Origin of the sequence: Enterococcus sp. 1001283B150225_161107_E12 (genome assembly GCF_015556925.1) — a bacterium.
GTDB classification, from domain to species: domain Bacteria; phylum Bacillota; class Bacilli; order Lactobacillales; family Enterococcaceae; genus Enterococcus_B; species Enterococcus_B mundtii.
The window spans coordinates 1-57,671 of sequence record NZ_JADNNI010000005.1; the positions used below are offsets into that span (position 1 = coordinate 1).

General features: G+C 38.4%; 53 protein-coding genes, 1 pseudogene and 1 other annotated feature. Of the genes and pseudogenes, 27 read left to right on the top strand and 27 right to left on the bottom strand.

Translation table 11 applies throughout. From position 1 onward, the window contains the following. Positions 1-700: 700 nt before the first annotated feature. From I2F89_RS05350 to serS, 3 genes are all read left to right on the top strand, one after another. Positions 701-1,390, top strand: coding sequence for a response regulator transcription factor (locus tag I2F89_RS05350; RefSeq protein WP_010734587.1), 690 nt, complete (start codon positions 701-703; stop codon positions 1,388-1,390). After that, positions 1,377-2,582 (top strand): sensor histidine kinase, encoded by a 1,206-nt coding sequence (locus I2F89_RS05355; protein WP_176285327.1) that lies wholly within the window; start codon positions 1,377-1,379, stop codon positions 2,580-2,582. The genes I2F89_RS05350 and I2F89_RS05355 overlap by 14 nt, the downstream gene beginning before the upstream one ends. Before the next feature lie 25 nt (positions 2,583-2,607). After that, positions 2,608-2,820 (top strand) — a binding site (T-box leader). Positions 2,821-2,870: 50 nt separating this feature from the next. Further along, positions 2,871-4,142, top strand: coding sequence for a serine--tRNA ligase (gene serS, locus I2F89_RS05360; protein WP_074801145.1), 1,272 nt, complete (start codon positions 2,871-2,873; stop codon positions 4,140-4,142). 69 nt (positions 4,143-4,211) lie between these two features. Here the strand turns inward: serS and guaB are convergent, their stop codons facing one another. The 10 genes from guaB to I2F89_RS05410 form a co-directional block, all read right to left on the bottom strand. Next, a complete protein-coding gene (guaB, locus tag I2F89_RS05365) occupies positions 4,212-5,696 on the bottom strand; it encodes an IMP dehydrogenase (RefSeq protein ID WP_010734584.1) in 1,485 nt (494 codons plus the stop codon). A gap of 278 nt (positions 5,697-5,974) precedes the next feature. Continuing rightward, positions 5,975-6,313 carry a hypothetical protein gene (locus tag I2F89_RS05370; RefSeq protein WP_195513703.1) on the bottom strand — a complete coding sequence of 113 codons (339 nt, stop codon included), beginning with the start codon at positions 6,311-6,313 and terminating at the stop codon, positions 5,975-5,977. A gap of 230 nt (positions 6,314-6,543) precedes the next feature. Beyond that, entirely contained in the window at positions 6,544-7,239 is a 696-nt protein-coding gene (locus I2F89_RS05375; RefSeq protein ID WP_019722878.1) for a DUF1129 domain-containing protein, read from the bottom strand. An 80-nt stretch (positions 7,240-7,319) separates the two neighbouring features. Then, positions 7,320-8,420: a redox-regulated ATPase YchF gene (ychF, locus tag I2F89_RS05380; RefSeq protein WP_010734581.1), complete on the bottom strand. Its 1,101-nt coding sequence runs from the start codon at positions 8,418-8,420 to the stop codon at positions 7,320-7,322. Positions 8,421-8,428: 8 nt separating this feature from the next. After that, positions 8,429-8,620 (bottom strand): DUF951 domain-containing protein, encoded by a 192-nt coding sequence (locus I2F89_RS05385; RefSeq protein ID WP_010734580.1) that lies wholly within the window; start codon positions 8,618-8,620, stop codon positions 8,429-8,431. Positions 8,621-8,638: 18 nt separating this feature from the next. Beyond that, entirely contained in the window at positions 8,639-9,529 is an 891-nt protein-coding gene (locus I2F89_RS05390) for a ParB/RepB/Spo0J family partition protein (RefSeq protein ID WP_010734579.1), read from the bottom strand. After that, on the bottom strand, positions 9,516-10,283 hold the full coding sequence (locus I2F89_RS05395) for a ParA family protein (RefSeq protein WP_010734578.1): 768 nt from the start codon (positions 10,281-10,283) through the stop codon (positions 9,516-9,518). Before I2F89_RS05395 ends, I2F89_RS05390 begins: the two co-directional genes overlap by 14 nt. 11 nt (positions 10,284-10,294) lie before the next feature. Then, entirely contained in the window at positions 10,295-11,008 is a 714-nt protein-coding gene (rsmG, locus tag I2F89_RS05400) for a 16S rRNA (guanine(527)-N(7))-methyltransferase RsmG (RefSeq protein ID WP_071868065.1), read from the bottom strand. 286 nt (positions 11,009-11,294) lie between these two features. After that, entirely contained in the window at positions 11,295-12,644 is a 1,350-nt protein-coding gene (locus I2F89_RS05405; protein ID WP_195513705.1) for a lipase family protein, read from the bottom strand. After that, a complete protein-coding gene (locus tag I2F89_RS05410; protein ID WP_071867657.1) occupies positions 12,644-13,159 on the bottom strand; it encodes a hypothetical protein in 516 nt (171 codons plus the stop codon). Before I2F89_RS05410 ends, I2F89_RS05405 begins: the two co-directional genes overlap by 1 nt. A 275-nt stretch (positions 13,160-13,434) precedes the next feature. Here I2F89_RS05410 and I2F89_RS05415 point away from each other — a divergent pair, with 275 nt between their 5' ends. Beyond that, complete coding sequence (locus I2F89_RS05415) at positions 13,435-13,959, top strand: VanZ family protein (RefSeq protein WP_195513813.1); 525 nt, start codon at positions 13,435-13,437, stop codon at positions 13,957-13,959. A 230-nt stretch (positions 13,960-14,189) separates the two neighbouring features. Here the strand turns inward: I2F89_RS05415 and I2F89_RS05420 are convergent, their stop codons facing one another. Further along, complete coding sequence (locus I2F89_RS05420; RefSeq protein ID WP_324250204.1) at positions 14,190-15,176, bottom strand: Abi family protein; 987 nt, start codon at positions 15,174-15,176, stop codon at positions 14,190-14,192. Between the two features lie 208 nt (positions 15,177-15,384). Here I2F89_RS05420 and I2F89_RS05425 point away from each other — a divergent pair. Further along, positions 15,385-15,652 (top strand): annotated as a pseudogene (locus I2F89_RS05425) (tyrosine-type recombinase/integrase); the annotation flags it as partial. A 76-nt stretch (positions 15,653-15,728) separates the two neighbouring features. Here I2F89_RS05425 and mnmG read toward each other — a convergent pair. Together mnmG and mnmE are read right to left on the bottom strand one after the other, a co-directional pair. Beyond that, entirely contained in the window at positions 15,729-17,624 is a 1,896-nt protein-coding gene (mnmG, locus tag I2F89_RS05430; protein WP_142433327.1) for a tRNA uridine-5-carboxymethylaminomethyl(34) synthesis enzyme MnmG, read from the bottom strand. A 14-nt stretch (positions 17,625-17,638) separates the two neighbouring features. After that, positions 17,639-19,036 carry a tRNA uridine-5-carboxymethylaminomethyl(34) synthesis GTPase MnmE gene (gene mnmE / locus I2F89_RS05435; protein ID WP_086335260.1) on the bottom strand — a complete coding sequence of 466 codons (1,398 nt, stop codon included), beginning with the start codon at positions 19,034-19,036 and terminating at the stop codon, positions 17,639-17,641. A gap of 339 nt (positions 19,037-19,375) precedes the next feature. On the opposite strand from mnmE, the gene I2F89_RS05440 reads away from it, so the two are divergent. Next, positions 19,376-19,714, top strand: a complete 339-nt coding sequence (locus I2F89_RS05440; RefSeq protein ID WP_010734567.1) for a heavy metal-binding domain-containing protein — start codon at positions 19,376-19,378, stop codon at positions 19,712-19,714. A 161-nt stretch (positions 19,715-19,875) separates the two neighbouring features. Here I2F89_RS05440 and jag read toward each other — a convergent pair whose 3' ends face one another. The 4 genes from jag to rpmH form a co-directional block, all read right to left on the bottom strand. Beyond that, positions 19,876-20,619, bottom strand: coding sequence for an RNA-binding cell elongation regulator Jag/EloR (gene jag / locus I2F89_RS05445; protein ID WP_086335261.1), 744 nt, complete (start codon positions 20,617-20,619; stop codon positions 19,876-19,878). Positions 20,620-20,633: 14 nt separating this feature from the next. After that, a complete protein-coding gene (locus tag I2F89_RS05450) occupies positions 20,634-21,455 on the bottom strand; it encodes a YidC/Oxa1 family membrane protein insertase (RefSeq protein ID WP_010734565.1) in 822 nt (273 codons plus the stop codon). Beyond that, positions 21,452-21,808 carry a ribonuclease P protein component gene (gene rnpA, locus I2F89_RS05455; protein WP_074801131.1) on the bottom strand — a complete coding sequence of 119 codons (357 nt, stop codon included), beginning with the start codon at positions 21,806-21,808 and terminating at the stop codon, positions 21,452-21,454. The genes I2F89_RS05450 and rnpA overlap by 4 nt, the downstream gene beginning before the upstream one ends. Positions 21,809-21,926: 118 nt before the next feature. After that, complete coding sequence (gene rpmH / locus I2F89_RS05460; RefSeq protein WP_002293121.1) at positions 21,927-22,061, bottom strand: 50S ribosomal protein L34; 135 nt, start codon at positions 22,059-22,061, stop codon at positions 21,927-21,929. A gap of 539 nt (positions 22,062-22,600) precedes the next feature. Here rpmH and dnaA point away from each other — a divergent pair. From dnaA to I2F89_RS05530, 14 genes are all read left to right on the top strand, one after another. After that, entirely contained in the window at positions 22,601-23,935 is a 1,335-nt protein-coding gene (dnaA, locus tag I2F89_RS05465; protein ID WP_023518857.1) for a chromosomal replication initiator protein DnaA, read from the top strand. Between the two features lie 197 nt (positions 23,936-24,132). Continuing rightward, positions 24,133-25,263, top strand: a complete 1,131-nt coding sequence (dnaN, locus tag I2F89_RS05470; RefSeq protein WP_019723042.1) for a DNA polymerase III subunit beta — start codon at positions 24,133-24,135, stop codon at positions 25,261-25,263. 207 nt (positions 25,264-25,470) lie between these two features. Further along, entirely contained in the window at positions 25,471-25,713 is a 243-nt protein-coding gene (gene yaaA, locus I2F89_RS05475) for a S4 domain-containing protein YaaA (protein ID WP_195513714.1), read from the top strand. After that, the gene (recF, locus tag I2F89_RS05480; RefSeq protein WP_071867654.1) at positions 25,700-26,815 is read left to right on the top strand and encodes a DNA replication/repair protein RecF; all 1,116 of its coding nucleotides are present in this window, start codon (positions 25,700-25,702) and stop codon (positions 26,813-26,815) included. The genes yaaA and recF overlap by 14 nt, the downstream gene beginning before the upstream one ends. A gap of 6 nt (positions 26,816-26,821) precedes the next feature. Continuing rightward, positions 26,822-28,768: a DNA topoisomerase (ATP-hydrolyzing) subunit B gene (gene gyrB / locus I2F89_RS05485; protein WP_071867653.1), complete on the top strand. Its 1,947-nt coding sequence runs from the start codon at positions 26,822-26,824 to the stop codon at positions 28,766-28,768. 19 nt (positions 28,769-28,787) lie between these two features. Beyond that, positions 28,788-31,283: a DNA gyrase subunit A gene (gene gyrA / locus I2F89_RS05490; protein ID WP_086335262.1), complete on the top strand. Its 2,496-nt coding sequence runs from the start codon at positions 28,788-28,790 to the stop codon at positions 31,281-31,283. Between the two features lie 239 nt (positions 31,284-31,522). Next, the gene (rpsF, locus tag I2F89_RS05495; protein WP_019723039.1) at positions 31,523-31,822 is read left to right on the top strand and encodes a 30S ribosomal protein S6; all 300 of its coding nucleotides are present in this window, start codon (positions 31,523-31,525) and stop codon (positions 31,820-31,822) included. A 47-nt stretch (positions 31,823-31,869) separates the two neighbouring features. After that, positions 31,870-32,391 (top strand): single-stranded DNA-binding protein, encoded by a 522-nt coding sequence (gene ssb, locus I2F89_RS05500; RefSeq protein WP_010734556.1) that lies wholly within the window; start codon positions 31,870-31,872, stop codon positions 32,389-32,391. 25 nt (positions 32,392-32,416) lie between these two features. Continuing rightward, on the top strand, positions 32,417-32,653 hold the full coding sequence (gene rpsR / locus I2F89_RS05505; protein WP_010734555.1) for a 30S ribosomal protein S18: 237 nt from the start codon (positions 32,417-32,419) through the stop codon (positions 32,651-32,653). 166 nt (positions 32,654-32,819) lie between these two features. After that, on the top strand, positions 32,820-34,793 hold the full coding sequence (locus I2F89_RS05510; RefSeq protein ID WP_195513716.1) for a DHH family phosphoesterase: 1,974 nt from the start codon (positions 32,820-32,822) through the stop codon (positions 34,791-34,793). Positions 34,794-34,798: 5 nt separating this feature from the next. Then, the gene (rplI, locus tag I2F89_RS05515) at positions 34,799-35,251 is read left to right on the top strand and encodes a 50S ribosomal protein L9 (RefSeq protein ID WP_010734553.1); all 453 of its coding nucleotides are present in this window, start codon (positions 34,799-34,801) and stop codon (positions 35,249-35,251) included. A gap of 189 nt (positions 35,252-35,440) precedes the next feature. After that, entirely contained in the window at positions 35,441-36,808 is a 1,368-nt protein-coding gene (dnaB, locus tag I2F89_RS05520) for a replicative DNA helicase (RefSeq protein WP_010734552.1), read from the top strand. 376 nt (positions 36,809-37,184) lie between these two features. Continuing rightward, the gene (locus I2F89_RS05525; RefSeq protein WP_071867650.1) at positions 37,185-38,477 is read left to right on the top strand and encodes an adenylosuccinate synthase; all 1,293 of its coding nucleotides are present in this window, start codon (positions 37,185-37,187) and stop codon (positions 38,475-38,477) included. 380 nt (positions 38,478-38,857) lie between these two features. Further along, complete coding sequence (locus I2F89_RS05530; protein WP_010734550.1) at positions 38,858-39,721, top strand: DegV family protein; 864 nt, start codon at positions 38,858-38,860, stop codon at positions 39,719-39,721. A gap of 71 nt (positions 39,722-39,792) precedes the next feature. On the opposite strand, the gene I2F89_RS05535 is transcribed toward I2F89_RS05530, so the two are convergent. Beyond that, positions 39,793-41,415 (bottom strand): ABC-F family ATP-binding cassette domain-containing protein, encoded by a 1,623-nt coding sequence (locus I2F89_RS05535; protein ID WP_010734549.1) that lies wholly within the window; start codon positions 41,413-41,415, stop codon positions 39,793-39,795. Between the two features lie 235 nt (positions 41,416-41,650). Here I2F89_RS05535 and I2F89_RS05540 point away from each other — a divergent pair, with 235 nt between their 5' ends. Next, on the top strand, positions 41,651-42,172 hold the full coding sequence (locus tag I2F89_RS05540) for an HdeD family acid-resistance protein (protein ID WP_019722684.1): 522 nt from the start codon (positions 41,651-41,653) through the stop codon (positions 42,170-42,172). A gap of 100 nt (positions 42,173-42,272) precedes the next feature. On the opposite strand, the gene spxB is transcribed toward I2F89_RS05540, so the two are convergent. Beyond that, complete coding sequence (gene spxB / locus I2F89_RS05545) at positions 42,273-44,015, bottom strand: pyruvate oxidase (RefSeq protein ID WP_195513717.1); 1,743 nt, start codon at positions 44,013-44,015, stop codon at positions 42,273-42,275. A gap of 159 nt (positions 44,016-44,174) precedes the next feature. Here spxB and I2F89_RS05550 point away from each other — a divergent pair, with 159 nt between their 5' ends. Beyond that, positions 44,175-45,152, top strand: a complete 978-nt coding sequence (locus I2F89_RS05550; RefSeq protein ID WP_195513719.1) for a Gfo/Idh/MocA family protein — start codon at positions 44,175-44,177, stop codon at positions 45,150-45,152. Between the two features lie 97 nt (positions 45,153-45,249). Further along, complete coding sequence (locus I2F89_RS05555) at positions 45,250-46,068, top strand: ZIP family metal transporter (RefSeq protein WP_019722681.1); 819 nt, start codon at positions 45,250-45,252, stop codon at positions 46,066-46,068. Positions 46,069-46,147: 79 nt separating this feature from the next. Here I2F89_RS05555 and I2F89_RS05560 read toward each other — a convergent pair whose 3' ends face one another. Continuing rightward, complete coding sequence (locus tag I2F89_RS05560) at positions 46,148-46,345, bottom strand: hypothetical protein (RefSeq protein WP_065096712.1); 198 nt, start codon at positions 46,343-46,345, stop codon at positions 46,148-46,150. Between the two features lie 194 nt (positions 46,346-46,539). On the opposite strand from I2F89_RS05560, the gene I2F89_RS05565 reads away from it, so the two are divergent. Continuing rightward, positions 46,540-47,118, top strand: a complete 579-nt coding sequence (locus I2F89_RS05565) for a TMEM175 family protein (protein ID WP_071867646.1) — start codon at positions 46,540-46,542, stop codon at positions 47,116-47,118. A gap of 636 nt (positions 47,119-47,754) precedes the next feature. Here I2F89_RS05565 and I2F89_RS05570 read toward each other — a convergent pair. Beyond that, positions 47,755-48,204 carry a hypothetical protein gene (locus I2F89_RS05570; RefSeq protein ID WP_019722679.1) on the bottom strand — a complete coding sequence of 150 codons (450 nt, stop codon included), beginning with the start codon at positions 48,202-48,204 and terminating at the stop codon, positions 47,755-47,757. A gap of 471 nt (positions 48,205-48,675) precedes the next feature. Between I2F89_RS05570 and I2F89_RS05575 the strand changes: the two genes are divergently transcribed. Further along, positions 48,676-49,704: an FUSC family protein gene (locus I2F89_RS05575; RefSeq protein ID WP_071867644.1), complete on the top strand. Its 1,029-nt coding sequence runs from the start codon at positions 48,676-48,678 to the stop codon at positions 49,702-49,704. A gap of 68 nt (positions 49,705-49,772) precedes the next feature. On the opposite strand, the gene I2F89_RS05580 is transcribed toward I2F89_RS05575, so the two are convergent. The 4 genes from I2F89_RS05580 to I2F89_RS05595 form a co-directional block, all read right to left on the bottom strand. Next, positions 49,773-51,212, bottom strand: a complete 1,440-nt coding sequence (locus I2F89_RS05580) for a 6-phospho-beta-glucosidase (protein ID WP_161642281.1) — start codon at positions 51,210-51,212, stop codon at positions 49,773-49,775. A 33-nt stretch (positions 51,213-51,245) separates the two neighbouring features. Next, positions 51,246-52,556: a PTS sugar transporter subunit IIC gene (locus tag I2F89_RS05585; RefSeq protein ID WP_019722676.1), complete on the bottom strand. Its 1,311-nt coding sequence runs from the start codon at positions 52,554-52,556 to the stop codon at positions 51,246-51,248. Positions 52,557-52,701: 145 nt separating this feature from the next. Beyond that, complete coding sequence (locus I2F89_RS05590; RefSeq protein WP_019722675.1) at positions 52,702-53,448, bottom strand: MurR/RpiR family transcriptional regulator; 747 nt, start codon at positions 53,446-53,448, stop codon at positions 52,702-52,704. Positions 53,449-53,535: 87 nt separating this feature from the next. Next, complete coding sequence (locus I2F89_RS05595) at positions 53,536-53,853, bottom strand: MazG nucleotide pyrophosphohydrolase domain-containing protein (RefSeq protein ID WP_086335267.1); 318 nt, start codon at positions 53,851-53,853, stop codon at positions 53,536-53,538. Positions 53,854-53,921: 68 nt separating this feature from the next. On the opposite strand from I2F89_RS05595, the gene I2F89_RS05600 reads away from it, so the two are divergent. Both I2F89_RS05600 and I2F89_RS05605 read left to right on the top strand, forming a co-directional pair. Continuing rightward, the gene (locus I2F89_RS05600) at positions 53,922-54,485 is read left to right on the top strand and encodes a TIGR00730 family Rossman fold protein (RefSeq protein WP_071867641.1); all 564 of its coding nucleotides are present in this window, start codon (positions 53,922-53,924) and stop codon (positions 54,483-54,485) included. Positions 54,486-54,935: 450 nt separating this feature from the next. Next, on the top strand, positions 54,936-55,763 hold the full coding sequence (locus tag I2F89_RS05605) for a class I SAM-dependent methyltransferase (protein WP_071867640.1): 828 nt from the start codon (positions 54,936-54,938) through the stop codon (positions 55,761-55,763). Positions 55,764-55,932: 169 nt separating this feature from the next. Here the strand turns inward: I2F89_RS05605 and I2F89_RS05610 are convergent, their stop codons facing one another. Both I2F89_RS05610 and I2F89_RS05615 read right to left on the bottom strand, forming a co-directional pair. Next, positions 55,933-56,397, bottom strand: coding sequence for a helix-turn-helix domain-containing protein (locus I2F89_RS05610; protein ID WP_071867639.1), 465 nt, complete (start codon positions 56,395-56,397; stop codon positions 55,933-55,935). Between the two features lie 21 nt (positions 56,398-56,418). After that, a complete protein-coding gene (locus tag I2F89_RS05615) occupies positions 56,419-57,489 on the bottom strand; it encodes an ABC transporter ATP-binding protein (RefSeq protein WP_229078051.1) in 1,071 nt (356 codons plus the stop codon). Between the last annotated feature and the right edge of the window lie 182 nt (positions 57,490-57,671).

The following is a 57,671-nucleotide window of genomic DNA, read 5'->3' on the forward strand; positions in this document are numbered from 1 at the left end:
TGATTGCCGTAGCAACTTTTATATCTTAGCAAACTCTCAAATGATTGTCAACTATTTTTTAAAAGTTTTTCGAACTCTTTTTTCACGAGGTCGTTTTAGCAACTCACTTATAATAACTTGTTGTTTGTTATTTGTCAATCACTTTTTTTGTCTTTTTCTTTGCGAAACTAACTTCAATCAGTGAATCACCCAAAAGCAACTTCGTTATCTTATCATGTGTCAACAAACATGTCAATCACTAATTTTAAGAATCGATTTGTTTGTTTTCCGTTCTTTCGAACAAATAATAATATACCAACATCAATTTTGAAAGTCAACTAAAAAAAGGCTGATTTATCAACATTTTTAAGAGAGTCGATCATTAAAAACAGGAAGCACAAAATCATTCGTTTTTTACGTGTTTTTTCTCCTATTTAAACTAGTTTCACTATGATAATGTTCATCTTTTCATTTGTTTGATCAAATTTCTTTTTTCTTACTATTATTGTGTAAGTGTTCTCAATTTATTACTTCGTTTAAATGATGTTTCTCCTTGATTTAAATCACTTTCTATTTTTGACTCCTCTTTTATCTTAGATTTCCCCCCTTCTCCCCCCTCTTCTTCTAAAATTTTCCTTAACAAAGCGCTGCTTTTATCTATTTATCTTTTTTTTTGCTAAAATATTAAGAGTAAACACATTAATCGATGGAGGATCTATTTATGAAAATATTAATCGCAGATGACGACAAGGAAATTGTTGAATTACTTAGTATCTACGTACACAATGAAGGCTACGAAGCAGTAAAAGCCTATGATGGAAAAGAAGCATTATCAAAAGTACGAACAATCCCTGATATTGAATTACTTATTCTAGACATCATGATGCCTGAAATGGATGGCATGCAAGTGGTCAAAGAATTAAGAAAAGAATCACAAATCCCTATCATTATGTTAACAGCGAAAACGACTGATATGGATAAAATCAAAGGGTTAGTTGCTGGTGCAGATGATTATGTGACGAAACCATTTAATCCTCTTGAGGTAATGGCTCGTGTGAAATCTTTGTTACGTCGCACAAAAATGCAAGTGACGCCGGATCAACCAGATGTCCTAGAAGTAAATGCCTTGATCATCAATAAAGACTCACATGAAGTCAAAACAATCGATGGAAAAGAAATCCAACTGACTGCCTTAGAATTTGGTATTCTATATCTTCTTGCAAGTCATCCTAACCATGTATTCAGTGCAGATGAAATCTTTGAGCGTGTCTGGAAACAAGAAAGTATTGTCTCTGCTAAAACAGTAATGGTTCATGTTAGTCATTTAAGAGACAAGATCGAAGAAGCAACAGGTGGAGAAAAAGTCATTCAAACCGTTTGGGGAGTGGGCTATAAAATTGATGCAAGATAAAAAAGTGATCGAAAAACGACGCCGGATCAATCTGACATCTAAAGAAATCAGTGAATTATTAGCAGAAGGAATCATTACGATCATCCTTCTGCTTCTATTGAATGTAGCGATGTTGGTCATTATCAGTTCGATCATCAGTAGTTCACCTTCTTTGACAAATGCTATTTGGGATTCTAAAAATATTTTTGCCCAGCGTTTAGATAGTGATTTGTTTTGGAATGGTCGAAACTTTATTTTTCCTGTTTTCTTTCTATTAGATGTTGGTGTATTATACTGGCGATTGATTCGTCGCTACCGACAAATGCAATTACGACATATTATTAGCGAATTGCATTATATCGCTAATGGCAATTATGACCATCGTATCCCTTTCGAATTAAGTGGCGATCTTAGTCGTGTAGTCAAAAGTATCAATGGCTTAGTGGATAGTACGGTGGCGGCGATTGAAGATGAACGTAAAATTGAAAAATCAAAAGACGAACTGATTACAAACGTCAGTCATGATATTCGCACACCTTTAACATCAATTATTGGCTATTTAGGCCTTATTGAAGATGGTCAGTACCAAACAGAAGAAGATCTGTTGAAATATACCCATACTGCTTATGTCAAAGCAAAACAAATGAAATCATTGGTAGAAGATCTGTTCGAGTATACCAAGGTACGTCAGCCGGCGGTTCCTGTGAATTTTTCTGCATTTGATTTGATCCAATTGATTGAACAATTAGCAGCTGATTTTGAACTAGAAGCTTCTAAAAAGGATATCCAAATTTTTGTTGAATCTCCAATCAATTCACTGATCATGGATGGTGATACCGAAAAGTTAGTTCGCGTATTCAATAATTTATTAACGAATGCCCTAAAATATGGCAAAGGAGCTACTAAAATCATCATTGAAATTGAACAACTTGGTTCAGAAGTCATCGTTGTTGTCAAAAACAATGGTACCATGATTCCCCAACAAGCCATTGACAATCTATTTGATCGATTTTACCGCGTGGAAGAATCCCGTTCACAAGAAACTGGCGGAACAGGGCTTGGTCTAGCCATTGCACAAAGTATCGTAGCATTACATGGTGGCTATATCTATGCGAAGTCAGATCAAGATTGGACGTCTTTTATCATGCATTTCCCGCTTAAAAAAAATGAAAAGTTAGTCGGCAATCTGACAGAACATATTGACGGAAACTAAATTTTTCGCTATTCTTAGGATACAAATAAAAGAAAACAGTGAACCCAGTACATTTTATTTTTTTCAAGAGAGCTGATGGTTGGTGCAAATCAGTAAAAAATAATTTCGAAGTTCCAGTTCACCTATTGTGCCTTTCGAAATAAGAAAGGTCGGTAACAGCCGTTATCTGTTTACAAGTGCAGTCTCAGTAGACTGAACTTGGGTGGTACCGCGAAACTCAAACCAGTTCGTCCCAAGATATTTCTTTGGATGAGCTGGTTTTTTTTATACAAAAAAGGAGGAAAAGAAATGTTAGATATTAAAATGATCCGTCAAAATGTTGATTATGTACAAGAAAAATTAACGTCACGTGGCGTTAAAAAAGAAATCTTAGCGGAGTTTGTGGAGTTAGATGAATCTCGTAGAAAATTGTTGGTTGAAAGTGAAGAATTGAAAAAATATCGTAATGATGTATCTGCTGAAATTGCCCAATTAAAGCGTAATAAAGAAGATGCAACTGCGAAGATCGCTGAAATGAAAGAAGTCGGTGGGAAAATCAAAGCACTAGATGAAGAAGTTGCACAAGTTGATGAAAAATTACAACAAATCGCTACAACTCTCCCAAATTTGCCTCATGACACTGTGCCGGTGGGTAAAGATGAAGAGGATAACGTGGAAGCTCGTCGTTGGAGTGAACCTCGTCAATTTGCTTTTGAACCAAAACCTCACTGGGAAATTGCTGAAAATCTAGGTATTCTTGATTTTGAACGTGGGGCAAAAGTATCAGGAAGCCGCTTTGTTTACTATAAAGGATTAGGTGCTCGCTTAGAACGTGCCCTTTATAATTTTATGTTAGATCAACACGTCTATGAACATGGCTATACTGAAATGATGACACCTTACGCTGTCAACAGCCAAGCCATGTTTGGTACTGGTCAATTTCCTAAATTTAAAGAAGATGTTTTCCAATTAGCTGATACAGATTTAACCTTGATCCCAACAGCCGAAGTTCCTTTAACAAACTACTACAGCAATGAAATCTTAGCAAAAGAAGATTTACCTGTTTACTTCACTGCACTTAGCCCAGCATTCCGTTCAGAAGCAGGTAGTGCCGGTCGTGATACTCGTGGATTGATTCGTCTTCATCAGTTCAATAAAGTAGAAATGGTGAAATTCGCTGATGCAGAACATTCATATGAAGAACTTGAAAAAATGACCGCTGACGCAGAGGACATTTTGAAGAAACTACATTTACCTTACCGTGTTATGACATTATCAACTGGAGATATGGGCTTCTCAGCAGCGAAAACGTACGATTTAGAAGTATGGATCCCTGCACAAGATACGTATCGTGAAATCAGTTCTTGCTCAAACTGTGAAGATTTCCAAGCGCGCCGTGCGATGATCCGTTACCGAGATGCTGATGGAAAAATCCATTATGCACATACATTAAATGGTTCTGGTTTAGCAGTTGGCCGTACGGTTGCTGCCATCCTTGAAAACTATCAAAATGAAGATGGTTCAGTCACAGTTCCAGAAGTACTCGTGCCTTACATGGGGAACCTAAAAGTAATCAAATAAACAATAAAGCAGCTAAGTGATTCGTTGGCACGAATTGCTTAGCTGCTTTTTTATGATCAAAAAGTTTGATTATGATTCTACAGAATAGTTTGGTGCTTCTTTCGTAATTTGTACATCATGCGGATGAGATTCTTTCAGCCCACTGCCACTCATTTGAATGAACTGTGCATCATCTCTTAATTGTTTTAGGTTTGCTGATCCAACATAACCCATCCCTGATTTTAAACCACCAATCATTTGGAAGAGAATGTCTGCCACGCTTCCTTTGTACGCTACGCGGCCTTCAATACCTTCTGGCACTAACTTATTGGCTTCATTCGTGCCACCTTGGAAGTAACGGTCTTTTGATCCTTTTTCCATGGCGCCTAATGAACCCATTCCACGATATGTCTTGAAGCGACGACCTTGATAGATTTCAAATTCACCTGGAGATTCATCAGTACCTGCCAACATACTACCTAACATGACCGCATGTCCACCCGCTGCTAAAGCTTTGACGATATCACCAGAATATTTAATCCCACCATCTGCAATAATGGTTTTTCCATATTGGCGTGCAACTGAAGCTGCATCGTAAATAGCTGTTAATTGAGGAACACCCACACCCGCAACCACACGTGTCGTACAAATCGAACCTGGTCCGATACCTACTTTCACCACGTCAACACCTACATCGTATAAAGCTTTTGTTGCTTCTGCTGTTGCTACATTACCAGCAATCAATGTTGCATCTTTAAATGTGGTACGAATTTCTTGGATTTTACGGATCACACCTGCGCTATGTCCATGCGCCGTATCAATGACAATGGCATCTGCGCCAGCATCAAGTAAAGCTTGTGCACGTTCAAATGTGTCGCTAGTGACACCAACTGCGGCAGCTACCAACAAACGACCATGTTCATCTTTTGCTGCATTTGGAAACTCGATCACTTTTTCGATATCTTTGATCGTGATCAAACCACTTAATCGACCTGCATCATCAACGATCGGTAGTTTTTCGATTTTATGTTGTTGTAAGATTTTTTCTGCATCTTTTAGAGAAGTGCCTACTGGGGCTGTTACTAAGTTTTCTTTTGTCATGACTTCACTGATTTCGATATGGAAGTCTGTAACAAAACGCATATCACGGTTTGTAATGATTCCTACTAATTTGCGGTTTTCCAATGTTTCAACGATTGGCACACCACTGATACGGTATCTGCTCATCAATTCTTCAGCGTCTGCGACCAAGTGTTGTGGTGTCAAGAAGAATGGGTCAATGATTACGCCACTTTCAGAACGTTTCACTTTACGTACTTCATCTGCTTGTTCGCTGATTGTCATGTTTTTATGGATGACACCTAGGCCACCCTGTCTTGCCATAGCAATCGCCATTTTGCTGTCAGTAACTGTATCCATACTTGCACTGATGATAGGAATATTCAATTTGATATTTTTTGCTAATTGTACACTCATATCCACTTCGTTTGGTAACACGTGACTTTCTGCTGGTATCAATAAGACATCATCAAAAGTAAATCCTTTTTTCGTGAACTTTGTTTCCCAGTTGGACATTTTTAGTACCACTCCTCTTGTTTAGTTTATCTACTAAAATAATCGATTTTCTTTTGTAAGTCAACAACTTCTACTAATCCCTTGTTTTTTCTAAGGAACTACTCAGTGAATCCTAAAAAAAAGAACGTACCAGCATAATGAAGCGTCTCCTAATATTTGATCAAAATCAAATATTAGTTAGCGCTTTCGTCTTACACTGCACGTTCTTTTTTCTTACTCAATATTTTTACTAAACTGAAACGAGTACACTTCAAGAAAGAAAAGATGCGATTCACTTTTCAAACATTTGCTTCGATCGATTCTTTGATCTTTTCAATCTCATTCAAATAATATAGTTTATAGGGAATGCTTAAGCCTTTTTTCTTCGTCTCTTCGTCAAGATACTTTTCATCGACATCTGTATACACAAATAAATCAGCAGTTAGTGTCTTCGGCTTTCTTGTATTATAGCTAATGAAATCCAGCTCGATTTCTGGCCCTAAAACAGACCGCATTTCTTTTTGAAACTTTCTTCCATGCCCAAGAATAAATTGTCCAGTTTTGATTCCGGCATAACCAAAAAGAGGCACTCCGTCAGCATTGATAGAAAATATCCATTTGACTTTTTTCATATTCATTCACCCCTCCTCGTTTAACTATCTTGCTCAACATGTTTTTTAATATCAGTGATTGTCTCTTTTCTTTGATAGTAACACTATTTTTTATAATAATAAAAAATAATCTTTCAATCTCATGATTGCCTTTGTGAGATGGATAGAAGATAAAAAAAAGAATGTGCCAGCATGACGCTGCACATTCTTTTTTTATTTATCTTCTCGTAAGTCACATAATTTCTAGGTCCAATGAACTATCTTCTTGGAACAGAAAGGCTGCCAACGATGCCATATTTTTTCTTTAAGTAGTAACGCAACGCAAGAGCCGCTGCACCGATGATGATGATCACCACTGGATCTAATAATGGGTTAACAATTGGTGGCAATAAGGTTGTTGCTGAAAAAGCAATGACCCATATCAATGTCGTTCCACCTAGAATCAACAAGGTTTTACCCATCCCTGGTTTTTTACTGCGATCAGCACCTGGATACTCGTATTGGTAAATATACTTGTACATCAAGTAAAAGACCCATCCACCAATAGCTGAACCTAGTACAAGTGTGGTGATTCCATAAGCAGGCGTTGTTTCACGTGAAAACAATCCAGTGATTGCGATCATGACACTCAATAATCCGAGTAAGAGTAATGTATTGTCCAACCACATTAACGTTGGCGTCGAAGAAGTTTTCACTTCAACCGGTTTATTGATGATTGCTTCTGTTCTTTCAGATACCGTTCCAAATAATTGGCGGGCTGTTTTCCCACCTTTTTGTTCGGATACTAAAACGGGTAACATCTCATGCAAAGCCGTTACTTTTTCTTCTTCTGATAAATTCGCTGCTTCTAGCGACTTCTTTAAGTCAAAAATATATTGTTGATTACGTTTTGTTAGTTGTTCTTCTAACTGCGCATTTTCTTTTACGATTTCGCGTAACTGTTCTGCTTCCATTATTTTACAGTCCTCCTTAGACGCTGACGGTTGTCACAAAAGACATTTTAACATATCACATACACCGTATGATAGCCTTTTTATACATTAAAACGGAATAACATAACGTCGCCATCTTGAACGACATAGTCTTTCCCTTCCAAACGCACACGTCCTGCTTCTTTCGCTGCGTGCATCGTACCGTATTGGTCTAAATCTTCAAAAGAGACTGTTTCTGCACGGATAAAGCCACGTTCAAAATCGGTATGGATGATTCCTGCAGCTTGTGGCGCTTTGATTCCTTTTTTGAACGTCCACGCACGAACTTCTTGTTCACCTGCTGTAAAGTATGTTGCTAATCCTAATAGGTCATACGCCGCACGAATCAATTGATCCAACCCTGACTCTTCAATGCCTAATGCTTCAAGAAACTCTGCTTTATCTTCGTCGTCCAGCTCAGCAATTTCTTCTTCTGCTCTGGCGCTAACGACAATAACTTCTGCGTTTTCTTCTGCAGCAAAATTGCGGACTGCTTGAACATATTCATTCGCATCTGCATTTGCTACTTCATCTTCTGCCACATTCGCAACATACAAGATCGGTTTAGTTGTTAACAAGAATAAAGATTTAACGATTTTTTGTTCTTCTTCTGTAAATTCGATCGAACGTGCTGAACGTCCATCTTCTAATACTGGTTTGATTTTCTCCAACACCGCTAATTCAGCGACTGCATCTTTATCTTTTGTTTTTGCAATTTTTGCCACACGTGTATAGCGCTTCGTCACTGACTCTAAATCTGCTAAGACAAGCTCTAGATTGATCGTATCAATATCTGCTAAAGGATCGACGCGTCCTTCTACGTGTGTGATGTTGTCATCGTCAAAACAACGAACAACATGACAGATTGCATCTACTTGGCGAATATGACTTAAAAATTGGTTTCCTAATCCTTCACCTTTACTTGCACCCTTAACGATTCCAGCAATGTCTGTAAATTCAAAGGTTGTTGGTACAGTTTTCTTTGGTTTTACTAATTCTGTTAAACGTTGTAAACGCCAATCAGGTACTTCAACCATTCCAATATTTGGATCAATAGTCGCAAAAGGATAGTTGGCAGCCTCTGCTCCCGCCTTTGTAATTGCATTGAACAAAGTTGATTTTCCTACGTTGGGTAAACCCACAATTCCAGCAGTTAATGCCATAAATTCATTCACTCTTTCTCTACATTTTTTTCAAGTACTTTTTTCATTTTTTTCTCAAATTCTCGACGGGTCATCATCACGATATGACCGCAATTCATACATTTGATTTTGATATCAGCGCCCATTCGGATGATTTCCCAACGGTTCGTTTGACAAGCATGAGGTTTTTTCATTTCTACGATATCATGTAAGTCGTACATAACATAGCCTCCCTCTGTTTATTCTTCATCAAATTGAATATTTAGAATATCAAGAATTCTAGTTAAATCATTTTGTGAAAGATATTCGATTTCGATTTTACCTTTCCCATTCTTTTCTTGGATGGCGACACTTGTTCCAAATTTATCCATCAAGCGATCTTCACTCTCACGGATATAATACGGTTTTTCCTTCGCTAAACGTGGGATTTTTTTCTTTTCTTGCCCATCATTTTGATTCAGCTCGGAAACGATCTGCTCTAATTGTCGAACCGTTAGATTTTCTGTTACGACACGATTGGCTAATTTTAATATCAATTGTTTATTTTTTAATCCAAGTAACGTACGAGCTTGTCCCATAGATAATCGTTGATCTTGGACCATTTCTTTCACTAAATCAGGCAATGTCAATAAACGCAAATAGTTTGCGATATAAGGACGACTTTTCCCTAAACGACTTGCGACTTCAGCTTGTGTCAACTTTAAGTTCTTCATCAACATCTCATAAGCTTCTGCTTCTTCTAAAGGATTCAAGTCTTCACGTTGTAAGTTTTCTAAAACTGCAACTTGCATCATCGCTTCTTCGTCGAAATCCCTGACAATTGCAGGAATTGTTTCTTTGCCAGCTAACTTAGACGCCCGGAAACGACGTTCACCTGCGATGATCTCATACCCTTTCACCGATGAACGACGAACAATGATCGGTTGAAAGACACCGGAGTACTCGATCGAGTTCGCTAATTCTTGCAATGATACTTCTTCAAATGTTTTACGTGGTTGATACGGATTAGGACGCAATTCGTTTAGTGGCAACTGAATAACAGTTTCATCTTTCACGTTGACTGTTTCTAAATTTTCCAAATCTTGAAACAGCGCGTCGATTCCCCGACCTAGTCCTTTACTTTTCTTCACGATCGACCACTTCCTTTGCTAATGCTTGATACACTTCAGCGCCTCTGGAACGCGGATCATAATCAATGATAGGTTTTCCATGACTTGGTGCTTCTGACAAACGAATGTTTCGAGGAATCACTGTGTCATACACTTTTTCACGGAAATACTTCCGTACTTCTTCTACCACTTCATTCCCTAGATTCGTTCGAGCGTCATACATCGTCAATAATACCCCTTCGATTTCCAATTCAGGATTGAAGTGTTTTTGTACCAAGCGAACAGTATTCAGTAGTTGACTTAACCCTTCTAACGCATAGTACTCACACTGCACAGGGATCAAAATCGAATCACTTGCAGTAAATGAGTTGATGGTTAGATGACCTAAAGATGGCGGGCAATCAATTAAAATGTAGTCATACTGATCGTTGACTTCAGCCAGTGAACTTTTTAAACGTGATTCTCTTGCCATCATTGAGGTCAATTCAATCTCCGCTCCCGCTAATTGAAGAGTGGCAGGCACAATACTCAAGTTTTCATGTTCAGTAGCAATTGTCGCTTCAGCAATTGGTAACTCATTGACTAATACATCATAAATATCTTGTGTCACATCAGGTTTACGAATGCCTACTCCGCTAGTGGCATTTCCTTGTGCATCCATATCTACTAGCAACACTTGTTTACCTAAACTTGCTAAACAAGCACCTAGATTTACAGTTGTCGTTGTTTTACCAACGCCGCCTTTTTGATTTGCAACGGATATAATTTGTGCCATCTCTTCTCCTCCTACTTGATTGGTTGCTTATTCGGCAACCCAGGTTTTCTTGGATACTTCTTCGGTGTTGGTTTCTTTTTCTGTATGATCAGAATGTGGCGTTTGTCCGAGATTTTAGGTAGTTCGATTGCTTGCTCACCAATAAATTTACCACCTAATTGCGCAATCGCTGGTTTCGCTTCTGCCAATTCTTCTTCACTTTTCGCAGCTTTCAGTGCATAGAAATAACCCTCTTGTTTCACTAATGGTAAACACAGTTCCGTCAATACATTCAAACGTGCCACTGCACGAGCAGTCACAAAATCAAATGATGCACGGAATTGCGGATTTTGTCCAAATGTTTCTGCACGATCATGATAAAGAGACGCATCGATTTCTAATTGATTCGTTAACTCAGTTAAAAAAGTGATTCGCTTATTCAAGGAATCAACAATCGTTATTTGTAACTCAGGAAAAGCAATTTTTAAAGGAATACTTGGGAACCCAGCTCCTGAGCCGACGTCACATAAAGTCAGGCCATTTGAAAAATCAACATCAAATGCCAACGTCAATGAATCATAAAAGTGTTTTAAGTAAACTTCTTCTCGATCAGTGATCGCCGTCAAATTCATTTTTTCATTCCACTCCACTAATAAATGAAAATAACGGTCAAACTGCGCCATTTGCTTATCCGATAAATGAATGTCTTTTTCTGCCAAGACTTGGCGAAATTCTTCTGGTGTCATAATTTGTCCTTTCATTGTGAAACAGCTAATTGTTTCACAGAATCTCTTCCTACTTTAACGCAAAATGAGTCGAGTTGCAATCTTTCTATATATAAATTTAAAGGAGGTTATGCCAAATTTGGAAGTAGGTAAATCCTACGTCTAAAATAAAAAAATAATCAGCCCCCGGACAACACAAAAAGAGTGTTCTGCCCATTGCTCACACTCCTTTATTTTCTATTATTTAGTTAGACAACAGTCACTTCTCAATTGGGCTTTTATCGATCGTTCACTTTTGTAGCAAGTGTTAGAACAATTGATTCGCTAATTCTTTGTCACGTGCCACCATTTCATTGATTTTTTGGGTAATTTCATCGGCGAGTGTTTGAAACTGTTCTGACATCTGATCAATTTGGCGGATCTTATCTCTAAATTCCTGTGTCGGTTCATCGACGATCTCCCATTTCGTACAACCAACTTCGGCTAATGTTTCAATCACCTCGTTATAGGTCAAATGGGGCGTATAATTACGTATTCTCCCCAACCAGTCATTCCATAAGTCTTCCAACTCAGTGATCCCGTTTTGGTAAATCACACGAACATTTCCCATTGCCTCATCAAATTTACTTGCTACTGTCTGTACTACAGCTAATGCTTGGCTATCCTCTAAATAAATTTTTTCTGACCGAGAAAGTCCGTCGCCACTTGCAGTCAGCTTCTGCCGTAACTCTTTTAATGTCAAGAATTCTTTGATTTGAACCTTGAGCCACTCATTTTCTTCTTTCAAACGCTTGATTTCATCTAGCGTATGCTCACCACTGACTGCTAGTAATTTGATCATTGCTTCGTTTTCCAAAAGTGTTTGTTGCCACAAAGTTGGGGCTAACAAGATACTTCCATTACCATCTACGTATACAATGATCTGGTCATGCTTATCGATATAATTTCCCTCTTCATCCGTTCTGAATTGATCCAGCGAATGTCCAAATGTTTCCCAGCCCGAATTGTCGATTCCAAAACTATTGATTGGAAGCATCCCTTTCCCACCAGTGAAAAGCCCACTCGTGACGACATCCGAAGTGTCGTAGATATTGATCAGGGTACCGTTGTGATTATCAAATAATGCTTGTGCAAGCCCTGGTCCTGCCGCGCCGTACGTCACACTGTCATAACCATTGAGCCCTGCGACAAAAAGTGCTTTAGCGCCACCTAATGAGTGCCCTGTCGTTGAGATCGTATAGCCAGCTGATTTGGGATACTGCTTTTCAATTTCACGGGCATAGTTTAAAGCGGAGACAAATGCGCCATCTGGATGTTTATTACTTCGACCAATTTCCTCAAGGTTAGTATGCCAATCTTTGAGCGAAGTCGTGCCAGCATAGGCAATCGTCAGGTTTTTGGTGATGACGGAGTCGGGGAAGCCATTGACTTTCTTTAGCTCTTCATCATCAAATGTCTTATACCGATCCTTAAGTTCAGCAACAACCATTGCCTGCGTACTGTTTTTCTTTGGTTTAGATTCATTACCTATTTTATCTTTATCTGTATTTAAAGTTCCTATAACGATATGGTTTGTTCCAAGAGGTTTATCGCCATAATTTACCTTGCCACTTTCTAATTGATATATAAATTCAGATAAGTATCTATTTTGATCCATTAATTTATTCCTCCTGTATAATAAACAATTTGATCATCTGAGATATCAATCCCTTTTTCTTCCTTTCTTTCATTAATAAAATAAGGTCCTTGACCTCTGCCACTAGTTATTCTGTAAATAAACTTATCTGTTTCTGCAGATCTTGTGTTTAACAATACTTCTTCTTGATAAACATCATTAACTGTGAAATAGATGACTAATGAATTCATCGGACTAACCGAATATCCAGTAAATTCTATCTTCTCAATATCCGAATACTCTCTGATACTCAACATTTTTTCTAAATATTCTTCCGTTGTTATTCCTTCTTCTTTTTGATATTCTTCTACGATTTCCTTTTGTTTCTCACTATCTCTCGTATAAATTCGATAGTTATTGTACACATAATTCGCCAGATCTTTCTGTATTTCCAGCAATTCTTGGTGATCTTCTTCCCTTTTATCCATATGCATCTTCCCTCCGACTCCTCCTAAAATAATGATTACTAACACACCTAACCAATGCCGTTTTTTCATAGATCCTCCTTTCAGTTAGCTACTATTTTTGTCAATGCTTCACAATAAGATACGTATACTTCATTTTATTCTGCGATCACATTTCAATATCAAGTTATTTTATGTATACTTATAGAGAGAAAGACAAGTGTTGTGACGTATGTTCATCTATACAGATCATCTCAATTTATTATAACAAAAATAAGGAGGTTTTTTAGATCGGAATAAAAATAAAATTGTTATTTTTTAAATTTTTAATGCTACTTTCTTGCCTACTTTTTTCTCGATGGTTTTTCATGCGTTATCTCTATTATTATTCTATTACGCTTTTTCCACCATCTGGCCCTGTCGACTTCTGGTTTCCTTTCTTCTTAGTGATAATCATTACGTTATTCCTTTATGTCAGTCTTCACTGTGCTTTCACAAGAAACATTTATTGGGAATGGCTGATCTTTTTTTCTTTACTCTACATCACCTTTCTCATTTATTTACTTTTCTTAAAAAATATCGGGATACGAGGCGTAGAATTTCAATTATTTTCATGGGTGAAGGATTTGATTTATGGTGATCCAATGATTGTTCTGTTTAATATTTTACTGTTTCTACCTCTAGGCTGGTTTTTACCATTAAGTTGGAAGAATACTATCTTAGTCATTTCATCTGTCATAGGCATTGAATGGATTCAATATTTCTTTTACCTAGGCATCTTTGATTTAGGGGATGTTTTTGTAAATACTTGTGGGTTTCTTATTGGTGCATGTATAAATAGGTGGCTGATCAGTCGATTGGATATTCAGGTTTCTTCTTTTTTACATAAGTGATTTACTCTATGTTCTTGCTAATAAAAAAACAGCCGACGAATCAATCATTCGTCAGCTGTTTTTTTATTTAGTGCTTTATTTAAGCAGATATTTCCACTTTCACGATTTTGCCTAGGTCAAACAAAAAAGCCGGACGCATCCGACTTTTTTAGGTGCATACCGAAGTAATACACCGCTATTTAGTATACTCATGATACCACGAGCAATATACAGAGTAAAGCAAAAAAATTCTAACCATTTGAAATATACTCTTTTAGCCCCGCTATTTTCTTTCTAGCATCTGTTCCTAGTATTTCACTGTAGGCTTTCATTGGAATAGAGGCATATAGAAGTTCTCTCTTTTTATCAAACTGTGATACCACACGGCTCAGTTCTGTTTTTGTTGTATATTGCTTCTTCATTAAAAATATAAGCAACACTAAAAAATCTACTATGCTTTCAAAATCAATGTTTTTAATCCCTGTAGAATTTTCTAAATATTTTATAAGTTGAGAAGAAAAGTTGCTGTTGTTAAATCTGCAATCAAAAATCATAGAATTATGCATTGTTGCATTTCTAATACCTGTTAAACAGAAAATTATATTTTCTAACATTCTACCATTCTGATTAAAACCAGTATGATGCATATTCATATCTTGAGTAAATTCAATTCTATATGAAATATTCATACAAGAGATAAAATTTCCAAACTCACCCATAGTTATTACTTCAAAGTATGCCCATAATGGAAGTGGTTTACTGCTATGGAAAAAATGCTGAATACATGGATGTCCTTTAGAGTAGTTATACGCAATAGTACTGTCTATTTTGTTACGTAACTCCAATTTTTTATTTAAATATTTTTTATATTCTTTATTCCCTACAGGTTTTGCCTCATAATCATTTAATTTATTTTGATAAATACTTTCCATATCAGAATTGTTATCCTTAACTAAATAATCAATTAAACGATTTTTTAATGAGGTTTCAATTCTTACTAGTAATGGATAAAATATCGTTTTTACTTCTATATCAAAATCATAGATAGCTTTCACTTGCTGAAAATTATTATAATTTTGTAAATTAGAACTCTTTTTTATGTATCTACTCGCCTTGTAGCCATGATAATATCCCATGTTTAATAGTTCTTGTTTCTCAGTGCTTCCATTGATCTCTACTCCATGAGAATTTCTAATATGTCTCATTAAACCATCAGTACTTTTTCCTTTTTCTACCACTCACTACAACTTCTTTAGATTTAAATTGTTAGAATATTATAGCATTCGGCTTTACTCCTTTACAATGTAGTCATGTCATCATTGGTCAGTTAGCACCTGTATTGTAAAATTATCCATCATTATTTTTTTATTTATTAAGGCGTATCTGAAAACTCATAAAAATACACCCAATTAGCTCATTCACAGTTAATAGAAATGTGAATATGCAATAAAAGCTAACAAAAAAAGGAACTTCCACTACAAAGGCTACCTTGATAAAGTAGCTAGGAAGTTCCCTAAATATGAAAATAATCAAAGTCCATTGGTTTAGAAAGACCCATGCTACCTTGCTCTTTGAAGCTGGTGCACAGATAAAAGATGTACAAGATAGACTAGGACATTCTTCTTCTAAAACAACCATGGACATCTATATTCAAGTATCGAAAAATCGGCAAGAAGAAACGGTTGATTTGTTCTTTTCTTACATGAACGGTTGAGAAACGTAGTCAAAAACGTAGTCAGTTGGTATTTAAAGGATTCGTTTATTCACACAAATCCTTTAGTACCAAGGTTCTACACTTCCACTTTCGCAATCTTCCCTTGTTCGATGTAGACCATCAAGATGCTTAGGTCTGCTGGATTGACACCGCTGATGCGGCTTGCTTGTGCGATGGTTTCTGGACGGATTTTTTGAAGCTTTTGTTTTGCTTCCGTTGCTAATCCGTTGATCGCAGCGTAGTCAATGTTTTCTGGGATGCGTTTGGCTTCCATCCGTTTTAGTTTTTCTACTTTTTCTAATGCTTTTTTGATGTATCCTTCGTATTTTAGTTGAATTTCAACTTGCTCGATTTCTTTACGTGTTAACTCCGCATTTTCTGGAATAAATCGTAATAGATCGGCATAGGTGATTTCTGGGCGACGCAAGAAATCACTTGCTAGCACACCATCTTTTAATGGTGCAGCATTTAATTCTGCTAAAAAGGCTTGGACTTCTGCTGTCGGTTTGATACGAACGTTCATCAAACGTTTGATTTCTTGTTCAACTGCTGCTTTCTTTTTCAAGTAAGCAGCGTATTGATCTTCTTTTACTAAACCGATCTGGTGACCCATTTCTGTTAGGCGTAGATCAGCATTATCATGACGAAGAAGTAAACGATATTCTGCCCGGGATGTCAGTAAGCGATAAGGTTCATTCGTTCCTTTTGTGACTAAATCATCGATCATGACACCGATATAGCCGTCACTACGTTTGATGACTAATGGCTCTTTTCCTTGAACCTTCAACGCTGCATTGATTCCTGCAATCAGCCCTTGTCCCGCTGCTTCTTCATATCCACTTGTCCCATTGGTTTGACCGGCCGTATAAAGATTTTCTACGACTTTCGTTTCTAATGTTGGACGCAACTGGTGTGGTTCGACCACATCGTACTCAATGGCATAGCCCGTACGCATCATTTCTGCTTTTTCTAATCCAGCAATCGAATGCAACATATCCACTTGGACGTCTTCTGGAAGTGAAGTTGAAAGCCCTTGAACATACACTTCTTCTGTATTCAATCCTTCTGGTTCTAAAAAGAGTTGATGACGTGGTTTGTCTGCAAAACGGACGATTTTGTCTTCAATTGAAGGACAGTAACGTGCGCCGACGCCTTCAACGATTCCTGTAAACATTGGTGCGCGGTGCAGATTATCACGAATGATTTGATGGGTCGTTTCACCTGTATAAGTCAACCAACAAGGTTCTTGTTCTAAGTTATAGGCACTGTCCGGTGTGGCAAAGCTAAAATGATTTGGCTCCTTGTCTCCCGGTTGTTCTTCTGTGACAGAGTAATCGATCGTACTTGATTTCACACGTGGAGGCGTTCCGGTTTTAAAACGATCAATGGCAAAACCTAATTCTTTTAAGTGATTGGCTAAACCAATTGATGGTTGTGAGTTATTCGGACCAGACGAATATTTTAATTCACCGATAATAATCTCACCACGTAATGCGGTACCCGCAGTGATAACGACTGCTTTTGAACGATAACTTGCACCAGTTGAAGTCACTACACCACGACAAACCCCATCTTCAACGATCAATTCTTCAACGATTCCTTGTCTTAATGTCAAATTCTCTTCTTTTTCGATCGTATGTTTCATTTCACTGGCGTAGGCATGCTTATCTGCTTGCGCACGTAACGCTCGAACAGCAGGTCCCTTCCCAGTGTTCAACATTCTCATTTGAATGTATGTCTTATCAATATTTTTACCCATTTCGCCGCCTAGTGCATCAATTTCACGTACGACAACGCCTTTGGCTGGACCACCGACGGAAGGGTTACATGGCATAAATGCTACCATATCTAAATTGATCGTTAACAGTAACGTTTTTGTCCCCATGCGTGCAGCAGCCAAAGCGGCTTCTGAACCAGCATGTCCTGCACCGACAACGATCACATCATATTCTTCTGCTTGATAATGATTCAAGAACTGTTCCTCCTTTATTTTCCAAGACAAAATTGACTAAACAATTGTGTGATCAATTCATCTTGAACACTATCTCCTACGACTTCACCAAGGTAATCCCAGCAGCGAGTCATATCCATTTGAACGAGATCAACAGGCATACCCGCATCGATTCCTGCGATCACTTCTTGTAAAGAGATGGCCGCTTTTTCGAGCAAGGCAATATGACGGGTATTGGATACATAAGTTGCATCTCTTTCACCAGTTTGCCCACCAAAGAACAACTCAGAGATGGCCGTTTCTAATCGGTCCAATCCTTCATTATTGGCAACCGAAACAGCGAATACTGGTTCATCCTCGATCAATGATAAAAGCTTGTCTTCCTCTAATTGTTTCGGTAAATCAGTTTTATTCAATAGAATGATCCGTTTCAATCCTTTTGTTGCTTCCAACAACTGTTCATCTTCAATCGTCAACGGCTCGCTTTGATTCAAGACAAGTAAGATTAATTCAGATTCTGCCAAGGCTTTACGACTACGAGCCACACCGATTTGTTCCACGATATCTTCTGTTTCCCGAATACCAGCTGTGTCGATTAGTTTCAACGGTACGCCACGAACATTGACGTATTCTTCAATCACATCTCTTGTCGTTCCCGCAATATCCGTTACGATGGCTTTTTCTTCTCGTAATAAATGGTTCAGTAAGCTTGATTTCCCAACATTGGGGCGACCAATAATCGCTGTACTTAACCCTTCTCGCAAGACCTTGCCTTGTTGTGATGTTGCTAAAAGAACTTCGATACGTTTTTGGATCATCTGCGCTTTTTCTAATAGAAGTTTTGTCGTCAATTCTTCAACATCATCATATTCAGGGTAGTCGATATTCACTTCCACTTGTGCTAATGTCTCTAAAATCTCTTGTCGAAGGGAACGGATCAATGCAGACAGATTCCCATCTAATTGGTTCAACGCGACACCCATCGCCTTGTCTGTTTTCGCACGGATCAGATCCATGACTGCTTCAGCTTGGGATAAATCAACACGTCCATTTAGAAAGGCACGCTTTGTAAATTCTCCTGGCTCTGCTAAACGTGCGCCTTCTCTTAATAGAAGCTGTAAAATTTGATTGACGACAACGATGCCCCCATGACAATTGATTTCTACAACATCTTCTCGGGTAAATGTTCGTGGTGCGCGCATGACGGATACCATGACTTCATCGACTAATTGTTCACTTTTGGGATCGACGATATGCCCATAGTGAATCGTATGACTAGGAACATCTAACAACTGTTTATTGCCACTTTGATAGACTTTATTGGCAATGGTCAGCGCTTGATCACCGCTTAATCGCACAATACTTATCGCCCCTTCACCCGGTGGTGTAGAGATTGCTGCAATCGTATCAAATTCTAAGGTTATTTCAGCCATTTTTTCACTTCCTTTTTCATTTTACGCACAAAAAAAGTGCCCACTTCACCCTTTGCAATAAATGGTGAACTTCGCACTTTGACTGCTTGTTCTGTTTAAATTCTGGTCATAGACTATCATATCTAATTCTAGTAATCAAGCTTTTTTGTTTATTTTTAAGAGAGTAACGAATCATTCTTAAACTTTTTCTGCACAGGTGCCTTTTGACTGGATGTCCCATCAGATAACACTCTATAGAAGTAAATCTACTCTTATACCTTTATCTTTGTGGCAAAAAACGTTACACTTAAATGGTAGCGGTACCTACATACTTTTTCTTTACCGAAAGGAGCAAAAATTATGGCCCAATTTAAGCCTAGTGCAGTAGACGGAGTAGATGATCCACGAATCAATGAAGTGGTGTTATCGACAGGGAATATCAATCAAAAATATATCGTCAGAGATATCGTATTTGTCGCAGAATGTATCGAAGGGGACTTATTCGACCCTACATTCAATAGTGATGACATGTTCTTGACAACAAAACAAAAATTAAAAAAGAAAGTGCTAGATTATGGCGCAAATGCAGTCATCAATTGTCACTTTGAATATCAACAAAAACCCCGAGATGGCAAACAGATCATCGAACTTTTTGCTTACGGTACCGTGATCCAATTTGTCCAGACAACGATTGGCTGATCACAAAAAAACGTGCAGAGCTTTCGCTCTGCACGTTTTTTCTACCAAAGTAAAGACTACCATCGTATACTCCGATAAGAATGATTTCTAATAAAATATACTTTGTTTGGAAAAGTTTGTCAATCTGATCGCAAGATTTTGGGTGCTTCTCTTCGTAATCGCTATTTGGCTGGTTCGACAACTAAGTAACGATATGGTTCATCACCTTCTGAGTGGGTTTGTACTCCGTCATGTTTACTTAACGCCGCGTGAATTTGTTTGCGTTCAAACGCAGGCATCGGTTCTAAAAATACAGGCTGTCCTGTACGCAAGACTTTTTCTGCGGTGCGCTCAGCTAAACGTTGGATGATCTCTTGTCGTTTTTCACGATAGTTGCCTACGTTTACCACGACAGAGAGTTTATTACCGGCTACTCGATGAATGAACACTTGCGCCAAATATTGCAAAGCATTTAACGTTTTTCCATGTTTGCCGATCAACAGACCTTGTTTATCCGTTTCTAAATGGAAGACGATCAAATTCGCTTCTCGTGTCATTTTTACTACAGCTGGTGCATTTAGTTGCTGGGAGATCTCAGTGAGATAGGTTGCTAATTCCGATAAAGCTGCGTCGTCACCTAATTCACTTTTTTCTTCAATCAATTCCTCAGGTTCGATTTCACCCGTATTTTCTGTTTGAACAGATGTTTCTTCCAACACTTCTTCTACGGTTTCTTCAATCGTTTCAGAGACAACTTCGCTGATATTCGGTTCGATTGAAAGTTTGGCATTTCTTTTTCCCATTCCGAGAAATCCTTTTTTTCCTTCATTAAGTATCTCAATAGCGACTTGCTCTTTTGCTAGTCCTAACTCATTCAATCCAATTTCAACAGCTTCATCTACGGTTGCAGCTTCATAAATCGGCATTTGCATTCCCTCCCTTATTTTTTACGTTTTTTCTTAGGACTTTGTGCCTTACGCAAAGCACGTTCTTTTTCACGGATGCGTTGTGCTTCTTCTTCACGCTCACGTTTGATTTTAAATGGATTATTGATCAATAGTGTTTGGAACACTTGGAAAGCATTTGATACTACCCAGTATAGTGAAAGTCCACTGGCTAAATTGACCCCCATAACTAAGATCATCACTGGCATCGCAAAATTCATGACTTTCAATGAAGCATTCGATTCCACTTGGCTCATGCTTGATAAATACGTACTTGCAAATGTAAAGATGGCAGCCAACACTGGTAAAATAAAGGTTGGGTCAGCGTTCCCTAGGTTCAACCATAAGAAGTGACCTTGACTCAACGCAGGAACACGAGAAATTGATTGCCATAAAGCCATTAAGATTGGCATTTGTACTAATAAAGGCAAACAACCTGCATATGGATTTACACCATTTTCAGCATATAACCGTTGTTGTGCTTCTCTTAACTTACTTTGTGTTTCAGGATCTTTTGAACTATATTCTTGTTGGATCGCTTTTAGTTTTGGTTGAAGTTCTTGGGTCTTACGCATACTTTTTGTTTGGAAATGCATTAATGGTAATAAAATTACGCGAATGATGATCGTGAATAAAATGATCCCGATCCCAACATTTCCAAATGACAATGCTTTAATCGCTTCTGCAAAATAATAAACAATGTAGCGATCCCAAATTCCTGTACTTTGTGCGCTGACTTCTCCAGTTCCACAACCGGATAAGACGATGATCAGACCGACAAGTCCGGCCATCAAAAGTAAACGTTTGTATTTCTTCACTTACTCTTTTCCTCTCTGTCGATTATTTTTGCAAGCTTTAAGACATGGACTAAGTTGGAGCGAATCTCATCGTAAGTCAGTCCTTTGATGCTTGGTCTAGCAATCACAATAAAATCTAATTCCGGCTCGATCTCTTCTTTCAATGAATAGATTGCCGCACGGATTTTTCGTTTTACTTCATTGCGACATACAGCGTTTCCGACTTTCTTACCTACAGATAAGCCAACACGAAAATGCGGTTGTTCCTTCTTATCTAAACGGTACACGACAAACTTACGGTTAGCAAAGGAAGCGCCGGTTTGAAACACCGCTTGGAACTCTCGTTCTTTTTTCACTCGATACGCTTTTTTCATTCGTTTTCTTTCCTTTTCTATCTCTCACTTACGCTCCCAATCATACCATATTTCCTATAAGTCTTTCACCTTTTCCTCTAAAAAAGGGCATAAAAAAAACCACTGTAACCCCAGTGGTCTAAGCTGAAAGAACTTTTCTTCCTTTACGACGACGGCTAGCTAAAACACGACGTCCATTTTTAGTACTCATACGTTTACGGAATCCGTGAACTTTTTGACGTTTACGTTTATTTGGTTGGTATGTTCTTTTCATCTTGTTCCACCTCCAGAAATTCTTATCTACATGTACATGAATTAAACACAGACATACTTTGATAGTATAACGAGTACTTAGGTAATTTGTCAATATAAAAAAAAGCTTTTATTCGAAAATAATTCTCTCATTTTATCCACAACGGTATTTTTCACGCTGTGTTTTCAATGTGGATAAAGTTATACACAGAAGTTTTCCACAGTAATTTACCCTTAGTTTTTACACAGAATAAACAGTTGAAAATAAGTAATCCACAATTTCATAAATTCCTGTGTATTGATTTCTGTAAGTATTGTCATTATTACTTTTTTTATCCACAACCCACTGGGTAAATCTCTAGTTTTACACCACTTATCCACCTGTTGATTACTCTTGTGGATATCTTTTTTTCCTCTCTGTGTTTTTCTTCTTTTTTTTTCTTCTGGATAATGTGGATAATTGTTATAAAAAATTTTTTTCTTTTCTTTCTGTGGAAAACTTTTGTAAAAAATGCTAAATTAGTACTAGCTATTTACTTTTAATGAAGGAGGAGGCCTTGTATGGTATCCCTCGATGCTTTATGGACTGAATTAAAAACGACTTATCAAAAAGAACTGTCTCCAGCAAGTTACAATACTTGGATTGAGACAGCACAACCTAAATCCTTAGAACAAAGCCAATTAGTGGTGACTGTTCCAAGTAAGATCCATAAGGAATATTGGGAAAAAAATCTCGCAACAAAGATTGTTGAGGTCGGCTACATGTTAACGGGAAAAGAGATCATCCCACGTTTTGTGACCGGTGAAGAAGCGGAACAAGAAGAAGTAGAAGAAATCAAAACAATGAAAGTTCCCCCAATCACACCAATCAAAAAAGCGATGTTGAATCCTAAGTATACCTTCGATACATTTGTGATCGGAAAAGGTAATCAGATGGCTCATGCCGCTGCCTTGGTCGTTGCTGAAGATCCTGGTTCGATTTATAATCCATTGTTCTTCTATGGTGGTGTCGGACTTGGTAAGACTCACTTGATGCACGCGATTGGTCATCAAATGTTGTTAAGTCAGCCAAATGCGAAGGTCAAATATGTAAGCAGTGAGACGTTTGCCAATGATTTTATCAATTCGATCCAAAATAAAACGGCCGAAGAATTTCGCCAAGAATATCGAAATGTCGACTTACTATTAGTCGATGATATTCAATTTTTTGCTGAAAAAGAAGCAACTCAAGAAGAATTTTTCCATACCTTCAATGCGCTCTACAATGAAGGAAAACAAATCGTCCTAACGAGTGATCGTTTACCAAACGAAATCCCTAAATTGCAGGAACGTCTCGTTTCTCGCTTTGCTTGGGGACTTTCAGTAGATATCACGCCACCTGACCTTGAAACAAGAACAGCTATTTTGAGAAAAAAAGCCGCAGCAGAACGCTTAGAAATCCCTGATGATACCTTAAGTTATATTGCGGGACAAATCGACTCCAACATTCGTGAACTAGAAGGCGCTCTTGTACGTGTTCAAGCATTTGCTACGATGAACAGTGAAGATATATCAACTAGTTTAGCTGCTGATGCTTTAAAGACATTGAAATCTGGCAAAGGTCACCCGCAACTCTCGATTTTGCAGATCCAAGAAGAAGTTGCAAAGTATTACCATATTCAATTAAAGGATCTAAAAGGAAAGAAACGCGTCAAATCGATCGTTGTTCCTCGTCAAATCGCTATGTACTTGGCGCGGGAATTAACCGATAGCTCTCTTCCTAAAATCGGCGCTGAATTTGGTGGAAAAGATCACACAACTGTCATCCATGCGCACGAAAAAATCCAGCAGCTGATCGATTCAAGTGTCAGCATGCAAAATGAAGTATCAGAAATCAAAAATTTCCTATTAAACTAAAAAGATGCTTGATAGAAAGAAAAACACCTTGTGGATAAAATTAGAAATCATTCAAAAGTTATACACATATTTTCCACAGCTGTTTTTTCTTTTCTCTTCTAGCATTTTTATAGTTTTCCACAGTATCAACAGTACCTAATACTTTTATTACTTTATTTACTAATAATAAAATAAATATATGGCAAAGGAGATCTACAATGAAAGTAACCTTAAACCGCGCAACATTTATGCAAGAATTGCAAACTGTTCAGCGTGCGATTTCAAGTAAAACGACAATTCCTATTTTGACAGGGGTTAAAATCACCCTCAATCAAGAAGGACTGACTTTAACAGGTAGTAATGCAGATATTTCAATTGAGACGTTTCTATCTGTTGAAAATGAAAAAGCGCAAATGCAAATTGAAGCAACAGGAGCCATTGTTCTACAAGCTCGCTTCTTCAGTGAAATCATTCGTCGATTGCCCGAAGAAACCTTTACGCTAGAAGTGTTAGAAAACAAACAAGTGGCCATTACTTCAGGGAAAGCGAATTTCTTAGTGAATGGGTTAGATGCAGATAATTACCCTCATCTTCCTGTTGTAGAGAGTCACAACCAGATGAAATTGCCTGTACATGTATTGACCAAATTGATCAATGAAACAGTGTTTGCTGTTTCTCAACATGAAAGTCGCCCAATCCTTACAGGTGTTCATTTCATTTTGAAAGACAACTCGTTATTAGCAGTAGCAACTGACTCACATCGTTTGAGTCAACGAGTGATCCCGATCGAACAATCAGCTGATCAATTCGATATCGTGATTCCTGGAAAAAGTTTGACTGAATTATCACGTTCATTGACAAATGAAGAAGAAATCGTAGAAATCAGTATTATGGAAAACCAAGTATTGTTCAAAACTGAAAATATGTATTTTTATTCACGCTTGTTAGAAGGGAATTATCCCGATACGAATCGTTTGATTCCTTCAAGTTTCAATACCGAAGTTGAATTTTCTGTCCCAAGCTTTTTAGCAGCGATTGAGCGTGCCTCTTTGCTCTCACATGAAGGACGCAACAATATCGTTCGTTTGTCGATCCAGCCTGATTCTGTTGTTCTATACGGTAATTCTCCTGAAATCGGAAAAGTAGAAGAAAGCTTGAACTATACGACTAGCACCGGTGATCCGCTGGATATTTCCTTTAATCCGGACTATATGAAAGCTGCTTTGCGTGCATTTGGCGATATGAGTATCAAAGTAAAATTCATTTCTGCCATTCGTCCATTTACGTTAGAACCAACGGAAGATGGGGTACAATTCATCCAATTGATCACTCCAGTACGCACAAACTAAAATACTAATTGAAAATAAACTGAAAAATAAACCATTTTAAACAGAAGGCCCTAAAATCAATTTTAAGGCTTTCTGTTTCTTTTTGTTCAAATCACCTTTTTTCATTTAAATCCGCTCATATGGAAAAATATATGGATAAATTTGTTTTCTTGCGAAAAAAAGGGTATAATAAAGTATACTTTTAATAATGAAAATGAGGGATGAAGAGTGAAACAACAAGTCATTCTAAAAACTGAGTTTATGACGTTGGGTCAAATGCTGAAAGAAGTCACAGTCATCGGCAGTGGTGGACAAGCAAAATGGTATTTAGAAGAAAACACGGTTTTGGTTGATGGCGAGCCAGAAAATCGTCGTGGACGAAAGCTTTATCCCGGTATGATGATCGAAGTTCCAGAAGCAGGAACTTTTTTTATGGTAAAAAAAGGGAATAACGATAATGAGGCTGAATAAGCTGCACCTCAAAAATTATCGAAACTATCAAGAATTGCAAATTGATTTTTCCAAAAACCTCGTGATTTTTTTAGGAGAAAATGCCCAAGGAAAAACGAATCTTTTGGAAAGTATTTATGTGCTTGCAATGACAAGAAGTCATCGTACAAATAGTGAACAAGAGTTGATTGGATGGAACGATGAGCAGTCGATGATCCAAGGGGAGATCACCAGAGGAACCTCTAAGATTCCGTTAGAGATCCAACTGTCTAAAAAAGGACGAAAAACAAAGATCAATCATATCGAACAAAAGAAGTTGAGTAGTTATGTTGGACAATTGAATGTCATTTTATTTGCTCCTGAAGATCTTTCTTTAGTGAAAGGAAGCCCACAGATCCGACGCAAATTTTTAGATATGGAATTAGGTCAGATCAATCCAATCTATCTTTACGATCTTGTCCAATATCAAGCAGTCCTAAAGCAGAGAAATCAATATTTGAAGCAATTGAATGAGAAAAAACAAACGGATTTACTTTATCTTGATATTTTATCTGAACAACTAGCAGAATTTGGTAGCAAAGTACTAAAGGCAAGAGCGCAGTTTATCAAGCGTTTAGAATATTGGGCAAATTCTTTACATCAACAAATCACGCATCAAAGAGAACAGTTGGCAATCGAATATGTGACCGCCCTCTCTTCTTTAGACACTATGACAGTTCAAGAGATCCAGTCACAATTTTTAACGTTGCTCGAACAAAACAAAAAGAAAGATCTCTTTCGAGGGACAACGACTGTAGGTCCCCATCGAGATGACCTTTCTTTTTTTGTCAATGAAAAAAACGTGCAAAATTTTGGTTCTCAAGGTCAACAGCGAACAACGGCATTAAGTGTCAAATTAGCAGAGATCGATTTGATCAAAGAAGAAACAGGCGAGTATCCGATCCTATTACTGGATGATGTAATGAGTGAGTTAGACGACCAACGTCAACTCCATTTACTTGAAACGATCGAAGGGAAAGTACAGACATTCTTAACTACTACCTCCCTAGATCACGTTAAAAATAAAATGACTGTTGAACCTGAGATTTTTTATGTTCAGCAGGGAGAAATAAAAGGAGAATAAACATACATGACAGAAGAAAGAAGTTTAGTCGAGCGCGCAAAAGAATATGATGCCAGTCAGATTCAAGTGCTTGAAGGTCTTGAAGCCGTTCGGAAACGTCCGGGGATGTACATTGGTTCAACAAGTTCAGAAGGACTTCACCACTTAGTATGGGAAATCGTCGATAATTCGATCGATGAAGTCTTGGCAGGATTTGCGACAAAGATCCAAGTCATCATTGAGGAAGACAACAGTATCACTGTCATCGATGATGGTCGTGGGATTCCGGTCGATATCCAAGCGAAGACCGGTCGTCCAGCTGTAGAAACAGTTTTTACTGTCTTGCATGCGGGTGGTAAATTTGGCGGAGGCGGCTACAAAGTATCCGGTGGTCTTCATGGGGTTGGTTCGTCCGTTGTGAATGCACTATCGACACTATTAGATGTCAAAGTGTACAAAGATGGTAAGATCTATTACCAAGAATATCGTCGTGGGGCGGTAGTCGATGATTTGAAAGTCATCGGTGACACTGATTTAAGTGGAACGACCGTTCACTTCATCCCAGACCCAGAAATTTTTACAGAAACGACAACTTTCGACTTTAATAAATTAGCGACTCGTATTCGTGAGCTGGCTTTCTTGAATCGTGGGATGAAAATCTCAATTGAAGATCGTCGCGAAGAAAAGCCTGTCGTGAAAGAATACCATTATGACGGTGGAATCAAAAGCTACGTCGAATATTTAAATGCGAGCAAAACAGTGATTTTCCCAGAACCTGTTTATTTAGAAGGGGAACAACAAGAAATCACTGTCGAAGTTTCGATGCAATATACAGACGGTTATCATTCTAATATCATGAGTTTTGCCAACAATATCCATACGTATGAAGGCGGAACACATGAATCAGGATTTAAGACAGCTTTGACACGGGTCATCAATGATTATGCACGCAAGCAAAAATTGATGAAAGAAAATGATGATAATTTGACAGGTGAAGATGTGCGTGAAGGCTTGACAGCAGTCATTTCGATCAAGCATCCAGATCCTCAGTTTGAAGGACAAACGAAAACAAAATTAGGAAACTCAGAAGTACGTACGGTCACTGATCGTTTGTTCAGTGAGCATTTCATGAAATTCTTATTGGAAAACCCAAGTGTGGGCCGTCAGATTATCGAAAAAGGACTACTTGCCTCTAGAGCCCGCTTAGCGGCTAAACGCGCGCGTGAAGTGACGCGGAGAAAAGGGGCATTGGAAATCAGTAATCTACCTGGTAAATTAGCCGATTGTTCCAGCAATGATCCTGAAAAAAGCGAATTGTTCATCGTCGAAGGAGATTCAGCTGGTGGTTCAGCAAAACAAGGACGAAGCCGTGAATTTCAAGCGATTTTACCGATCCGTGGGAAAATCTTGAACGTTGAAAAAGCAAGTATGGATAAAATTTTAGCCAACGAAGAAATTCGCTCACTGTTTACAGCGATGGGTACAGGGTTTGGTGAAGATTTCGACGTGTCCAAAGCACGTTACCATAAATTAGTCATCATGACCGATGCCGATGTCGATGGTGCCCACATTCGTACGTTGCTATTGACGCTCTTTTATCGTTATATGCGCCCAATCGTGGAAGCTGGTTATGTTTATATCGCGCAACCACCGCTATACGGCGTTAAACAAGGAAAGAAAATCACGTATGTCCAACCAGGGAAAAATGCCGAAGAAGAGTTGAGAAAAGTCATCGAATCACTACCAGCAACACCAAAACCAAGTGTTCAACGATACAAAGGGCTTGGTGAGATGGATGATCATCAACTATGGGAAACGACGATGGACCCAAGCAAACGTATGATGGCTCGTGTCAGTGTAGATGATGCGATTGCTGCCGATGAAGTGTTTGAAATGTTGATGGGTGATCGAGTGGAACCTCGTCGGGCATTCATTGAAGAAAATGCTCACTATGTTAAAAATCTAGATATTTAATCATGAAGGAGGAAGAAAAATGAGTGAAGAAATCAGAGAAAACATCCATGATGTCAATCTAACCAGCGAAATGAAAGACTCCTTCATAGATTACGCCATGAGTGTCATTGTCGCTCGGGCTTTACCAGATGTTAGAGATGGATTAAAACCAGTTCACCGCCGTATTTTATATGGGATGAATGAACTAGGTGTCACACCAGACAAAGCACACAAGAAATCAGCCAGAATCGTGGGGGACGTCATGGGTAAATACCATCCCCATGGTGATAGTGCGATCTATGAGTCAATGGTTCGGATGGCGCAGCCTTTTAGCTATCGCTACATGTTAGTAGATGGTCATGGAAACTTTGGGTCAGTTGATGGAGATGGCGCAGCTGCGATGCGTTATACTGAAGCCAGAATGAGTAAGATCGCGACAGAAATGTTACGTGATATCAATAAAAATACGGTGGATTTCCAAAGCAACTATGATGATACGGAAAAAGAACCAGTTGTCTTACCTGCACGTTTTCCTAACTTATTAGTCAATGGTACGACAGGGATCGCAGTCGGAATGGCGACGAATATCCCCCCACATAATCTGACAGAAGTTGTAGCAGCGATTGATCTATTGATGGAAAATCCAGATGTGACAACCAATGAATTGATGGAAGTCTTACCTGGGCCTGATTTTCCTACAGGCGGATTAGTCATGGGGAAATCCGGCATTCGTCGAGCGTATGAAACAGGAAAAGGTTCAATCACTGTTCGAGCAAAAGTAGAAATCACGGAAATGCCAAATGGAAAAGAGCGGATCTTAGTCACTGAATTGCCATACATGGTCAATAAAGCGAAATTGATTGAGCGAATTTCAGAATTGCACCGTGACAAACGAATTGAAGGTATCACGGATCTAAGAGATGAATCTTCTCGTGAAGGAATGCGTATCGTGATCGATGTGCGTCGTGACGCGAGTGCCTCTGTTATTTTGAACAATCTCTACAAATTGACATCCTTACAAAACTCATTTGGTTTCAATATGTTAGCGATCGAAAAAGGCGTACCGAAAGTTCTAAGCTTGAAGCAGATCCTTGAAAATTATATCGAACACCAACGCGAAGTTATTACACGTCGTACGGTCTTTGAAAAGGATAAAGCAGAAGCAAGAGCACATATCTTAGAAGGACTACGAATCGCCTTAGATCATATTGATGAAATCATTGCGATCATTCGTGGGTCCAAATCAGATGAAGAAGCGAAAAACGCGATGATCGAACGCTTTGATCTTTCTGACCGTCAATCGCAAGCAATCTTAGATATGCGTTTGCGCCGTTTGACTGGTTTGGAAAGAGAAAAAATCGAAAATGAATACCAAGAATTATTGAAACTCATTGAAGATTTAGCTGATATTCTTGCTCGCCCTGAACGGGTAACAGAAATCATCCAAACCGAACTTGCTGAATTGAGTCAACGATTTGGCGACAAACGTCGTACAGAATTACTGGTCGGTGAAGTCTTGAGTTTAGAAGACGAAGATTTAATCGAAGAAGAAGAAATCGTGATCACATTGACGAATAATGGCTATATCAAACGTTTAGCCAACAACGAATTCCGCGCACAACGTCGTGGGGGTCGAGGCATCCAAGGAATGGGTGTTCATAACGATGATTTCGTGAAAAATCTTGTTTCTTGCTCCACACATGATACATTGCTGTTCTTTACCAATAACGGAAAAGTGTATCGTGCGAAAGGATACGAGATCCCAGAGTACGGCCGTACAGCAAAAGGGATTCCGATCATCAACTTACTTGGCATTGATTCAAGTGAGAAGATTCAAGCAATCATCGCAGTAACTGGTGAAGCAGAGGAAGGACATTACTTGTTCTTTACTACGCGACAAGGAACAGTCAAACGTACGACTGTCACTGCTTTTGCCAATATCCGTAGCAATGGGTTGATTGCGATTGGTTTGAAAGAAAATGATGAATTGGTCAACGTCTTATTGACTGATGGCAAATCAAACATCATTATTGGTACACACGATGGATATTCTGTGACTTTTGCAGAAGATGCCGTTCGTGATATGGGACGTACAGCCTCTGGGGTTCGTGGGGTTCGTTTGAGAGAAGACGATTACGTCGTTGGAGCAGCCTTGATGAATGAGGATCATGAAGTCTTGATCATCACAGAAAAAGGTTATGGAAAACGTACCAAGGTTTCTGAGTACCCTGTCAAAGGACGTGGGGGTAAAGGGATCAAAACTGCGAATATCACTGAGAAAAATGGTCCATTAGCTGGATTGACGACGGTGACAGGCGAAGAGGATATCATGTTGATCACAGACAAAGGCGTCATCATCCGCTTCAACGTTTCAACGGTTTCTCAAACAGGTCGGGCAACGCTAGGCGTGCGCTTGATCAAGATGGAAGCAGAAACGAAAGTGGTGACCATGGCAGCAGTAGAACCAGAACCTGCGGAAGAAACGACTGTCGAAGCAGAGACAGTTGATGTGGAAACTGATACTACAGAAGAATAGAAAATAGGCGTAAAACAAAAGTGAACGTCCTAAAATCAAAACTCCCAAGAATAGGTAAAACTATCTTTGGGAGTTTTTGGTCTTCTCAAAAGAAAAATTTGGAAAACAAAGAACAGCAGCTTGCTTTTTTAGTGCGTTGCGTGTATAATTGAGGATTGTGAGTAGTCTAATTTATTAGAAAACTCTCCTTGCTCTTGGGAAAGCTGAGAGCCGAAAGTCCATAGGGAGGTGAAAAATCAATGGAAAACACGAAATATGAAATCATGTATATTATTCGTCCAAACATTGATGAAGAAGCAAAAACTGCTTTAATCGAACGTTTCGATTCAATCTTGAAAGATAACGGAGCTGAAGTTATCGAATCAAAAGATTGGGAAAAACGCCGTTTAGCATACGAAATGAACGGTTACCGTGAAGGTATCTATCACATCGTTAAAGTATCTTCTCCATCATCAGCAGATGCAATCAACGAGTTTGATCGTCTTGCTAAAATCAATGACGATATCGTTCGTCACATGATCGTAAAAGAAGAAGCTTAATTATTGTTTCACATGGAACAATCAAACGATGAGAGGAGATGACCATTTTGATTAATAACGTTGTACTAGTTGGACGTCTGACAAAAGATCCAGATTTACGATATACATCAAGTGGCACTGCTGTAGCAACGTTCACTTTAGCTGTCAATCGTAACTTCACGAGCCAAAACGGCAACCGTGAGGCGGATTTTATTAATTGTGTGATTTGGCGAAAATCAGCAGAAACACTAGCAAACTATGCACATAAAGGAACTCTTTTAGGTGTAACTGGTCGTATTCAAACGCGTTCTTATGATAATCAACAAGGACAACGTGTGTACGTAACAGAAGTAGTTGCTGAAAACTTCCAATTATTGGAAAGTCGTGCAGCATCTGAAAACCGTCAACAAAGCGGTGGCTACCAAGACACTGGTCAATCGACAAATAATTTTGGCGGAAACGGCGGAAACAATAACTATAATCAAACATCTCAATCATCCAACGGTATGCCTGATTTTGATCGTGATTCTTCTGATCCATTCGGATCAAGCTCAACGATCGACATTTCAGACGATGATTTACCATTCTAAACGAATTTGATAGGAGGGAAATAGAATGGCACAACAAAGAAGAGGCGGACGTAAACGTCGTAAAGTAGACTACATCGCTGCTAACCATATTGAATATATCGATTATAAAGATATCGAATTACTAAAAAGATTTATCTCAGAACGCGGTAAAATTTTGCCACGTCGTGTAACAGGTACAGGCGCTAAAAACCAACGTAAAATTACGATTGCAATCAAACGCGCACGTATCATGGGATTACTACCATTCGTTGGCGAAGAATAATTCGCTTTAGGAATGATTCTGTAGGAATACCCAATCGTTTCAAACCATTACAGAGGAAGTTATGACTACTGTCGTGACTTCCTCTTTTTGTTCCATTTAGGTGTTTAGTCGCTTACATGACATGAGTTATGGTAAAATTAGGCTAATCAGTTACGGGAGGAAAGACATGGATAAAGAAAAAATAAAAGTAAGCCCGAGCCCTCTGCTCATTCTTTTATTGATCCTTGCAGAAGTTTTGGTTGTATTATTGATGCCATTTCGATTGATCAGTGCGTTGTTCATCCTGATCGTGAATCTATTTTGTATTCGTTATGGTTTAAAGATGAAACGGTGGTTGACTCTAAGGAATCGTGACAAGATCCAACAAGCTTCCACAGTTGCGGAATCCAATTTGAATTATGTTTCTGAGATCATGCCAGTCGGAATCATCTCTTACCAACCAGCAACACAAACCATTGATTGGCTGAATCCTTTCGCATTGAACGTGAAAGACCAAAGCTCTTTATTGGATGCAGACTTGTTAGAAACTTTTTTTTCAGCAAAAGAAAAAAAGAAAAATCAAGTCTATTTAGCTGACAAAACGTTTCAATTTGAATTGGATACGGTGAAAGGGGTCGTTTACTTTATTGACGTGACCCAGAACCAATTACTGAAGATCCATCAAGTGAATAGCCAGCCAATCATCGGGATTCTTTCAATCGATAACTATGCAGATACGGTCGATAAATTGGATGAAAAAGAAGTTTCTTATTTGAACTCCTTCATTACGACACTGATTTCTGACTGGATGAATGAATATCATGTGTTTTTTAAACGAATCAATTCAGAGCGCTTTTTCTTTTTTGGACAGATGAGTGACTTAAAGAAAATGATGGATAAGAAATTTGATCTTTTAGATCGCTTACGAGCAGAAGCTGAAAGACAAAACCATCCGTTGACCCTTAGTATGGGAATCGCCTATGGACAACAAACACTAGAAGAAATCGGTAGCGAAGCTCAAAATAACTTAGATATCGCTTTGGTTCGTGGTGGGGATCAGGTCGTGGTGAAAGAAGTTCGTGAAGGAGCGAAACCTACTTACTATGGTGGGAAATCAGCAACGACCATCAAACGTACGCGCGTTCGTTCACGAGCGATGAGTACTGCTTTACGCAAAATTTTTGATGAAACAGGCGATGTATTTATTATGGGGCATCGCTTCCCTGATATGGACGCTATCGGTTCAGCCGTTGGAGTCAGTTGTCTGGCACGCTTCAATCAGAAAAAAGCCTATATCGTCATCGATGAAAAAGAAATCATTCCAGATGTGGAACGTTGTTTAACAGAAATCCATAAAGAACCAGAGTTGGAGATGCAATTGATTACGCCAGAACGTGCAATGGAGCTTAAGAAAGCCAAGGATCTACTCGTAATGGTCGATTACCATAAACCATCGCTATCGATCTCTCAGAGCCTTTACGAGCAATTTGATAAGATCGTGATCATTGACCATCATCGTCGAGGCGAAGAGTTTCCAAGCAAACCGCTCTTAACGTATATTGAATCTTCTGCGTCTTCTGCCTCTGAATTAGTCACAGAATTGATCCAATACCAAAGTAGCCGAACCAATCGGATCAGCCGTTTAGAGGCGACGTTGTTGTTAGCTGGCATGACCGTTGATACGAATAACTTCAATGTGCGAACGACAGCACGTACGTTTGATGTTGCAAGCTATTTAAAGACTTGTAGTGCGGACGCATCCTTAGTACAATATTTATTGAGCTCTGATTTAGCCACTTATTTAGAAATCAGCCACTTGATCGCCCACAATGAACAAGTGACAGAGGATATTGTGGTGGCAGCAGGGACAGATGAAAAAGAGTATAATAGTGTTATTGCAGCAAAAACAGCAGATACGTTGCTCTCAATGGTCAATATCAACGGCGCTTTCGTCATTACGAAACGGACGGATGGCTTAGTTGGTATCAGTGCCCGCAGCACAGGAACGATCAATGTCCAATTGATCATGGAATCCCTAGGTGGTGGCGGACATTTCACCAATGCGGCAACACAACTGGAAAATGTGACTGTAGAAGAAGCAAAACAACAACTGCTCGCTGCTATCCAAGAAAATATGAATCAATTATATAAAAAGGAGTAGATGAGATGAAAGTCATTTTCTTACAAGATGTTAAAGGCAAAGGCAAAAAAGGCGATGTCAAGGAAGTTCCTACAGGCTATGCGCAAAATTATTTGATCAAAAACAATCTGGCAAAAGAAGCAAATAAAAGCAGTATCAGTCAGTTAGAAGGACAGAAAAAAGCCCAAGAAAAGCAAGAAGCAGAAATTCTTGAAGAAGCCAAAAAATTAAAAGAGTTTCTTGAAAAAGAAGAAACAGTCGTGGAATTAAAAGCCAAAGCAGGAGAAGATAGCCGTTTGTTTGGCTCGATTCCATCAAAACAAATCGCTGAAGGCTTGAATAAGCAATACAAAGTAAAATTAGACAAACGTAAAATCGAGTTGAATAACCCAATTCGTACGCTAGGCTATACTAACGTACCTGTGAAACTACACCATGAAGTAACTGCAACGATCAAGGTACACGTTGTCTCTGAATAAACGAAAAGAACATGTGACGAAATCACTTCGATAAATCAGCCGCAGAGGACAAAAATCGCTTTCGATTATTTTTGACTTTTGCGGTCTATTTTCGAAGGAAGAGCTTTTGGAACAGATGTTCATTTTAGGGATGACTTTTCTGCCATTTTCTTGTAAAATGAAGCAATTGAAAGCAAGGAGCGATAGAATATGAGTGAAGTGTGGCAGGATCGAATTCCACCGCAAAATATTGAAGCTGAGCAAGCGGTTCTAGGTTCTGTTTTTCTAGACGCTGAAACGATCATCGATGCCATGGAGTACATAGAACCGAAAGATTTTTATCGTCGGGGACATCAAATCATTTTTGAAATCATGATCGAATTGAATGACCGTAGTGAAGCGATTGATGTCGTGACCGTCAAAGATCGTTTGGAGCAACGAAATCTCTTGGAAGATGCTGGTGGAGTCAGTTACTTATCTGATTTAGCTTTAGCTGTACCAACGGCAGCAAACATTGTCTACTACGCAAAAATCGTGGAAGAAAAATCATTACTCCGTAATTTGATCCAAACAGCAACAGGGATCGTGACTAGAGGTTTTGAACAAGGAGAAGAAGTCCAATCCATCTTAGATGATGCGGAACGTAGTATTCTTGAAGTATCAGAAAAACGTAATCGTAGCGGGTTCTTATCCATTGCTGAAGTCTTGAATTCTACGATTGAAAATATTGACCAACTCGCGCAAAACAATGAAGAGATCACAGGTTTGCCAACTGGTTACCAAGGATTAGATAAAATGACTGCTGGCTTCCAAGCAGAAGAGCTGATTATTTTGGCTGCACGTCCGGCGGTAGGGAAAACCGCCTTTGCCTTGAATATTGCCCAAAATGTCGGTACAAAGACAGATCGTTCCGTAGCGATCTTCAGTCTAGAGATGGGGGCAGAATCATTAGTCAACCGGATGCTTTGTGCGGAAGGTTCGATTGAAGCGAGTCACTTACGTACGGGACAGCTTTCAGAAGAAGAATGGTCCAATTTGATCGTTGCGATGGGTAGTTTATCCAAAGCAAATATCTTCATTGATGATACACCAGGGATCAAAATCTCTGAGATACGAGCAAAATGTCGGAAACTTGCACAAGAAAAAGGGAATCTAGGTTTGATACTCATCGATTACTTGCAGTTGATCGAAGGAAATGGGAAAGAAAACCGCCAACAAGAAGTATCCGATATCTCACGTCAATTGAAAAAGCTAGCGAAAGAATTAAAAGTTCCCGTCATTGCTCTTTCCCAGCTTTCTCGTGGAGTGGAACAACGCCAAGATAAACGACCTGTCTTAAGTGATATCCGTGAGTCTGGTTCGATCGAGCAGGATGCAGATATCGTAGCATTCTTATATCGTGATGATTACTATGAACGTGAAGGTGGCGAAGATGGCGATGCGCCAGAACCACAAAATGATAATGTGATCGAAGTCATCATTGAAAAAAACCGGAGTGGAGCAAGGGGAACGGTCGAATTGCTCTTTATCAAAGAATACAATAAATTTTCCTCGCTTTCTCCGCGAGAAGAATATTAGAACGAATAAATCTGAATAAATCAAACATCGAGGTCGGGACAGAAGTGTTTAGCCTCGAGAAATAAGGTGCCAGCCACGAAAATTGTTCTTCAAATTTTTGTGGCTGGCGCCTTATTTTTTGAAGTGGTTACTTCAGTTCCCGCCGTTTATTCGATTTTAGGTGGTGCGAGAGGACGAATGTCCGGACATGTTTTTTTCAAACTCAGTCAGGTCAGGCGCCTACTTGTTAGTAACCAATGGAACGTAGCAAATTATAATGTTCGCTTTTTAAACGTTTTCTCTAAAATATATTAAATATCATTCGATTTTAGTTGAATAAAGTTTGAAGTATTGTTACAATAATTCAGGATTAAATAATATTAAATGAGGTGTTCAAATGTCATCTGTAGTAGTAGTGGGTACACAATGGGGCGACGAAGGGAAAGGAAAAATTACTGACTTTCTTAGTGAAAATGCTGAAGTGATCGCACGGTACCAAGGTGGCGACAATGCGGGACACACAATTAAATTCGATGGTGTTACGTATAAACTGCACTTGATTCCTTCGGGGATTTTTTACAAAGATAAAATCAGCGTGATCGGGAACGGTGTGGTAGTCAATCCGAAATCTTTAGTCAAAGAATTGGCTTATTTACATGAAAAAAATGTGACGACAGATAATTTACGTATTTCTGATCGTGCGCATGTGATTTTACCGTATCATATCAAATTAGACCAATTGCAAGAAGATGCAAAAGGAGAAAATAAAATCGGTACGACCATCAAAGGGATCGGACCTGCTTATATGGACAAAGCCGCTCGTGTCGGTATCCGTGTAGCCGATTTATTGGATAAAGAAATTTTTGAAGAGCGTCTACGAGTGAATTTAGACGATAAAAACCGTCAATTTGTGAAAATGTTTGATTCAGAGCCAATCGACTTTGAAGAAATCTTTGAAGAATACTACGAATATGGCCAACAAATTAAACAGTACGTGACGGATACATCAGTTATCTTAAATGATGCGTTAGATGCAGGAAAACGTGTTTTATTTGAAGGCGCACAAGGTGTGATGTTGGATATCGATCAAGGAACGTATCCATTTGTTACCTCATCGAATCCAGTGGCTGGTGGTGTAACGATCGGTAGTGGGGTCGGACCTTCTAAAATCAATAAAGTGGTCGGTGTATGTAAAGCTTACACATCACGTGTGGGAGATGGCCCATTCCCTACTGAATTGTTTGATGAAACAGGTCAACAAATTCGTGAAGTCGGTCGCGAATATGGTACAACGACTGGACGTCCACGTCGTGTCGGCTGGTTTGATACAGTCGTGATGCGTCACTCAAAACGTGTGTCAGGTATCACGAATCTATCATTGAATTCGATCGATGTCTTGAGCGGTTTAGAAACAGTGAAAATCTGTACAGCGTACGAATTAGACGGTGAACGAATCTATCATTATCCAGCGAGTTTGAAAGAATTGAACCGTTGCAAACCAATCTACGAAGAATTGCCAGGTTGGTCAGAAGACATTACTGCTTGTCGCACACTAGCTGAATTACCAGAAAATGCACGTAACTATGTAAGACGTATCTCAGAGCTTGTAGGCGTGCGTATTTCAACATTTTCAGTAGGACCTGACCGAAACCAAACAAATATCCTAGAAAGCGTGTGGGCGCAAATCTAGGCCTTTCAGTGATGATTCGCTAACAGGAACATTCTTTTAAGAATGAGTGGACCACTGAAATCACGAGAAATAAATGAAATCGGGACAGAAGTGTTTAGCCTCGAGAAATAAAGCGACAACCACGAAAATTGTTTTTCTAATTTTTGTGGTTGTCGCTTTATTTTCCAAGAGATTACTCCTGTTGCCATTATTTATCGGTTTTAGGGCGACACACAAAAATGAATGTGACTTTTGTTTTAGACTGATCGTGTTCATTTAAGCGTTCGCTTGATTGGCTTGTACCAAGTACAACGAATATAAGAGCTGAAGTTATTTAAAATTAAAGGAGTTTGCTATAATAGACTGCGATGAAAAGTGGAGAAAAAAAGGAGTTGGAACGAATGTATCAAATAGTCACAGATTCATGTTGCGATCTGCCCTATCAAGTGTTGGCAAATGCAAATGTTGATTTTTTATCCATGGAGATCCAGATTGGTGAGGAAATACGAATCGATGATCTGGGAAAAACATTTGATTATGAAGGGTACATCCAACAGTTACGTGAAGGAGCAATGCCTACGACCTCACAAATCAATGTGGGTCGCTATTTGGAGTTCTTCCGTAGCTATGTGGAGAAAGGCATCCCAGTCTTGTACGTTGCTTTTTCGAGTGGCATGAGTGGTTCTTACAGCAGTGCTTTACAAGCAGTCGAACTATTGAAAGAAACCTATGAGGACCCGCAAGTTCATGTGTTTGATACGAAAGCCGCAAGTATCGGGGAAGGACTACTTGTATTAGAAGCGGTTCGTTTGAAAGAATCGGGTTATTCTTTGGAAGAAACATTGGCTTGGCTACAAAATAATTACCTCAAAGTTCATTCTTGGGTAACCGTTGATGATTTAAAGCATTTAGAACGAGGAGGACGCATCTCTAAAGCAAGTGCTGCTATTGGTAGTCTGTTAAGCGTGAAACCGATCATTACCGTTGAACCAAGTGGTCATTTGAAGAATGTCGATAAAGTGCGTGGCAGAAACAAATCCATTCAGAAAATCGTGGAGGAAACAGTCAAAACGATCGTAGCTCCATTGGAACAAACGGTGTATATCGCTTATGCCGGAGACCTAGAAAGTGCTGAGAAAGCCAAAAAATTATTAGAAGAAAATATCAAAACAAAAGAAATCAAACTCTATCCCTTAGGACCAACTATCGCCAGTCATACAGGCTACGGGTGTATCGCCATCTTTTCAATGGGTGTGAGTCGATAAAAAAGAAAAACAGCTGTACAACGTAAGAGTACTCACGTTGTACAGCTGTTTTTATAGTTATTTTTGGAATATTAGTTCCACAATTGTTCTAATTGTTTTTGGATGTCTTTGTTCTCTAAGAATTCATCATACGTCGTATCTGCACGATCGATCACGCCTTTATCAGAAACAGCAATGATACGATTTGCTAACGTTTGGATGAATTGGTGGTCATGAGAAGCAAATAGGATCGAACCTGAAAATGCCATCAAACCATCATTCAATGCAGTAATTGATTCTAAATCTAAATGATTCGTTGGATCGTCCAAGACAAGGACGTTTGCTTTTGAAAGCATCAATTTAGAAAGCATACAACGAACTTTTTCGCCCCCAGAAAGAACATTCACAGGTTTTAATACTTCCTCACCAGAAAACAACATACGACCTAAGAAGCTACGTAAGAACGTATTGTCGTCTTCTTCTTTACTTGCATATTGACGTAACCAATCAAGAATCGTTAAGTCCGTATCGAATTCCTTCGTTGTATCCTTTGGTAGATAAGCATTGCTAGTTGTTACACCCCAACGGACAGTACCGGTATCTGGTGTTAGATCGCCCATGATAACTTTAAACAGGGTTGTAGTTGTTATATCGTTTTCAGCAACGAATGCTACCTTGTCTTCTTTGTTTAATGTAAATGATATATCATCTAAAATCTTTTTACCATCTATTGTGACACTAACGTTTTCTACTTGTAGTAAGTCATTTCCAATTTCACGTTCTGGTTTGAATCCAACGAAAGGATAGCGACGTGAAGAAGGTTGGATATCATCCAATGTGATTTTTTCTAACATTTTTTTACGGGATGTTGCTTGTTTTGATTTTGACGCATTTGCACTGAAACGTGCGATAAAGTCTTGTAATTCTTTGATTTGTTCTTCTTTTTTCGCATTGGCATTTGCTTGTAACTTAGTTGCTAATTGGCTTGATTCTAACCAGAAATCGTAGTTTCCTACATAAAGTTTGATTTTTCCAAAGTCTAAATCTGCCATGTGGGTACATACTTTATTCAAGAAATGACGGTCATGGGAAACAACGATCACTGTATTCTCAAATTCGATCAAAAATTCTTCTAACCAGTTGATCGATTGGATATCTAGTCCGTTTGTCGGCTCATCTAGAAGTAAAACATCTGGTTTACCGAATAGCGTTTGCGCAAGCAACACTTTCACTTTTTGTCCACCAGTTAGTTCGCTCATCAATTGATGATGTAATTCTTCAGGAATGTTCAATCCTTGAAGTAGAACTGCTGCTTCTGGCTCTGCTTCCCAACCGTTTAATTCTGCAAATTCGCCTTCTAATTCTGCCGCACGAATCCCATCTTCATCTGTGAAATCTTCTTTCATATAGATGGCATCTTTTTCTTTCATTACTTCATATAAACGTTTATGGCCCATGATTACTGTTTCCATCACAGTATATTCTTCATAGTCATAGTGGTTTTGTTTCAAAACAGCCATACGTTCATCTGGACCTAATGTGACAGAGCCTGTTGAAGGTTGCAAGTCACCTGATAATACTTTAAGGAATGTTGATTTACCTGCGCCATTTGCTCCAATTAAGCCATAACAATTGCCGGGAGTGAATTTTATATTAACATCATCAAATAGTTTGCGATCTGAAAAGTGCAAACTTACATCATTTACAGTAATCAATTTTTTTCCTCACTTTATGTTTATAATATTTGCCAAGTCTTCTAGAATTATATAGGGGAATGTTGAAAGTTTCAAGGAAATCAGTAATTCTTTACGTTTCACGTGAAACAATCAAAAGAAGAAAAGAGATAAACCGTTTTTTTACAACTAAAGCATTTTCATAAATGCTAAATTTTTGAAGTTATTTAAATGGGGGCGTAAGATAGAAATAGATTAAAAGAAAGTAGGGATTAAAATGAAAGAAAGTAGAAAAATTGATTGGGGTTCACTCGTTTTAGGGATATTATTTGTTTTAGTTTCCTTGATTTCTTTTCGCGATCCAGTAGGTAACTTAGTTGCTATCGTTATTGTATTTGCTATTTTTGCGATCCTAAAAGGATTATTTGAGTTATTTCTACGTAGTCGAGTAAAAGAACTGACAGGATATAAAGGGAAGATGCCGATAGTGATTGGGATCATTGATTTATTGATTGGGATCTTTTTCATTTTCAATATTGGTGCTGGGGTAGTTGCACTACCATTTGTCTTCGCTGTTTGGTTTATTATTGATTCTGTTTTGGCTTTATTTACTGCTGATTTATTCAGAGGAATAAGTGAAGGACATTATTGGTTTACGGTAGTCATCAATGTATTGGGTATCTTACTAGGTATTATTTTATTATTCAATCCTTTATCCTCTGCGTTGACGCTAAGTTTTTTAGTTGGTTTTTACTTTATGGTCGTTGGGATCAATCAGATTGTTTATGCGTTTAGATGATTAGTAATAAAATAAGTGTATGAAATTTGAAAAAGATCCACCTCAAATCCTATCAATTTGAGGTGGATCTTTTCTCACTAGGTTGTGGTTTACTGGATTTTTACAACTGTTTAGAAAGATGATGCGTATATATTTCATGAAGCACCGGCATATCATGTACTTCGTATTTTTCTTTGAAGCGCTCAATTTCTTCTTCGCTATACTTTCTTGGGTCTAAGTGTAAGTCTTCGACAGGTAAGGGCCGTTTGTTGGGGATCTTGACGTCGATCACGACTGGGCGATCAGATGCCGCTGCAGCATTGAAGGCAGGGCGTAATTGCTCGTAGTGCGTGATCGTGAAGCCATCGGCACCTAAGGCTTCGCAGGATTTCCCAAAATCAGCTTGTTCAAGGGAAACACCAAATTTTTGTTGTTCAGTATCTTCTTGTTCTGCTTCGATAAATCCGAATGAATCATTTGAGAAAACGACATTGATGATTGGCAACTGATAGCTGACTTGGGTCAAGATATCTTGCATCACCATGGCAAAACCGCCGTCTCCGCTTAAAGTAAAGACTTGTCTCTCCGGAAAACTTAATTTAGCAGCAATGCCTCCTGGTACACCGTTGCCCATCGTTGCAAACCAACCAGAAGTAGTGTGTAACTGCTCACCAGTCATGTTCAGCAAACGGATCGAATGAATGGTCGTATTTCCAACATCTGTCACAAAAATAGCATCACGCTCAGCAATCCGGTTGATTTCTTTATAGATTGCTTCTGGTCGAATCGATTGCTCTGTGGGTTCTTCAAACGACGTTAACCAACGTCGCCAATTGCGAAGATTTTCTTGATTGGCTAGATACCAAGCATCTTCTGAGCGTTCTTTCCCCCATTCAACTAGGTTTTCTAACGTTGTTTTACCATCACCTAAGATAGCTAAATCGGTGTGGTGGCGGCGGCCGAATTTGGCGGCATCAATATCGACTTGGATAAAGGCTGCTTCTGGATTGAAGAACGTCCGCCCAAAAGGGAAGTCACTTCCTACAAATAAAATCAAATCGGCTTCTGCCAACGCTTCATTCGCAGGTTTTGTCGCTACCCGACCTGCAAATCCAAGAAAATTTTTGTCTTCATCTGGCACGCTCCCTTTTGCTAAAACAGAGGCAACCACTGGCATTTTGAAATATTCGGTAAATTTCTTGATCTGATCATAGCCATGACGAACACCTTGACCGATGAACAAGACAGGCTTTTGAGCTTGTTCGAGATAAGGAAGGGCTGCTTTCACGTCTTCCATCTCAGGGAGGATCACCCCTGTTTTATACGTAGAAGCATTAGAAACATCCTGCCACTCGATTTCTTCAAAACCAAAATCAACTGGAATCGTCACAACAGCGACTCCTTGATGTGCATAAGCTGCCTTGATCGCTTCGTCAACGACATAAGGTAAACTTTCTGGTGTCATGACTGTCCGATTATAAACACTAACATCAGCGAAAATTGGATTTTCATTTAATTCTTGAAAGGCAGTATAATTCATAGAAGTCGAAGCCACTTGTCCTAAAAGGGCGACAACTGGGACGTGATCCATTTGGGCATCATAAAGTCCGTTGATCAAATGGGTGGCTCCAGGACCAGCTGAGCCAAAGACAGCTCCGACTTTTCCTGTTAATTTGGCATCCGCTGCGGCAGCTAACGCGCCCACTTCTTCATGACGTACTTGGATATAATCGATTTGGTCTTTTTCATGGTACAACGCATCCATAATGGAATTGAACGAACCACCCGGAATCCCATAAATATGATCAACTCCCCAGCTTTCAAGCACTTTTACCATGGCAATACCGGCATTTATCGTTGACATTTTGATCCACTCCTTAAAAAAACAAATTATATTTATTGTCTAAAGTATAAATCTTCCTTATCAAAAGCCCAACTAAAGCGACTTTCAACCAAGTAGAGTGAATTGCCAGTAATGTGTGAAACTATGTTATAGTGGATTCAAAATGTTAGGAGGAAGAGTATGCTGAAAATCGGGATTATGAGCGGTGCCTCGATCGTACCTCGTTTTGTGGAGGGGATCAAAGAAAGTGGCGTGGCACAAGCTGTAGCGATTGCGACACGTCGCTTAGAAAAGGCGCAACAGTTAGCCACAGAGTTAGGTATTCCAAAAGCGTATGGCAGTTACGAAGCGTTACTTTCTGATAACGAGATAGAACTGATTTATATTCCATTGATCAATCACTTGCATTTTTCAGCTGCGAAAGCCGCGATCCAAGCAAAGAAACATGTGCTTTTGGAGAAGCCTTTTACGCTACATTCGGAGCAAGCACAAGAACTCTATGCCTTGGCTAAGGAACACAAGGTTTTTCTCATGGAAGCACAAAAAGCCCTATTTCTACCTGCGATCGAAGATGTGAAAAAAACCATTGAGACCGGAAAAATCGGAAACGTTCAATTAGTGGAGATACGTGATGCAAGACCGGGTTCAGAGAAGATTCCTTGGTTCTGGAAGATGGAACAAGGAGGTGGCGTATTGATTTCCAACGCCTCTTACCCATTAAGTGTCAGTCAATATTTATTTGGCACAGGATTTGATGAATATAACGGCTTATGTGTAGAACATGGAGAAGGTCTGACGGACGAAGAGTGTATGGTGAACCTGAAGAAGAAAGACCTTTTCATCAGTTTATTCCTTACGACAAAAATGGATTTTACTAGTACGTATACCATCATTGGAGAAAAGGGCACGATCATCATCCCTAACTATTGGAAAACAGACCATTATACGATCCAGATGAACAACGGAGAAGTGTTAACAAAAGATTTTCCAATGGATAGTGAATTTGTCTTTGAGATCCGTCATGTCGCCGATTTACTTTCCTCAGGTAAGAAGCAAGATACGGTGGTCGATCCAAACATGACGATTACAAATGTTCAAGTCGTTGATGATCTTTACCATAAGTGGTTTGGGAATGATTGGAAAAGCGTGAGGGGATAACCGCTTAGAATAAAGGATCATCAGATTAATAGTAGAATAGTAGTCACATTTTTGGCAATATGCTAGAGTAAGAATAAAAAGGTGAAAGGGGAATTGTATGGTTGATTGGTTACTGAAGCTAGAACCTTGGCAGCAAGCGTTGACGGGTACGGCATTTACTTATTTTATGACTGCGCTTGGGGCTGGCTTAGTATTTTTCTTTAAAGAAATCAAAAAAGATGTACTCAATTTGATGTTAGGTTTCGCTTCGGGTGTGATGATCGCCGCCAGTTTTTGGTCTTTATTAGATCCGGCAATCACAAAAGCAGAAGAAAATGGTGATATTGCTTGGCTTGTGGTGAGTATTGGTTTTGGGCTAGGGGGATTATTTTTATACATTGCCGACAAAACCTTACCACACATGCATTTTGGTCCAGCACACGAAAAAGAAGGCTTACCAACACATTTAAAACGCACGATTTTGCTTGTCTTTTCCATTACCTTGCATAATATTCCAGAAGGATTAGCAGTAGGTGTTGCATTTGGTGCAGCGGCAACTGCAGATAATCCAACGACTGCGGTGCTAGCAGCGATCTCTGTTGCGCTAGGTATTGGTATTCAAAACTTTCCAGAAGGTGCGGCTGTTTCGATTCCTCTCCGACAAGAAGGATTAAGTCGAACAAAAGCTTTTGTCTATGGGCAAGCTTCAGGAGTGGTTGAACCGATTGCTGGAGTCATCGGGGCAATCTTAGTGACAAAAGTTGCAGTCTTACTACCTTATGCCTTAGCTTTTGCTGCGGGTGCAATGATTTACGTCGTCGTGGAGGAACTGATTCCTGAAGCGCAACAAACACTTTCAAGTAAACGACACTATGCAGTTTTTGGTGTTATGACTGGTTTTATTATCATGATGATCTTAGATGTAGCATTAGGTTAAATGATATATCATTTAAAAGAAGTAAAAAAAGAGGCAGAAATTTTCTGCCTCTTTTTGTTTTTCATTTAGGAAAATAGTATTAGTAGTATTTTCTTTGTTGCGTGGTGCGAGTGATCCAACGGACTAACCAAATCGCAATGGCTGCTGGAATCAACAATTTAATACCTAACCATAATAAACCACTGATCACGCCAACGAATAGATTGAGGACAAAGCTAGCTACGACGAAACCTACCACTAATAGGATGATTGTTTGAAACGTATTTCTTTTTTGCATGATGATCGCCTCTTTTCTCGTTTGATAAACTTCTCAATAGAAGTTACGCTTGCTGTTTTCTATATAGTAAGTATAGCAAGGATTGATTGACTTAACCTCCACCCAGAGCCCGATTTCTACTTGCTACTTTGGTGTGAAAAGGTTGCTTTTTTGCCCTTATTACGAATAAAATGAAGCGAAAGGAGAGGAAAGTCATGCCGAAAAATCGACTAGAAGCCTTTACAGACGCCGTGATCGCTATTATTATGACGATTTTAGTGTTGGAGCTACATGAACCACACTCAGATACCTTGGAAGCGCTAGTTGCACTTGCGCCACGTTTTCTTATTTATATCATTAGTTTCTTTACCCTAGGCATTTATTGGAATAACCACCATCATTTGTTTCAAGCCGTCCACAAAGTGAATGGGCGAGTGCTCTGGGTGAATAGCTTTTTTATTTTTTTCCTGTCGCTGTTTCCTTTCGTTACTTCATGGATCAGCGAATACAGTAACAGTCTTGTCCCTGAAATGACCTATGGTATAGTGATATTAGGAGCGAATCTCACGTATTATTTGTTAGCAAGGACATTAGTTGCCTCAGAAGAAGACGAGAATGCATCTATCAAAGAGTTGTTTGGCAATTATCGTAAATCCTACGTATCTATTGGTTTGAATGTCGTGGGATTGATTTTGGGATATTTGATTGCGCCCATCGCCGTGTTAATAGTCAATGTCTTGATTTTGGTTACTTGGTTGATCCCAAGTCGTAAAATTGAAGCGTACTATCGCTAGATACTTGAATAACATAGTCAATCAAAAGACACAGAATAGTTAGGGAATACTCCTTTCCTGTTCTGTGTTTTTTTGTATGCTCTTGACTCGTTTAACGATTATAAAAAAATTTAACAGAAACATAAGTAAAAAATAAAAAAACAGTCGAATTTTTTAGGCACAATGATAGTTAAAGAGGGATGCATATGAGAAAACGAAAAAAATTTTATCCAGCAATCATTACAAGTTTTATTACCGTACTTATTTATGTAGAGCAATCGAGGTGTAATTTGCTCGTTCTCCTGTTATCAGTTTTACTTACTGTCATCGTCACGCTTAAAGGATAGACGATACAAAGAAGTAAACAAACCTGAGCTCGATCGATCACAAGGTCAAAGATGACGGATTTTGTGGACAAATAGAAAGAGCTAATGAGTTATCCACTGTGGATAACTCGTTAGTAGATCAAAAATTTAGATAACAAGCACATTTATTCTTTGTTGTTATTTTAAATAACATAGATAAATCGATACTAAAGGATGGACAGATATTCGTTGGAACTCAAAAAAAGCAAACTGAAAGGAAGAGAAATTTCTTCGTTTCAGTTTGCTTTTTTGTAGTATAAATATAAATCTATATTTACCCCCGTAGGGTATGTCAGCGTGTGTTGTAAGGTTCTCCTTCAATGGATACATTGTTTTTATAGGCAAAGTAACGATCATTTTTTTTCGCAATGCCAAATGTATCAGAAACATGAATGTTTTGTGGAGAGAATTTTATTGCTGGAATCGAGAACGATTGCTCTTTTGGATCAGTCACTCTGATTTCAAACGATAGTTCATTTTCATCTTCTTTTGTTAGTACGATATGGGGTGTATCATTAAAATTGATTTCTGTTACTTCGTAGATGCCTAAAAAATCGACCGAGTCACCAATGCTTTTCAATAATTGATTTTTTGTAGGAACATATTCCATTTTAATTTCGTCTGTTTGGATCATTTCAGCTTTGGAGGTAACATCTCGAACAGGAGAATTCAAAAAATGAATAAAAGAAAATAAACCGACACATGCAAACAAGCTACTGATAATTAAAATAATTTTCTTCATTTTCCTTACTTTTTGTCCTTTCTGTGTTCTCCAACGTATATGTCTGATGTTAAAATCAAAAAAACTTTATGTAACAATAAATTTTCATTTTTTTTTGTTATTAAAAATGATTTCTTTCATAGTATAAATTTAAAATACAAAAAAATAAAGCAGATTTCACAAATTCTTTGACTAGATGAAAAGCTTTTAATTTTAGATAGCTAAAACTATCTATATTATTACAAATAATGGTGGTTATTATTAATTAATTATAATATTTAATTAGTTATTTAATGATTGGTGGGAATTTCTGGCTGTTTAAGCGATGAAAATTGGTGTTATACTAGATAAAGTAAATTCGTTTAAATTTTTCTCTGGAAAACTCTCCTTTTACTTCTAATAGTTGATTTCTTTGATACTTCTTATAAATAGACAAGACATCCTTAAGGCGAAAACGATTTTTATATACATTTCAAAATAAGGAGGTTTTTTATGGTTAAATCTTATTTTACATTTAACAAAATTCAAGAAAATCCATTTCGTATCATGAATCTGATGGTGATGATCTTTCTCGTTTTATGGATCGGTTACATCAATCATAATTTTTTGATTTCAAGTTTCTCTTCTCTAGGTATCTTTACCTTCTTTTACTACCAGAACATTCCGATGAAGCAATTATTAAAGCGCCTATTTTTGATTGGTTGCGGTCTATTACTGGCTTTTACATTAGGGCTATTGTCGACGTATGTCATCTGGCTTGAACCATTTGCTGTTGGAGCAGTTGCTTTTTTCAGTCGATTTATTTTGCGTTTGTTCCATATTTCTAAACCAGGGGGCTTATTCTTTGCGATGTTAGCGGCTATGGGAACGAGTATGTCCGTTCCATTTTCCCATTTGCCGACAGTAGCTTCTTTTTTCTTTATGGGTGTTGTGTTTGCTTTGATTGCTGCATTTCTAACGAAAAAAATGGATTCACGCCCGGAACAGGAAGTGATAAAGGTATCCTTGAAGGAGCGTTTTCACCAAGAACCTTTAGTGATCATTGATTCGATTTTTTACAGCGCTGCATTATTCCTTTCCGTTTATGTTAGCCATGGCTTGAACATGAAAAATCCTTATTGGCTGACACTGTCTTGTGCCTCGATTTTATTGGCTGAGAATTTAGATGCGATGAAACATCGGCAAGTGCAATATTTGATTGGTTCGATGTTAGGGTTGTGTTTATCGGCTGTCTTATCACTGATTCCTTTTTCCCAACTTGAAACGATTTTTTTAATTACGTTTCTTTATGGTATTTCTCAGTTTTTAGTGGCTCGAAATTATGCAGTGGCGAATATTTTCTTGAATCCCATGGCATTGATGCTTTCGACACTGGTCAGGAACACGTACTTGATCTCATTGATCGAGTATCGTTTTATTGGTATCGTCATCGGTAGTTTCATTGGTCTAGGCGTAGCCTGGGTAATGAATATCGGTCTGCAACATTACTTAGCAGTTGTGAAAGAAAAATATGAAACATAACAAAGAAAGGCGGTCACGACAATGAAGTCGGATCGCCTTTCTTTCTTTCTTTCTTTCTTTGTTCGTTACTAAAGCTGTTCACCATTTGTTTCAATCACTTGTTGGTACCAAGCAAAGGAATCTTTTTTCAAACGTTGTAAGGTTCCGTTACCGATATTATCTTTATCGACATAGATCATGCCATAGCGTTTTTCCATTTCACCACTGCCAAAGCTGACGATATCGATGATTCCCCAAGGTGTATAACCAATTAATGGTACGCCATCTTCAACTACTGCTTTTTTCATTTGTTCGATGTGTTCTCTTAAATAATTGATCCGGTAGTCATCATGGATCTCATTTGAATCAGTTAACTGATCGTAGGCACCAAAACCATTTTCAACGATAAACAGTGGGAGATCATAACGCTGGTACACCGTATTCAATACATAACGCAACCCAACAGGATCAATCGGCCAGCCCCAGTCAGAAGCAGTAATATAAGGATTTTTAACTAGTTTGGCTGAAGGAATATCTTCTGTTTGTCTGCCCTCAACATCGGGAAGGGTTGTGATCGTTCCCGACATATAATAGCTAAAACCGATATAGTCAACAGTTCCTTGACGTAAAATTTGTCGTTCTTTCTCGCTGATCTCGATCGTGAGCCCTTTTTGTTCCCAATACTTTTCTGTGTAGGTAGGGATTTCTCCGCGTACATGGACGTCACTGTAGAAGAAACGACGTTCATTTGCTTTGACTGAAGCAATCATATCTTCTGGCGCACAGGAGTAGGGATAGATTGGAACGTAAGCCATCATACAACCAATCTGAAAATCGGGATTGATCTTTTTCCCTTCATTGACAGCCCAAGCACTGGCAATCAGTTCGTTGACCCCTGCTTGGAATACTAAGGCCTCTTTATCTTGGTCATCTTCAATGATCATGGCTGAATTGGTCCAAACATGAACGGGCTCTTGTCCGTCCGCCTGATTATTGATTTCATTGAAGGTCATCCAGTAAGTTACTTTGTCTTTGTAACGGTCAAATACGCACTGAGCAAATTTAACAAATAAAGGAATGACCGCTTTATTGGCAAAGCCACCAAAATCTTCATAAATGGCATAAGGAATCTCAAAATGAGACAACGTGACTACCGGTTCGATCCCGTTTTTTAAGCATTCGTCAAAAAGATCATCGTAAAATTTTAATCCCTGTTCATTCGGTGTTTCTTCTTGACCAGTAGGAAAGATCCGACTCCATGAAATGGAGGTGCGTAGACATTTTAAGCCTAGTTCTTTAAATAATTGGATGTCTTCTTTGTAACGATGGTAAAAATCAATGGCTTCGTGGTTTGGGTAATATTCCCCTTCGACGACTCCTTTAGTGATCTTCCGCGGAATCCCATTTCCGCCAGCAGTCATAACGTCAGCGATACTTGGACCTCGTCCATCAATATTCCAAGCACCTTCTGCTTGATGAGCAGCAATTGCGCCTCCCCATAAAAAATCTTTGGGTAACTCTCTATTCATACAAATTCCTCCTAAGTTTCATTGATTCTTAAGTTATATCTCTGTGCGTTGTGCGCGGTTGGAAGCCATGACAAAAGGTAGGTAAATCAAAACGGAAATCGCTAAACAAAGTACGCCTATTACAATTCCCATGATATTCCCACCAGTTCCTAAAAACAAATTGATGATCCCTGGGGTGGTCCAAGGTAAACCAATCGCTGGTGATGGCATGATTGGCCAGACGACTGTGACGAAGTAACCGACCAGAATATTGACCATCGGTGTTAAAACAAAAGGAATGATCATAATTGGATTTAAGACGATCGGTAGTCCAAAAATCATCGGTTCATTGATTTGGAAAATACCTGGTACAAAAGATAGTTTGGCGATTTCGCGATATTCAGGTCGTCGTGAAGCAATAAAAATCGCAATGATTAAGCCTAAGGTCATACCCGTTCCACCCATGTTTGCAAACATATCATTCAAGATGCCCCAGGTTTCTTTGTAAGGGACATCCCACAGCGAACCACCATCATTGATGAATTGGAGATTGGCTAAGTCCTGCTCGGTAAAAATCGCTGAACGAACAGCATTCAATGTGTTTGGCCCATGAATACCAATAGAAAATAGCAGTGTCTGAATAAAAGCTAAGAGTAGGACACCAAACACATTTCCACCTAAGTCACGTAAAGGTGCTTGGATACCGGCATAAATCAACTCGTTGATTCCTTCAGGCGCGATCATCAAGACGAAGAAGTTGATCAAAGCTGACATAGAAACAACGATAATGATTGGGATCATCCCAGAAAAAGAGCGAGAAACAGCTGGTGGAACGAGTTCAGGCATCTTGATTTGTAATTTCTTGACTTTGAATAATTTCGGTAGGAATTCTCCAACCAAGCAAGCGACAATCATCGCAACGAATAACCCTTGAGCACCCAAATATTGCGTCGAGATGACATTCATTTCATCGACTGCAAAAGAAGTAGGGTAAAAGATCATAAAGCAAGCGACACTAGTTAGCCCAACTAAGGTTGCATCAGCTTCGAAATGTTTTGCCAAAAGCTGAGCGACTAAAAAAGCAATAAACAAACTCATGATATTGATTGTGCCATTTGCTACAGAAGCAAGGACTTGTTGTGCACTTTCTAAATTTGGAAAGATACGTGAAAGTTGAAATAATTGCACGATAAAACTGTCTTTTGAAAATAAAATATTATTGACTAGGATGACTAATGAAGAAGAAATCGTTAATGGAAAAATAAGCATGAATGCATCTCGAACGGCTGCAATATGTCGTTGGTTGTTTAACCGTGTTGCAATAGGAACAAGACTTCGATCTAATAAATCATTGAATTTTTGCATAAGAATAACACCTTTCGCTATATGATGGATTCATTATAGCGAAAGGTGTGAAAGAAAAGTAAGCGCATTCTTATTTAGGATAAAAATTTGGAACAATGAAAATTATTTCGTGGTAGGAACATAGTGTTCCAAATTGAGTGGTGAATCATTCATCCTCTAAATAACCGATCAGTGTTTCAAGGATCGCCATGGAAGGTAGCTGACTAGTCAAATCAAGAAAGATGTCTTTCCGTTCTTCTTTAATGGCATAGTCAATTGAGTAATCACACAATTGGGCCAATGAACTTTCTTTATGAGCGGTAATACAATACTTATGCACGCTATCCGCATGAGCTAAACCTGAAATTACTTCGATTAGTTCTTTTGTTTCACCTGAAACACTCAAAAAGACTAACGCATTTTTTTGATCTGGACGCAAAAAACTACGAATCGGATAAGTCAGTTCGTCTAAGCTAATACAAAAATAACCGATATTCGCTAATTTTCGTGCCACATATTGCGCTAATGCTCCCGAAGCTCCCATCCCCATAAATAGAATAAAATCAGCTTGACGTAATGTTTTTGCCATTTTTTTTATTTGATATTCAATATCGGGATGAAAAATAGTCATGTTCAACTGATTGATTCGTTCTTCTAACATTAATTGCTTGTCATCTGTTTCGTAATGGGCTTTTTCCAAATGGTTTTTAATATAAAAACGAAATTCCGGAAATGAATCAAAGCCGACTTTTTGGATAAAACGAAAGACAGAAGTTGAAGAAACATGCGCATCCGTCGCTATATCTCGTACCCGCATATAAGGTATTTTCTCAAGGTTGTTAACGATAAACCGGTAAATCTCTTGTTCAACGGCAGACAATTTATTTAAGTTAAGACTTTCAAAGATAGCCATGTGTTTACCTCAAGATTCTTTTTCTTTAGAGTATAGCACGATGGAAAGGGTTTTTCTAAAAAAATTGGAAATGGAATCGTGAGAAGACTACATATTGAACCGGTTCTCTAGTTTTTGTTTGTGGTGATGAATGATTTCTTCGAATGTTAAGTCATATTTATCAGCAAGAATCAGAACATTATCTAAGACATCACCCAATTCCTCCATCAGATTTTCTTTGTAAAAATCAATTGTTTGTATAGATTCATCCGGACGATCCCGACCGATTTCGAGACTTCGAACCGCTCTTGAAACTTCGCCAACTTCTTCAGTTAAAAAGCCGATACGGATAAATGGATCGTAGTCGTACCACTTTCTTTTTTTATAAAAATCAACTACCCAGTCATTGTATTCTTTCATGTTCATGTTGAGGTTAACCACCTTTCAATTATATAATTGCATAAGCTGAAAAAAATTTGGAAGGGGTTGCGGAAATGAACATTGCAGTCTATTGCGGAGCAAGCAAAGGGAATTCTCCAGAATTTGAACAAGTAACGAGAAGCTTAGGTGAGTGGATCGGGAAGAATGAATATCAGTTGGTTTATGGTGGTGGAAATGCTGGTTTGATGGGGATTATTGCTGATTCAGTACTAGGATCTGGAGGGAAAGTGACAGGTATCATGCCTGACTTTTTGGCAAAACGAGAACTAGCAAAAAAAGATGTCACCTCTTTGATGATCGTGTCGTCGATGCACGAACGGAAACAAAAAATGATTGAATTATCAGATGTCTATATTGCACTGCCCGGCGGTCCTGGAACCATCGAAGAAATTACTGAAGTAATTTCTTGGGGAAGAATCGGCCAGCATGTCAATCCATGTGTGTTAATGAATCACCAAGGATTCTTTGATCCATTAAAGCAGCAGTATCAAGCCATGGTCGATCAAGGCTTTTTAACAAGAGAAGACTTCGATAAAATTTTGTTTGCGGATGCACTGACAGAGATCCAGCCTTTTGTTGAACAGTATATCCCGCCTAAAATCAGGGAGTATAAATAAAGCCATTACTTGAACGCACCCCTTTCATAACGACTAATATAGTTGCCTGAGCCATTTGGACACATTGATCACCTTTAGGAAAAAAATGCTTTGGCATACTATTATTTTATAGATACGCTTCTTTTACGATCGTTTTATAGTCACCAGAGAAAAAATTGACAATTACAGGTATTCTCTATAGAATGAAACTATAAATTTAACAGAAAAAGGTGATGAATCCGGCATATCAGATGTTATATAATCAGTAACATGGGTATGACTGGAAGCGAGTAAATAAAATCAATTCAATAGGTTAAAAAATTAGCTGAGACACAGCTTTATTTAGCGTACCTATGTATTTGATTTTATTTTACTCGCATCTTCGCCTTATGCAGGGAAGCCGTAGAGTAAAATCTACGGCTTTTTTCTTTTGTTCAAATTTATAAAAAGAAAATGAGGAGATGGAAAACAATGATTGAAACACTTTTAAACCAACCAACACTTTATCAACAAACGAAAGGCGCATTTTGGGATGATCGTCACATCTCAAAACAAATGTTACAAGCACATCTTGACCCTGAATTTGAAGGTGCAAGTCGAAAAGCTGGGTTTATTGATGAATCTGTTCGTTGGATCAATACAGTAATCCCGCCGAAAACCTATCCAATGGTATTAGATATTGGCTGTGGTCCGGGAATCTATGCAGAAAAATTTAGTCGATTGGGGTATGAAGTAACGGGGCTTGATTTTTCTAAGCGTTCGATAGCATATGCCAAAAAATCTGCGGAAGACCAACAGTTACCGATTACGTACCATTATGCAGATTATCTGACAATGGATCTAGATAAACAATACGATATCATCACGATGATCTATTGTGACTTTGGGGCGTTATCAGCGAGTGATAGAAAACGATTATTGGAAAAAATTTATCAGCATCTAAAACCAACAGGAAAAGTTCTATTGGATGTTTTTTCGATGGCAAGTCATCAATCATTTGAAGAAAAGCGAGTTTGGGATACTTGTCCAGATGGAGGATTTTGGACAGATGAACCCCATGTGGCCTTGCAATATAATACAAAATACAACGAACGTGTAACTTTAGAACAAACGACGATCCTTACTGCGAACGAAACCAAAACTTATTATTTATGGATGACGTATTTTACAAAAGCAACTCTGCAAAAAGAAATGGAAGCGGCTGGTTTTGTTGTTAGTGGGTTTTACGGGGATGTAAAAGGAAGTCCTTATGATGAGAACTCGCCAACAATAGCTGTCTGGTTAACAAAAAAAGAGTAATAATTGCTTCTTGAATTTGAAGTAAAGGTGTTCAACCTTAAAAGATAAGAAGAGAGCTACAAGAACCTGTTGCTAGGTTTTGTGGCTCTTTTCTTGTTTTTTGATTTTACATATTGTGTGATTACGTCTGTCTACTTAATTTTTAAGAAGATAGGATCAGATACACAATTTAATCGTCTGTATAAGTTACTTCATAGATGTCCGTTTGTTGTTGCAACAAATGATTGATCCATTTGCCAAAATTGATGACATAGTCAAAACTTCCACTTAAAAGTAATTCTGCATGTTTTTCCTTATATATTTGGTAATAAAATAATCGGTCTTGATCATTAGCATAAACATCTTGATGGTAGTCAAGAATGTTATCTTTAAATGTTTGTATAGAGCTAACATGTTCAAAATACAGATTGAATCTTAGTGTATAAGGTAATTTGTTGATAGCAGAATCATTCTTGTCCATAAAAAAAACAAGTTGATGGCCCGCAATAAAGTCTAAAATATTATCCGTTGAAAAATACCATTTTCCTCCTATTTTCAAACCTGTCAGTTTTCCAGACTTAATGTAGTTGCGGATAGAACGTGTGGTAACATCTAACATATCAGCGACCTCATTGACAGAGTAATAATTTTCCATTGAAAATACCTTCCTTAAACGTTAATCTATCGTCTCTACATGAGAGGACAGTTGAATGATTTTATTCGCAAAAGCTTTATTCTCTTTATCATGGGAGGTGAATAAAATAATTTTATTTTGGTGCATCTTAATAAGTGTATTAAATATGGCATCCGCAGAGTCTTTGTCGATACTACTAGTACTTTCATCTAGAATCCATATCTTGCTGTCTTGGAGCATCATGCGAGCAATAAACACACGTTGCTTTTCTCCTCCTGAGAGATTGGCGCCATTGTCAACGATCAAAGAATCCCAGTTTTTGTTTTTAAAAATCGGTGCAAGAAGTGATGATTGTTTCAACGCTTCTTTTTTCTCGTCAGAAATCGTCTGACCGAGAGTGATATTGTATTCAAGAGTATTTGAAAAGAGTAGAGTCGCTTGAGAGAGATAGGTCATCTGTTCCCTGACTAACCTTGTGTCTAATTGTTCAATAGGAAGATCATTGATATATAGACCATTGCTTTCATAAAACCCCAATATTGATTTTATCAAGGTTGATTTTCCAGAACCAGAAGGACCTTCGATGTAACAAATATCTCCTAAATTCAATGTTTCAGTCAATGATAGATGGATTCTTTTTGCATTTGATGTCATCGTGATTTGCGGATCTTCAAATTTAATGCTAGTGATTTGGCCAATTGGTGTGCCAGATAAATCTTCTTGATGAAGTTCTAAGTTTTCTTGAACAAATTGTTGGTTTGCCACGACCGTTCGATAATCGACATTGATTTTGGATAAATCAGAAAGGGAAGTGAAGAAAATAGGCATTAGTATACTGACTACCATCATATTATTCAACTGGAGCTGTTGATTATACACCAAGTAGCTGATCGTTATAAAAATAATATTTTGAGAAAGTTGGTTGATGAATGAGACAGTATAACTAGTGATCTGGGCAAATTTATTTGTTGATGCCAAACTTGAATACATATTTTTGATGGTTGAGAAAGTTAACTGCTTCACGAAATCAAAATTCGGCAACATTTTAAATTGTTCTGGGTTTCCTAGTAGTAGAATCAAGTCTTTCTGAGCTTGAGCATTTTCGTCTTGCATTGTCTTGATTCTTAAATTAAGTGTTTTATTGATAAAAATATAAGAAAAAAGATTGATTGGGATCAGGATGAGTGTGATTAAAAAAATTACTGAATTAAGTGAAAAAAATATACTTAAGACAATGAGAATAGAGATGGTCGATTTTAGTACTAAAAAGAAGCTAGTTGTCATAAATGTGTAGG

Bases quoted from the DNA above. Each gene is read 5' to 3' on its own strand.
- I2F89_RS05350 (WP_010734587.1), top strand. From the start codon at position 701: ATGAAAATATTAATCGCAGATGACGACAAGGAAATTGTTGAATTACTT.
- serS (WP_074801145.1), top strand. From the start codon at position 2,871: ATGTTAGATATTAAAATGATCCGTCAAAATGTTGATTATGTACAAGAA.
- guaB (WP_010734584.1), bottom strand. From the start codon at position 5,696: ATGTCCAACTGGGAAACAAAGTTCACGAAAAAAGGATTTACTTTTGAT.
- I2F89_RS05370 (WP_195513703.1), bottom strand. From the start codon at position 6,313: ATGAATATGAAAAAAGTCAAATGGATATTTTCTATCAATGCTGACGGA.
- I2F89_RS05375 (WP_019722878.1), bottom strand. From the start codon at position 7,239: ATGGAAGCAGAACAGTTACGCGAAATCGTAAAAGAAAATGCGCAGTTA.
- ychF (WP_010734581.1), bottom strand. From the start codon at position 8,420: ATGGCATTAACTGCTGGAATTGTGGGTTTACCCAACGTAGGAAAATCA.
- I2F89_RS05385 (WP_010734580.1), bottom strand. From the start codon at position 8,620: ATGTACGACTTACATGATATCGTAGAAATGAAAAAACCTCATGCTTGT.
- I2F89_RS05395 (WP_010734578.1), bottom strand. From the start codon at position 10,283: ATGGCACAAATTATATCCGTTGCAAATCAAAAAGGCGGCGTTGGTAAA.
- rsmG (WP_071868065.1), bottom strand. From the start codon at position 11,008: ATGACACCAGAAGAATTTCGCCAAGTCTTGGCAGAAAAAGACATTCAT.
- I2F89_RS05405 (WP_195513705.1), bottom strand. From the start codon at position 12,644: ATGGATCAAAATAGATACTTATCTGAATTTATATATCAATTAGAAAGT.
- I2F89_RS05410 (WP_071867657.1), bottom strand. From the start codon at position 13,159: ATGAAAAAACGGCATTGGTTAGGTGTGTTAGTAATCATTATTTTAGGA.
- I2F89_RS05415 (WP_195513813.1), top strand. From the start codon at position 13,435: ATGCGTTATCTCTATTATTATTCTATTACGCTTTTTCCACCATCTGGC.
- mnmE (WP_086335260.1), bottom strand. From the start codon at position 19,036: ATGGCTGAAATAACCTTAGAATTTGATACGATTGCAGCAATCTCTACA.
- I2F89_RS05440 (WP_010734567.1), top strand. From the start codon at position 19,376: ATGGCCCAATTTAAGCCTAGTGCAGTAGACGGAGTAGATGATCCACGA.
- jag (WP_086335261.1), bottom strand. From the start codon at position 20,619: ATGCCGATTTATGAAGCTGCAACCGTAGATGAAGCTGTTGAAATTGGA.
- rnpA (WP_074801131.1), bottom strand. From the start codon at position 21,808: ATGAAAAAAGCGTATCGAGTGAAAAAAGAACGAGAGTTCCAAGCGGTG.
- rpmH (WP_002293121.1), bottom strand. From the start codon at position 22,061: ATGAAAAGAACATACCAACCAAATAAACGTAAACGTCAAAAAGTTCAC.
- dnaA (WP_023518857.1), top strand. From the start codon at position 22,601: ATGGTATCCCTCGATGCTTTATGGACTGAATTAAAAACGACTTATCAA.
- dnaN (WP_019723042.1), top strand. From the start codon at position 24,133: ATGAAAGTAACCTTAAACCGCGCAACATTTATGCAAGAATTGCAAACT.
- recF (WP_071867654.1), top strand. From the start codon at position 25,700: ATGAGGCTGAATAAGCTGCACCTCAAAAATTATCGAAACTATCAAGAA.
- gyrB (WP_071867653.1), top strand. From the start codon at position 26,822: ATGACAGAAGAAAGAAGTTTAGTCGAGCGCGCAAAAGAATATGATGCC.
- gyrA (WP_086335262.1), top strand. From the start codon at position 28,788: ATGAGTGAAGAAATCAGAGAAAACATCCATGATGTCAATCTAACCAGC.
- rpsF (WP_019723039.1), top strand. From the start codon at position 31,523: ATGGAAAACACGAAATATGAAATCATGTATATTATTCGTCCAAACATT.
- rpsR (WP_010734555.1), top strand. From the start codon at position 32,417: ATGGCACAACAAAGAAGAGGCGGACGTAAACGTCGTAAAGTAGACTAC.
- I2F89_RS05510 (WP_195513716.1), top strand. From the start codon at position 32,820: ATGGATAAAGAAAAAATAAAAGTAAGCCCGAGCCCTCTGCTCATTCTT.
- rplI (WP_010734553.1), top strand. From the start codon at position 34,799: ATGAAAGTCATTTTCTTACAAGATGTTAAAGGCAAAGGCAAAAAAGGC.
- dnaB (WP_010734552.1), top strand. From the start codon at position 35,441: ATGAGTGAAGTGTGGCAGGATCGAATTCCACCGCAAAATATTGAAGCT.
- I2F89_RS05525 (WP_071867650.1), top strand. From the start codon at position 37,185: ATGTCATCTGTAGTAGTAGTGGGTACACAATGGGGCGACGAAGGGAAA.
- I2F89_RS05530 (WP_010734550.1), top strand. From the start codon at position 38,858: ATGTATCAAATAGTCACAGATTCATGTTGCGATCTGCCCTATCAAGTG.
- I2F89_RS05540 (WP_019722684.1), top strand. From the start codon at position 41,651: ATGAAAGAAAGTAGAAAAATTGATTGGGGTTCACTCGTTTTAGGGATA.
- spxB (WP_195513717.1), bottom strand. From the start codon at position 44,015: ATGTCAACGATAAATGCCGGTATTGCCATGGTAAAAGTGCTTGAAAGC.
- I2F89_RS05550 (WP_195513719.1), top strand. From the start codon at position 44,175: ATGCTGAAAATCGGGATTATGAGCGGTGCCTCGATCGTACCTCGTTTT.
- I2F89_RS05555 (WP_019722681.1), top strand. From the start codon at position 45,250: ATGGTTGATTGGTTACTGAAGCTAGAACCTTGGCAGCAAGCGTTGACG.
- I2F89_RS05560 (WP_065096712.1), bottom strand. From the start codon at position 46,345: ATGCAAAAAAGAAATACGTTTCAAACAATCATCCTATTAGTGGTAGGT.
- I2F89_RS05565 (WP_071867646.1), top strand. From the start codon at position 46,540: ATGCCGAAAAATCGACTAGAAGCCTTTACAGACGCCGTGATCGCTATT.
- I2F89_RS05570 (WP_019722679.1), bottom strand. From the start codon at position 48,204: ATGAAGAAAATTATTTTAATTATCAGTAGCTTGTTTGCATGTGTCGGT.
- I2F89_RS05575 (WP_071867644.1), top strand. From the start codon at position 48,676: ATGGTTAAATCTTATTTTACATTTAACAAAATTCAAGAAAATCCATTT.
- I2F89_RS05580 (WP_161642281.1), bottom strand. From the start codon at position 51,212: ATGAATAGAGAGTTACCCAAAGATTTTTTATGGGGAGGCGCAATTGCT.
- I2F89_RS05585 (WP_019722676.1), bottom strand. From the start codon at position 52,556: ATGCAAAAATTCAATGATTTATTAGATCGAAGTCTTGTTCCTATTGCA.
- I2F89_RS05590 (WP_019722675.1), bottom strand. From the start codon at position 53,448: ATGGCTATCTTTGAAAGTCTTAACTTAAATAAATTGTCTGCCGTTGAA.
- I2F89_RS05595 (WP_086335267.1), bottom strand. From the start codon at position 53,853: ATGAACATGAAAGAATACAATGACTGGGTAGTTGATTTTTATAAAAAA.
- I2F89_RS05600 (WP_071867641.1), top strand. From the start codon at position 53,922: ATGAACATTGCAGTCTATTGCGGAGCAAGCAAAGGGAATTCTCCAGAA.
- I2F89_RS05605 (WP_071867640.1), top strand. From the start codon at position 54,936: ATGATTGAAACACTTTTAAACCAACCAACACTTTATCAACAAACGAAA.
- I2F89_RS05610 (WP_071867639.1), bottom strand. From the start codon at position 56,397: ATGGAAAATTATTACTCTGTCAATGAGGTCGCTGATATGTTAGATGTT.
- I2F89_RS05615 (WP_229078051.1), bottom strand. From the start codon at position 57,489: ATGCAAGACGAAAATGCTCAAGCTCAGAAAGACTTGATTCTACTACTA.